The sequence below is a fragment of the Mitsuokella jalaludinii DSM 13811 genome (assembly GCF_000702905.1).
GTDB classification, from domain to species: domain Bacteria; phylum Bacillota; class Negativicutes; order Selenomonadales; family Selenomonadaceae; genus Mitsuokella; species Mitsuokella jalaludinii.
Genome location: NZ_JNKR01000016.1, coordinates 1 through 55618, shown reverse-complemented (window position 1 = coordinate 55618; position 55618 = coordinate 1). Strand labels below are relative to the sequence as shown.

The following is a 55618-nucleotide window of genomic DNA, read 5'->3' as shown; positions in this document are numbered from 1 at the left end:
TTTTGCAGAAAGAGCCTGCCCCCTGAGGGGCAAGCTCTTTTTATTTCCTTGTCATTCACTGCCTGAAGCATTCGCTGTCATGACGAACTGCACGATCTCATTCATCGGGGAGGTCACGAGGTAGGGCCTTGCTGGCTCTGCCTGGTCGCTCGACTGGAGGACGTCCTTCGTGTCGTAGCGCTGCACCTCCGAGGCGAAGATCTGATATGTCCTCTTCGCGGGGTCGAACTGCATCAGGTAGATGTAGCGGCGGTTGAGGTCGGCCCGTATGACGGCGACGCGCGCCGTCCAGAGCGTCTTCTGCACGTCGTTCTCTACGACCTGATCCGAGGAGATCGAATCCGTGTCGACGTAATACCCCGTCGAGCCATTCGCATCGACAAACTGCATGTTCTCGGCGTAGGCGCGGCTCATGAACACCATCAGGCAGACAGCCAGCAGACAACCGATCTTGCGGATTCCCATCCCTTCATCGTCCTTTCTTCATCCCCATCATGGAGAACTCTTGCAAGCAGGATTCACTATCTTTCTTATTATAGGAAAATCCGCCTGCATCGTCAAGCACTCTGGATTGCGTCAGCAGATGCGCGGCACGAGGTTGCCGAGCGGCATGTCGACGATGCGGATACCGCCGATGGCCGTGCGCAGGCCGACCTGGCCCGGCGCCTCGGCCGTGACCTCGCCGATGAGGCAGGCATCCTTGCCATAGGGGTTCTCGCGCATGACGGCGAGGACCTCATCGGCCTCCTCCGCCGGCACGAAGGCGATGCATTTGCCCTCGTTGGCGAGGTAGAGCGGATCAAAGCCCAGGATGTCGCAGACACCGCGGACCTCCTCGCGGATGGGCAGCGCGTCCTCGTCGATGAGGACGCCGCAGTGCGAGGCCTCAGCGATCTCGTTGAGCACGGCCGCCACGCCGCCGCGTGTCGGATCGCGCAGCACGGCGATGTCCGGCGCGGCTTCGAGCATGGCGCGCGTCAGCGAATTCAAGGGCGCGCAGTCCGTCTTGATGGTATCCGGCAGTTCGAGGCCGTGACGGCCGGCGAGCACTGTCGCCGCGTGGTCGCCGATGAAGCCGGAGAGTAGGACCTTCATGCCGGGCTTCACGTGATGCGGCGAGATGGAAGTGCCCGGGATGATGTCGCCGATGCCGGCCGTGTTGATGAAGATGCCGTCGGCCTTGCCGCGCTCGACGACCTTCGTGTCACCCGTGACAATCGCGACGCCGGCCTCCTCGGCCATCTCGCGCATCGTGTGCGCTATCCTGCGCAGGTCCTCGATGAGGAAGCCCTCCTCGAGGATCATGCCGACCGAGATGTAGCGCGGTACAGCGCCCGTCATCGAGAGGTCGTTGACCGTGCCGCAGATGGCCAGCTTGCCGATATTGCCGCCGTTGAAGAACAGCGGCTGCACGACGTAAGAATCCGTCGTGAAGGCGACCTTGCCGCTCATCGCCACGGTCGCGCCATCGTGCAGTTCGTTGAGGTACGGGTTTGAGAACTCCGGCAGGATGACCTCCTGCATGAGCTCCTGACTCAATTTGCCACCGGCGCCGTGCGCCATCGTAATGCGTTCATCTGCCATATGAAAATCTCCCCTGACCGTATTTATACCAAGCAGCGCAGACACCCTCGACCGATACCATGCAGGGACCGATGGCGTGCGTCGGCACGCATGCCTTGCCGAAGAGCGGGCATTCCTTCGGCGTCACGATGCCGCGCAGCACCTCGCCGCAGCGGCAGCCCGGCTTGTTCTTGCCCATCGGCACGTCGAGCGGCAGCAGCCGCTCGATGTCGTAATCTTTGAAGGCCTCGCGCATGCGCAGTCCTGACAGCGGGATGGCGCCAATGCCGCGCCAGGCCGCGTCAGCCGGCTCGTAGACGAGGTCCGTCGCGTGCTTGGCGGCGGGGCTGCCACCCGCGTGCACGACACTGCCGTACTCGTTCTCGATGCGCGCCGCGCCCTCCGTCACCTGCTTCATCAGGCGGTAGAGCGAGCGCAGGATCTGCAGCGGCTCGAAGCCCGTGACAACGCCCGGCATGTGATATTCCTCGGTGAGGAACTGGAAGACCTCCGTGCCCGTGATGACGGAAACGTGACCCGGCAGGATGAAGCCGTCGACGCGGACATCGGGGTCATCGAGCAGTGCACGCAGTGCCGGCGGCACGAGCTTCTGGGCTGACAGCATGTAGAGGTTGACGATGCCCTGCTGCTTGGCAGCCAGCACCGTCGCAGCAGCCGTCGGCGCCGTCGTCTCGAAGCCGACGGCGAGGAAGATGACTTTCTTTTCGGGATTGTCCTTCGCCACCTGGATGCTGTCGAGCGGCGAGTAGACGATGCGGATGTCCGCTCCCTCTGCCTTGGCCTCCATGAGGCTCGACTTCGAGCCCGGCACCTTGAGCATGTCGCCGAACGTCGTGATGATGGTATCCGAGCGCTTGGCGTAGGCGATGGCCTTGTCCATGTAGTCGTCCGGCGTCACGCAGACGGGGCAGCCAGGGCCCGAGACGAGCTCGACATTCTCAGGGAGCATCTGGCGCAGGCCCGCGCGGAAGATCGCTACCGTGTGCGTGCCGCAGACTTCCATGAAGCGCAGCTTGTGATCTGCGCCCTCAGCCATGCGGCCAATCTCTGCGACGAGGCGCTTGGCGAGCTCGCGCTCTTCTTCTTTTGTCATAGCTGTCATATCTCCGTGCCACCTGCTTCTTCTGCGATGCCGGTGACCGTGCGCGGCGCGCCGTTCATCTCGGCGAGCAGTGCGTTCGTCTCGGCGACTTCTTCTTCCGTGACCTTCTGTATGGCAAAGCCGGCATGCACGAGCACATAGTCGCCGACCTGCGTCTCCGGCAGCAGCATCAGGCTGATATCGCGCGTCACGCCCGAGATATCCACCTTGCCCACTGCGTCATGGATCTCCTTCACCTTAGCAGGAACTGCCAAACACATATCGTTACCTCCATCTCATTTCATCTCTTCGCGGACACATTCCTCGGCGACGACACCGTAGTCGAGCGAGCGGCCCGCTTCTTTCTCTTTCACCGCAATGCCCCATTCCTTGAGCACATCGATGGCCTCCTGCGCGATGAGCGGCAGGAGTTTTTTCATCTCAGGGCTGAGCTCCACGCCCGCCTCGAGGTCGTACGGCTGTGCGCCGAGCACGACGACCTCCGGGATCTTGCGGCCCGTGACCGTCAGGAGCGCGAGGACGTCCTGGATGCCGACCTCATGCGCGCTGAGCTTGTCCTGGAAGTGCGCCATGATATCGTCGTTGTGGAAGTGGAAGCGCGTGCCGGGCGCCTGCCCGCCGTTTATGGAGTCGATGACGAGCAGCTTCTTCGTGCCCGTCACGTACTGCGTGAGCTCGATGCCGAGCGTGCCGCCGTCGATGACCTGCACCGACTCGGGGAAGTCGTAGTGCGCATCGAGGTATTCTGCGACGCGCACGCCGAAGCCCTCGTCGCGCAGGATGACATTGCCGACGCCGAGGATCGTGACCTCAGCCGGATGGAGCACATCGTCCATGCGCGGGTCCACCGCGCTGTCATTGCCAAATACATCTGCCATGTCATTTCCCCTTCTTCTGCTTCGCCGCGACGCGGCCGAGCAACCAATCACACCACGCATCAAGCCCCTGGTCCTTCGTGCACGAGACCTCGATGACATCCATGCCCGGATGGAGCGTCGTGATGTCCTCCTTGGCCGCCGCCATGTCGAAGTTGCAGTAAGGCAAGAGGTCTGCCTTGTTGAGCAGCGCAATGGCCGACTCCTTGAAGATCAGCGGGTACTTCATCGGCTTGTCGTCGCCCTCCGTAATGGAGAGCACGACACCCTTGTCATCCTCGCCGACGGCGAACTCTGCCGGGCAGACGAGATTGCCGACGTTCTCGACGACGAGCAGGTCGAGGTCATCGAGGTCGAGCTTCTGCGCGACCTTCTGGACCATCGGCGCGTCGAGGTGGCAGCCTCCAGCCGTGTTGATCTGGATGACCGGCACGCCGTGCTTCTCGATGCGGTCCGCATCCTTGCTCGTGAAGAGGTCGCCCTCGATGACAGCCATCTTGAGCTTGTCCTTGAGCTTCTCCATCGTCTTCTCGAGCACGGACGTCTTGCCGGCGCCCGGCGAGCCCATGAGGTTGATGACGTACACATTCTTCTCCGCAAACAGCGCCTGGTTCTCAGCCGCCACGCGGTCATTCTCACCTAAGATATTCTTCATGACCTGGATCTCAGCCATTCAATCCACCTCCAGATATTCTACCTGCATCTCGCGTCCCGATACGATCTTGAGGACGCCGTCCTTGCACTCTGGGCACCAGAAATCGTAGTGCTCGATGCGGAAGTCCTTCCCGCACTTCGTGCAGCGGCCGACGAGCGGCACGTGCTTGACCTTGATCTCGGCCCCCTCCGCGAGCGTCCCCTTCGCAATCATATCGAACGAGAACGTCAGGGAGTCGACGACGACGCCCGACATATCCCCAATCAAGAGGCCGATCTCGCGGATGCACTTCGCATCGTTCTGCTTTGCGTAGTCGAGAGCAATGTCGAGCACGCCCTCGGCAATCGCCATTTCATGCATGATACTCCTCCATCAAAAAACGCCTTCCCCGCCATCTTACCTGACAGCCGGGAAGGCGTTCCATCAAATCACCGGTCGATTATAACGCGGCTTCGAGATTACGTGCCTGCAGGACACCGAGGATGTCCATGAGCTTCGTCTTTGCGGGACTGTAATCCACCGTCGTCTCACCGTCGTGCGCATGGATGTGGACGAAGAGCACGCCCGGCAGGCCGAGCAGCGCCTTCTCTACTTCCTTCGCACTCTCTTCTGTATAGCCTTTGACTGTGAACTGGAGACGCGTATTGCCGTTCGTCTCGCCGCAGCCACATTCTTTACACATTGCTACAGTACTCCTTTGTCAATCCTTCTTCTTGGACTTCGGGCCCTCTTCATTGATCTCCGGGGCATCGAGCGGTACGTGCTCGAGGAACTTCACGCCGGAGAACATCGAGGATGCCTCGCCCTCTGCTTCCATGAGGTCTGCGCGCAGGACCATATAGACATGGCCGATGGCGAAGACGATGATGAGCCAGGCAACGATGTGGTGCACCCAGTGCGTGACCATCTCGCCACCGAGCACGACATTGACCCAGCCAAAGAGCATGCCGCCGATGTTGTTTGGCTCCGTCATGTAGTACATGGCAAAGCCCGTGAGGATCTCGATGAGAACCATCACGTAGAGGCCGACGTACGACGTGCGTGCCAGCGGGTTGCGCAGGTACGGGTCGTGGCCCGGCTTCAGCAGCATGTAGTGCAGGGCGACGTCAATCGTATCGCGGTAGAAGTGGCCCTTCCAGACGCGCGGGAAGAGACGGTCACCCGGATAGCGGATGTAGCCGTAGATGCGCAGGATGAACGCTGCGCAGAACGTAAAGGCCGCGATGAAGTGTATATTCCTTACCCAGTCCATGGACATGGATGTGTACGTCGGCTCAATGCCCATCACAGTCACCGGCTTCGTGATCAGAAGGCCGGTGATGAACAGCGTGACAATCGACAGCACCATGATCCAATGGAAGATCCGCAGAAACGGACTGAACAGGTAGTAGACTTTCCGTTTTTCTTCTTTCATTCTACTATTCCTTTCCTTTCCACCAGGACCCCGGCTCACTTCTCAACGCGCGTGCCAGAGTACGGGTCCGTCGTGATGACATTGATCTTCTCGCCCTTCGCATTGAACATGTGTGTAGCGCAGGCCATGCACGGGTCAAAGGAGCGGACAACCTTGACGATCTCAAGCGGCTTGTCTGCGATCTTGACCTGCGTGTCCATCATGGCCTTCTCGTAAGCGCCGTGGCCAGCTTCGTCGTCGCGCGGGCATGCATTCCAGGTCGTCGGGACGACAGCCTGATAGTTGTCCGTCTTGCCGTCCTTGATGACGATGTAATGCGAGAGCGCACCGCGCGGAGCCTCGTAGAGGCCGACGCCCTTAGCCGTCTTCGGCCACGTCGACGGATCCCACTTCTCCATGTTGGCCGTCTTCGTGTCGCCCGACTTGATGTTGGCGATGAGCTTGTCGAAGAAGAACTTGTTGATCTCTGCATTGAGCTGGCAGTCGAGACCGCGGGCAGCCGTGCGGCCGACCATCGTCGGGAGCCAGACCTCCGGTGCGAGGCCGAGGACCTTCGATACGGCGTCGATCTGATCGAGCATCATCTTCTCAGCCCAGGTCGGCTCGCCGAGCATGCCCTTCTTGGCCTTCGTGTAGATGATGATGTAGCGGGCCAGAGGACCGACCTCGCAGAGCTTGCCGCGCCATTTCGGCGTCTTGAGCCAGGAGTACTTGCCCTGCTCGTTGAGTGCCTTCCAGTCCGTCGGCGTGCCTTCCTTCGGTGCCGTGAACTTCGGTGCCGTCACGCCGTCCCACGGGTTGCGGTCGTGCTCACCGTCTGCCGGGTACTCGTACCACGAATGCTCAACGCCTTCCGTGAAGACTTCCGGCTGCGTGAGATCTTCTGCGTCGATCTCATAGACCTTCGCTGCATCGATGCCCTTGCCGAAGTCCTCGACAACGCCGTTCGTGCGGATCAGCAGGTTCTTGAAGAAGTCGCCGTTTGCCGTGCCGGAGAACGGCTCAATCGGGTAGGAACCGTAGCCGAGCACGCGCTCCTTGGCGAGTCCGCCGCCGTCTACGCGGCCAGCCTTGACATAGGCAGCGCCGATGGCGAGGACGTCGGGGATGTAGAAGTTGTTGACGAGCGTGCGGCCGAGGTTGATGGCGCGGTCGACGATGCCGAGGCGGGCCGTGTTGACCGGCGCGTTGCCATCTTCCAGCGAGATGGAGCACGGCATGCCGCCGACGCAGTAATGCGGATGCGGGTTCTTGCCGCCGAAGATGACCTGCGGCGTGACGAGATCGCGGTGCTTGTCGAGCATCTCGAGGTAATGTGCAATCGCCATGAGATGAACCTCAGGCGGCAGCAGCTTGTAATCCGGATGATCCCACCAGTTGGCCGAGAAGATGCCGAGCTGGCCGCTCTCGACGATGGCCTGGACCTTGTTCTTGATCTCAGCGAAGTACTGCGGCGTAGCAGCTGGGAACGCATGGTCGTATGCTTCCGTCACCGAGGTGCCCGGTGCGCTGAACGGCAGCTTGTAGGCGTTGAGCGCTGCGACCTGCAGGTTGGCCGTCGCGACAGGGTCAGCGGCGAGCGCCTCGACCGGGCTGACCCAGTCGAGTGCATGCAGGTGGTAGAAGTGGACGATGTGGTCCTGTACCGTCAGCGTCGCAGCCATGATGTTGCGGATGTAGTTGGCGTTCTTCGGGATCTTGATGCCGAGCGCATCCTCGACAGCGCGCAGGGAGCCCAGGGCGTGCGCACTCGTGCAGACGCCGCAGATGCGCTGGATGTATGCCCATGCGTCGCGCGGGTCGCGGTCCTTCATGACGAGCTCGAGGCCGCGCCATGCCGTACCAGACGAAAGCGCATCCGTTACCTTGCCCGAACCTTCATCGACCTGCACCTCAACGCGCAGATGGCCTTCAATTCTTGTGATTGGATCTACTACTACGTGTTTCATTTATTCACCTGCTCCCCGTTCTCTTCTTCCTTAGCTGCATCGCGTTTCTTCTTCTGGATGACGCTGGCTGCGCCGTGTGCTGCGACACCGACAGCCGTGACGCCGGCGATGGCTGCGCCAATCTTATCGACGTCGCCGATCGGCTGGCCGAACTTCGGCAGGCGCTCGCTCATCTTGCCCTCATCCCAGAAATGCGCATTCGAGCAGCCGATGCACGGTGCACCGGACTGGATCGGATAGCTCATGCCCTGGAACCAGCGCATGTTGCCGCAGGAGTTGTACGTCTCCGGGCCGCGGCAGCCGAGCTTGTAGAGGCACCAGCCGGCCTTCGAGCCTTCATCGTCGTAGCTCTCAGCGAACATGCCGGCATCGAAGAACGGACGGCGGTAGCACGTATCATGGATGCGGTTGCCGTAGAACTGCTTCGGACGACCCTCGCCATCGAGCGGCGGTACCGTGCCGAAGAGAGCGACGTGCATGATGACACCCGTCATGACTTCCGGGATTGGCGGGCAGCCCGGCACATTGACGACCGGCGTCTTGCCCGTGAAGTTTGTGATGCCCGAAGAACCCGTTGGGTTCGGGTTGGCGGCCTGGATGCCGCCCGAAACAGCGCAGGTGCCGTAAGCGATGACAGCTGCGGCATTCTCAGCAGCGCGCTGCAGCGTATGCGTGAACGGATGACCGCCGCTCATGCAGTAGACGCCGTTGTCCTTCGTGCAGGCAGCGCCTTCGACGGCCAGGATGTACTGGCCCTTGTACTTCTGGATGGTTTCCTCGAGATGGGCCTCGAACGGCTCGCCGCTGGCAGCGGAAAGCAGATGATCGTATTCGAGTGCGACCTGGCTCAGGATGACATCCGAAGCGTACGGAGAACCGGAACGGATGAAGGACTCATCGCAGCCCGTGCATTCGTGTCCGTGGATCCAGATGACGACTGGAAGCGGCTTCTTCTCGGCAGCCTCGACGACCTTCTCGAGCTTGTCCGTGCTCAGGCCCATCAGAGACGTCAGTGCAACGCAGCCCTTGACAAAGCTGCGGCGGCTCATGCCTTTTCTGAGATATACATCCCACATACTCTCCCGTTTGTCCACTTTGTTACCTCCTCATGTAATCCTTGCGGATCGTGTGCGACTCCTTTGGCAACGGCGGCTCGTTTCCGTTACAGGCAGAAGGCAGACGCGTTATTGTGGCTTCTCATTTCATTATACGCTGAATAGAGTAAAATATCTATATCTATTCTCCTATCAATTCATTATAAATTTTATTGATGATTGGAATACAATAGATTGAATAAATAAAGAAATAAATAAAGGTTATCCAACGTATAATTACTGGGTCGACTACGTTTTTGTTCGCTGTAAAAAGGCAGATTTCCTGCTGTTTATTCTTGATTCTTCCGCCTTTACCATTCCTTTTCAGAATCGATGTGATATATATTTCGAATCATCATAAAAAAACTTGAAATATGGAATAAAACGCGCTATACTGAAATACGTCTTGGGGACGTAGCTCAGCTGGGAGAGCGTTCGGTTCGCATCCGAGAGGTCGAGGGTTCAATCCCCTTCGTCTCCACCAAGTAGAATATCGAGCAGGCATATGTCTGCTTTTTTTGTGCCCTGCATTATATGTAACTATTGACTTTACAATTAGCACGTGCTATGCTTGACTCAGTAAGGATTTGACAGAACCTTTTAGCATTTACCATTCAGAAAGGATGATCATCATGACGAAGGAAGAAGTATTGCAGCATGTACAGGGCGTCATCGACGCGCCGAGCGCCTACGCAGGTCTCAAGGAAGTCGCCAAGGAATACCTCGCTTCTGTCGGCAAGGCAGACGAGAAGGAAAAGGCAGAGAAGCTCATCGCCGCCCTGAAGGAATGCGTCGAGGGCATCGACGACGTCCTGCCGTTCTTCGCCTCTGACAAGGCAAAAGAGCTCTTCGGCGAGGAGCAGGCAGCCGCCCTGCTAAAGAAGGGCCAGGAAGTCAAGGCTGCCGGCGGCGACACCTGCTTCTGCCCGGCCTGCACCAACGGCAAATTCGTGCTCGACCATCAGGATTTGCTGCTGAAGTAATTTGAAGTCAGGAGTTATTTAAGGGGAAGCGCAACGAAGAAGGGTGTGGGTTTACATCGTTCAAGGGGAGGGGGCATGTATTTCGGCTTCGTCGCTCCGTTGAATGCGCCCCATGACAGGATGCCAATGCCAAGCTGTTTCGCCGCCTACCGCGGCGCTTTGACATCGGCTTATTAAGAGACTGACGGAGTGGGGCGCAGCCCTGCGGGCGGTCACTTCGCTCCTGCAGGCGAAATACATGCCCCCTCCCTCAGATACGCTTCGGGAACGAGACGTACCTAGGACAGGTTCTCGGCACCCTCGCCCCCTTGCAAAACTTTCTAACATTGCCCTAACAACGTCCCACACGCCCCACAACTTCACATGAAAAAAAGCTGCTGCACCATCGGGTGCAGCAGCTTTTTTATGCTTATTATGAGTTTGTCAGTCCTTGAAGACGCTCATGTCGAGGCTCGTGAAGCCCTGGAGGAATTCCTGGACTTTTGCGGCGATCTCGGCGACGCCGCCCTTCTTGCGGCTCTCGATGTTGAGCGGCATCTGCGGGTCGTGCAGGCTCATGCGCAGCAGGGCCCAGCCGTCCGGGAAGACGAGGCGCACGCCTTCGTACGACGGCTTGGCCGCGCGGATGCCGGCCTCGGCGGCGCGCTGCTCGAAGACTTTGAGCACGTTCTCACCGTAGCTGCGGAAGTCGTCCTCCCCCATGATCTTCATGCGGTACTCGCGGCTCTCGACGGGCTCGCCGAGCTTCTTGACGAGGTCTGCGAGATGGCGTCCCTGTGCCTTGGCCTTGGCGACGGCAATCAGGAGCTTGACGGCCAGGTAGGCGCCGTCATCGAGGTAGTAGTTCTCGGAGAGGGCGCCGTGGCCGCTCGTCTCGATGGCCAGCGGCGAGACGGTGCCTTCCTTGTTAAGGCGGATGCACTCGTCGATGACGTTCTTGTAGCCGCGCTTGAAGCGCAGATGGCGCAGGCCGAGCTCGCCCTGCAGGAATTCGGTGAGCTCGTCGCTCGTGACAGAGTCCGTGACGATCGTGCTGCCCGGATAGTCCGGTGCGAGGATGGCGGCCATCATGGCAATCAGGGCATTGCGGCTGATCTCCTTGCCGTTCTTGAGGACGGCGCTCATGCGGTCGACATCCGTGTCGAAGATCAGGCCGAGGTCGGCATGGCTGTCGAGCACGGCCTTGCGGATGGCGGCCATGGCCTGCTTGTTCTCCGGGTTCGGGATGTGGTTCGGGAAGTGGCCATCCGGCTCGAGGAAGACGCTGCCCGACGTGTCAGCACCGAGACGGCCGAGCACCTGCGTCGCGAAGAAGCCGCCCGCGCCGTTGCCGGCATCGACGACGACATGCATTCCCTTGAGCGGCGTGTCGCCCATGTTGAGCGCCGCGCGGATCTTCTTGCGCAGGTGGTGGCAGTAGCGATCGATGAGGTTGTACTTCTGGGCCTTAGAAAGGTCGCCCTTGACCTCTGGATTGCGCGCTGCCGCCTCGAGGATGGCGATGATGTCCTCATGCTCGACGCCGCCGTCCTTCGTGAAGAACTTGAGGCCGTTGCGGTTGTAAGGCAGGTGGCTGGCCGTGATCATGATGGAGCCGTCCATCTTCGTCTCGGGGAAGACGATGGACATGAACATCGACGGCGTCGACGCGAGGCCGCAGTCGACCGTCACGACGCCCGCATACGTCAGCGCCTCGAGCACCGCTTCCTTGAGCATCGGCGCAGAAAGGCGTGAGTCGTGACCGACCGCAACGCGCAGGTCCTTGACCCTCTTGCCCGTCTTCTGTGCGAGGAAATCGAGGAAACCGCTCGTGATGCGGTTGGCGGCCTCGGCATTGAGCGTCACCGGCTCGTCGGCCACGCCCTCTATAGAAACACCGCGCACATCGCTGCCATTGGCGAGCTTGAGCAGATTCTTTTCGGATATCGGCATATGATTACCCCCCTGCAAGATTCATTCTTGCTGTTTTCATGTTATTGCTACTTCTCTCTATTCCATAGCCACTCCACAAAATCCTGCTTGCAAAAGGAGAAAGACCGACAGCAAAAAGAGGCCATCACCCATGGTGATGGCCTCTTTTTCATGCTTGAGAGCCAATCAGCCCTTCTTGCTGCCGAGCACGATCTTGGAGAAGATTGCGAGCGACGCAGCGAAGACGGCCAAACCGAGGTATTCGGCCGTGCCGGCGAAGTCCTTGCCGACGATGGCCAGCGGCGCTTCCGAGCCGCCGTTCGTGACAGACGCGACGATGACACCGGCGAGCACGACACCGACGATGGACTCGCCGACGATGAGGCCCGAGGCGAACAAGGTGCCGCGGCGGAATCCAGCCTTTGCCTCTTCCTCACCGTGCTTCTCCTTCATGTGCTTGCGCAGCAGGTAGCCGAGAACGGCACCGACGACGAGCGGGGTCTGCACGGAAGGCGGCAGGTAGATGCCCATGCCGACGGCGAGCGGCGGCAGGCAGAGGTTGCGCGTCGTGCGCTTGAGCAGCTGGTCGACGACAACGAGGATGACGCCGAGGCCGAGGCCCATGTAGATGTACTCCCAAGCCAGCGTACTCGAGAAGATGCCCTGTGCGATTGTCGTCATCAGGGCTGCCTGCGGAGCGGCGAGTGCCTGCGACGGGTCCATGTCAGGACGCGGCAGGGCGCCCGGGAAGCCGTACGCCTCGTAGAGCAGATTGAGGACCGGCGCGATGACGAGCGCGCCGACGACACAGCCGAGCAGCAGGGCGACCTGCTGGCGCCACGGCGTAGCGCCGACGAGATAGCCTGTCTTGAGGTCCTGCATGTTGTCGTTCGAGATGCAGGCAATCGCCATGATGATGGATGTCGTGAAGATGGCCGTAGCCGTCGCGAACTTCTCACCACCCGGCATGGAGAAGATGCCGAAGGACGAGCAGAGCGCGTACATGACGAGCGAGGCCACGATGATGGCGAGGATGCCGATGCCCGAGATCGGGCTCGAGCTCGTGCCGACGAGGCCGGCCATGTAGGCGCAGGCAGCGGCCACGAAGAAGCCCATGAGGATGGCAACGCCGACGCCGACGAGTGTGAACGTCAGGTTCTCCGAAACCGGCAGGCCCTCCGGGCTGACAAATGCATAGAAGATGCCCAGGAGCCCCATGACCGTCACACTGAAGACCATTGCGATGCTCTGGACGCTCATATCGATGTCCATGCGATGCTTGCCCTTATCCGAGTCCGGCGCATGCATGGCAGCCAGCGACTCCTTGACACCGTCGACGACCGGCTTCGCGAGCATGATGAGCGTCCAGACGGCCGCGACGCCCATGGCGCCGGCACCGATGAGGCGGACGCGCTCCTGGTAGACCGTGCCCGCAAACTTCTGCATCGTCATGCCGTCCGGAAGCGCCCCTGTGATCGTGTAGTACGGCACAAAGCCGGCCCAGGCAATAAGGATGCCGACGAGCATCGAGAGGCCCGCCGCAATGCCGATGAGGTAGCCAGCGCCGACGAGTGCCGTTGAGTAACCGAGCGGCAGCTGCGTCATGCCGCGGCCGACCGGTATCCAGAGCGAGAGCTCCGAGCCGAGCACCTGCAGGGCATTCGTGCAGAAGGCGATGACACCGGCGAGCACGCCGCCCGCGCCGATCTCCTTGATGCCCGAACCGCCCTTCGACTCCTTGGCCGACTTTTCGTGGCTGCCGACCTTGAGGATCTCAGCCGCTGCGACGCCCTCCGGGTAGGCGAGGTCGCTGTGCACGACCATCGCGCGGCGCAGCGGGATCGTGAAGAGCACGCCGAGACAGCCGCCGCAGGCCGAGACAAGCAATGTCTGCCAGAACTCGAAGCCCTGCCAGTAGCCGATCATCAGCATGCCCGGAATGATGAAGATGATGGCAGACAGCGTGCCAGCGGCCGATGCCTGCGTCTGCACCATGTTGTTCTCGAGGATGTTCGAGTTCTTGGCCATCTTGAGCACAGCCATCGAGATGACAGCTGCCGGGATGGCCGACGAAAAGGTCAGTCCGACCTTGAGTCCGAGGTAGACGTTCGATGCCGTGAAGATGACCGTCAAGAGAGCACCGAGCAGCATGCCGCGGACCGTGAGCTCCGGCAGCCGCAATTCGTGCCGCATGAACTCATTTTCTTCCTGTTTCATGTAAATAGCTCCTTATCCGGAACGTGTCCGGTAAATTATGTTTGTACGTCTAGGGCGTACAAACACAAAGTCTATTATATCATAATATTTGACAATGTAAATCAAATTTTCTGATGACAGGAATGTATTCAATGTACAAGTACCGAGAGGATCGTGTAGAGGCAGGTGATGTAGAGCAGGACAAAGATCAGCCGGCGGATGAGCGCCTTGGGCACGTAGGCGAAGATGGCGTGGCCGATGAGGATGCCCAGCACGAGCGCCGGCAGCAGATAGATGCACTCGCCGAGGGCCGGCGCAATCGGCAAGCCGCCGAGCTCATAGCTCGTCAGGGAAGTCACATTGCAGAGGAAGAAGAATACGAAGCAGGTCGCCCGCATGACTTCGACGGTCATCCTGCTGTGGGCCAGGTAAATGAGAAACGGCGGACCGCCCATGCCGGCCGTGATGGATGTGAAACCCGAGAAGATGCCCGTGATCCACGAGTTGCGCGGGCGCTCGCGGATGCGCAGGTGAAAGGCCTGCATCGTGCCGAGCGAGAAGAGCACGATGGCGCTGATGAAGACCTTGAGCATCGCGCTCGAGGCGTGGTCGAAGGCCCAGAAGCCGAGCGGCTGGCCGCAGAGCACGCCGAGGTAGAGCCAGAAGACAAGCCTGAGATTCGCCGTGCGCAGCGCAAAGAGGCCCTGGCAGAAATTGGCACAGCAGGCCAGGAGCAGCATGATCGGCACGGTGAGCTTCGGATCGTAGAAGATCATCAGCAGTGGAGCCGCCACGATGACGAGGCCAAAGCCTGTGATAGACTGCAGGACGGCCGAGAAGAAGATGACAAAGGCTGGTGCCAGATGAGCCTCGAAGCCCACGAGATAAGCGGTCAGCATGTAGATTCCCCCTTTTCCCTCTATCATAGCACCACATGGCTGAGCCGGTCACGCAAAAAAGCCCTGCTCCCCGAATAGCGGGAAACAGGGCGCATGGCGCTTGTCAGTCGCCGAAGAATTCGTTCTCTGCGGCGATGCAGAGCATGTGGTAAACCGGCAGGTGGAGTTCCTGGATGCGGAACGTCTCATCGTCCGGCACACAGATCGTGATGTCCGCGAGGCCGCGGCTCTTGATCTTGCCGCCCGATTTGCCCGTCAGCGCGATCGTGCGGACGCCCTTGACCTTGGCCATCTGCAGGGCGTAGATGACGTTCGTCGAGTTGCCCGACGTCGAGATGGCGAGCAGGACATCGCCCGCGTCGCCCATGCCCAGGAGCTGCTGGGCAAAGGAGAGGTCCGGTGCCTGGTCGTTGGCAAAGGCCGTGTTGAGCGCGACCTGGTTGACCATCGAGAGAGCCGGCAGCGCGCCCTGCAGGTTCTCCATGAAGTAATCCGCCTCCTCCGGGCAGACGGCACGCATCTTCGCTTCCATATCGTCATCGAGCTTGCGCGGCAGCAGGAAGCCCTTCATGAGTTCGCCGACGATGTGCTCGGCGTCTGAAGCGCTGCCGCCGTTGCCGCAGGCGATGAGCTTGTGGCCGGCTGCATAGCTCTCGCAGATGGCCTTGACGGCCTCGATGAGGTCATCGCGGCAAACGGAGAGGGCAGGATAACGTGCGATGAGGTCATCGACCTTCGCAAGTGTGGATGTTTTGGGCATGAGATACACTTCTTTCTATGCGTAGGAACGATATATCAGCGATTGCGGTAGCGGTCAGCCGTGGACTTCGGCTCGTAGTCGTTGCCGCGCGGCTTGATATCTTGGATTGGCGTGCGCATCTGCTGGCTGTCCATCGGCTGCTGGCGCATCTCAAGGTCCTGGCGGTGATCGCGCGGGCTGCTAGCGCTCGTCTTATTGCCGCGGAACTTGTTCCAGAGCCAGCGCACGGCCATGATGGCGACGACGATCAGCAGGCCGTTCATCAAGAGGCCCAGGATGTCGGCGAACATGCCGCTGCCCATGCCGAAGAGGTGCGAGAGCATCGAGCCGAGCAGCATGCCGCCCGCAAAGATGCCGATGCCGCGCATGATGCTGCCGAGGCGGCTCGAGCTCTGCGTGTTCGCGTTAGCGGCGGCCGCATTCGACTTCGCATTCGCGGCCGGCGCATTCTTGTCGAGGCTCTTGGCGTCCTTGGACGGCGCATACGAAGAGCCATTGCCCGAGACTGACTTGCTCGTATTAGCATTATTCGTCGCGCCAGCGGCCGGAGCCTTCGGCGCCGGAGCCGATTTCGGGATGCTCATCTTCGCGCCGCCCTTGGCCGCATAGGCCGTGCTCACGAAGGACGCAGAAGCGGGCAGGACCGGTGCAGCGGAAAGAACCATGGCACCGACCATGAGAGCTGACAGTGTCTTCTTGATATTCATCAACGATTCTCCTTTATATCAAACAAAAATACAAAATGTCTTCTGTATCCATCACTCTTCCCGGTACGACTTGATGTCCTCCGGGAAGGCGTAGATCTCGCCGATCGTGTCGAGCTCGCCCGACAGATAGCGGTCGATGTCGTCGACATCGATGTAGAGCTTGCAGTCGATATCGAGGTAGCCCTGCTCCTTGCCGCCCGACAGGTCGCGGATGGCCATGAGCTTCTCGCGGAGCTTCAAGAGCTCACTGCGCGTCGCGTGGATATCGAGCTTGATCTGCGGGACGCCGTATTCCTTGAGTACCTCATCCATCGTCATGCGCTTTGACATATATGTCATCCTCTCTTTTATCTTTGACTTTTTGATGTTTACATTTTATCGAACCATGCTGAATACTTCCTGAAAAAATGGAAATCCCACGAGACGCGGCAAGACGTCAGAGCTTCTTTTCCGCCGCTTCTTTTGCCAGCAGGCGGTCCAGGATGCGCTGCAGCTGGCGCTTCTGGCGCAGGTGCGACTCGTACTCGAGGTCATTCGAGTCGATGCGCATGCGCTCCTTGAGCAGGTCGATGCTGGCCTGCAGGCGCCGGACGGCTTCATTCTCTGCCATAGTATGACTTCCTTTCGTGATTTGCTCTTGTTCCCTATTATACAGGAAAATAAAGGCGCCGACAATCGAGAAGGCCGGTCAGATTTTCCCCAGCAAATCATGGTATACTGGAGTCAATGTACAAAGAATCCAGAACATGAGGTGATATGATGATTGATTTCCACGAACTGCAGCAGCGCGACCTGCAGGCCATCGGGCAGCAGAAGCAGCGCCTGCAGCGCCTCGTGCTGCTGCGCAGCGCTTCCTTCCTCGCCATGATCTTCGCCTTTGCCGCGGGCTTTGACGGGCACCGCCTCGGCACACTCCTCGGCGTCCTGCTGCTCGCCGCCTTCCTGCTGCTCGTCCGCCGCCACCAGCAGGCCTCCTTCGAAAAGCTCTTGACGGAGAGCCATCTCGGCTGCGTGCAGTCCTTCCTCGACCGAAAGTCGGGCAAGTGGCGCGGCTTCGCAGACGACGGCCACGACCTCATGCGTGAAGACCGCCCACTGGAAGCCGACCTGCCCATCCTAGGCCGCGCCTCTCTCTATCAGTATCTCACGTCTGCGCGGACAAAAGCCGGCCGCCAAAAGCTCGCCAGCTGGCTCTCCCCCTTCCCCGAGTCCACCGACGCAATCCTGCTGCGCCAGCAAGCCGTCCGCGAGCTCAGCGAGTCTCCACAGGAGCTCCTGGTCCTCGAGGCCCGCAGCCACCTGCTGCCGCTCGGCACCGACCTCTCGGATTTCTGCACGATGCTCGAGCAGGATAACGTCAGGAAGAGCACAGCCCTGCGCCTGCTCTCCTACCTGCTGCCGGGCCTCTCCTTCATCGCGCTCGCGCTCTCCCTCGCAGGCCAGCTGGACATCACCGTGCCGGGCCTGCTCTTCTCGCTGCAGCTGCTGCTCACCTTCCTGCTGCTGCGCCGCAGCCAAGCCTTGCTCGCCCCGCTCATGGCACTGCCGCAGGAACTCAGCGTCTACGAGCAGCTGCTCGCCAAGATGGAAGCGGCAGACTACAAGAGTCCGCTGCTGCTCACCATCCAGAAGAACATGCGCGAGCAGCGCGCCTCAGAGGGACTGCACCACCTTGCGGGGCTCGCCGACCTCGCCGCCATGCGGCGCAACATCTTCTTCTTTCTCGTGGCCAACGCCGCCTGCCTCTATGATCTCCACTGCACGGCGCGCGCCTTCGCCTGGAAGGAACAGTACGGCCGCCAGTTGCGCCGCCACCTCGCATCCTGGGCCGAAGTCGAAGCCCTGCTCTCCCTCGCCACGCCCGCGCTCACGCGCGAAACCTTCTGCTGGCCCAAACTGCACGCCGGCAACCCGGACCTCGATGCACATGCCGTGACACCGCTGCTAATTGAAGAAGCAAAGGCCGTGCCGAACGACGCCGCCTTCCAGGCCGGCACCTGCATCATCACGGGCTCGAACATGAGCGGCAAGACGACGTACATGCGCACGCTTGCCACCTCCGCTATCCTCGCCTACGCCGGCGCCCCCGTCTGCGCCAAAGCCTTTGCCTTGACGCCGATGGCGGTCTACACCTCCATCCACGTCAGCGACGACCTCTCGCGCGGCATCTCGACCTTCTACGCCGAAATCCTGCGCATCCGCCAGATGGTCGAGGCCAGCCAGGAAGAGCGGCCGCTCTTGCTATGCATCGACGAGATCTTCAAGGGCACGAACTCCGCCGACCGCATCACAGGAGCCGCCGAAGCCATCAAGCGCCTCACGCGCGACTGGTGCATCACCCTCGTCACCACCCACGACTTCGAGCTCTGCGACCTCCAGTCGCCAAATGGCCTGCCCATCGAGAACTTCCACTTCGAAGAGTCGTACCAGGATGACAAGATCCACTTCGACTTCAAGATCCGCCCCGGCCGCTGCCACACCACCAACGCCCGCTACCTGCTCAAGATGGCCGGCATACTCTCCTGAAACACAGGAGAATCGCATCACAAAAGCGGTAAGCTGCAAGTATCTATGAACTTGCGGCTTACCGCTTTTTCGCAAAAATGAGCGCGCAGGGAGGTATTTCGGCTTCATCGCTCCGCTGAATGTGCCCTATGACAGGCCTCCCATAGAGGCCGCCTCGCCGCCTGCCACGGCGTTCCGACATCGCATGCTAAGCTGCTTTTGGTCAGGGCACAGCCCTTCGGGCAAATCGCTCCGCTCTTGCAGGCGAAATACCTCCCTGCGCTCAAACGCCAGAGCAGCGCCGCAAGACGATACTGCCTGCGAACCGCCATTCCAGTGACTTGCCATCGCGAAGATTGGATATAGCAGCTTCCGCACGAAGGGGCAGGGTGGACATAAGCGAAGCGTTTGGCAATCTGCGTGAAGAATCGATTTTTTCCCCACCAAGACCCTGGCAAAAGAGCATCGTCCAAGCGAAGCGCGTTTCGCTCTTTTGTCAGGATGCATTGAAAGGGAAAAAATCGATTTAGCAGATTGCCGCCGCGCAGCGCTGTCCCCCCTGCCCCTTCGTGCGAGTAGTACTACACCTTACTTCTGGAATCTAAAAGCTGCTTTGCCCGGATAGACCGCGCTTGCGCCGAGCTCTTCCTCGATGCGCAGCAGCTGGTTGTACTTGGCGACACGCTCCGAGCGGGACGGGGCGCCCGTCTTGATCTGGTTCGTGTTGAGCGCGACAGCGAGGTCCGCGATCGTCGTGTCCTCCGTCTCGCCCGAGCGGTGCGAGACGATTGCCGTGTAACCCGCCTCATGCGCCATCTTGATGGCCTCCAGCGTCTCCGACAGCGTGCCGATCTGGTTGAGCTTGATGAGGATGCTGTTGCCGCAGCCGAGCTCGATACCCTTCTTCAGGCGCTTCGTGTTCGTGACAAAGAGGTCATCGCCGACGAGCTGTACCTTGTCGCCGAGCTCCTTCGTCATCTTCTGCCAGCCTTCCCAGTCCTCCTCATCGAGGCCGTCCTCAATGGAGTAGATCGGGTACTTCTCGATGAGGCTCTTCCAGTGCGCGATGAGCTCATCCGACGTGAACTCCTTGCCCGACTTCGGCTGCTTGTAGAAGCCCTTGCCCTTCTCGCTCTTCCACTCCGACGAAGCCGCATCCATCGCCAGCACGAAGTCGCGGCCCGGCTCGTAACCCGCATTGCGGATGGCCGTCAGGATGTGCTCGATCGTGTCCTCGTCGCTCTTGAGGTTCGGCGCGAAGCCACCCTCATCGCCGACAGCCGTCGTCTGCCCTTCCTTCTTGAGCAGCGCCTGCAGCGCATGGAAGACCTCCGTCGCCCAGCGCAGTCCCTCGCGGAAGGACGGTGCGCCGGCCGGCATGATCATGAACTCCTGCGTGTCGACCGAGTTCGTCGCATGCGCGCCGCCGTTCAAGATGTTCATCATCGGCACCGGCAGGTGATTGCCGCTGATGCCGCCGAGGAAGCGGTAGAGCGGGAGGTCGAGCGATACGGCCGCGGCCTTTGCCGCTGCGAGCGAGACGGCGAGGATGGCGTTCGCGCCGAGGTTCGACTTGTCTTCCGTGCCGTCGAGCTTGAGCATGATGGCATCGACTGCATAGATGTCCGACGCATCCGCGCCGATGAGAGCCGGGGCGATCTTCTCGTTGATGTTCGCGACGGCCTTCGAGACGCCCTTGCCGCCGAACTTCGCCTTGTCGCCGTCGCGGAGCTCGAGCGCCTCGAACTCGCCCGTCGAAGCGCCCGACGGAGCAGCGGCGCGGCCGACGGAGCCGTCCTCGAGCGTGACTTCTGCCTCGACCGTCGGATTGCCGCGCGAATCGATGATTTCACGGCCGATGACCTGCATGATCTGTAAGTATGCTTTCATGGGGATTACCTCCTGATATTCGTTCTCATTTACAAATCCAGTATATCATAGATGAGATTTGTTTTCAATAGTGACCGTCACTTTTTTCTTCGCCTTTATTATAAGGAACGAGCATCGCTGTGTTCTGTCACAAATGCGACAGAACGCTAAGAAAAATTATGCGGTATGCACTTTATTGAAATTTTTTCCTCGTTCTATATATTTTTTCTCGAAAATACGAGACAAATGTCCTTTTCTATGGTATTATAGAGTCTGTTACATACAACTGTACACATATCGAGGACACAAAACGACTAGGAGGCTATTATGGAATCATTCATCCCCATACTCAATGCCATCGACTCCTTCATGTGGGGTCCGCCGCTCATCACGCTGCTCGTCGGCACGGGCATCTATCTGACCATCCGCCTGAAGCTCCTGCAGGTCTTCCGCCTGCCGAAGGCGCTCAGGCTGATCTTCAAGGCCCAGAACAACGGCCGCGGTGATGTCTCAAGCTTCAAGGCGCTCTGCGTCGCCCTCGCCGCCACGGTCGGCACGGGCAACATCGTCGGCGTCGCCACGGCTGTCAAGGTCGGCGGCCCTGGCGCCATCTTCTGGATGTGGGTCGCTGCCTTCTTCGGCATGGCCACGAAATACTCGGAAGGCCTCCTGGCCGTCAAGTTCCGCTCCATCGACGAGAAAGGCGAGATTGCCGGCGGCCCGATGTTCTACATCCGCAACGGCATGGGCGAGAAGTGGAAGCCGCTCGCGACGTTCTTCGCGCTCGCCTGCATCGGCGTCGCCTACTTCGGCATCGGCACCTTCCCGCAGGTCAACGCCATCGTCGACAGCATGCAGATCTCCTTCGGCTTCCCGAAGATCGCGACAGACGTCATCCTGACCGTCTTCATCGCCGCCATCACGCTCGGCGGCCTGCAGAGCATCGCCAAGGTCGCCTCCGGCATCGTGCCGTTCATGGCCCTGACGTACGTCGCCATCAGCCTTGGCCTCATCATCCTCAACCTCGATCAGGTCCCGGCTGCCATCGCCATGATCATCAACGATGCCTTCACGGGCGCCGCCGCTGCCGGCGGCTTCGCCGGCTCGACCGTCATGATGGCCATGCAGAACGGCGTCGCGCGCGGCGTCTTCTCCAATGAGTCCGGCCTCGGCTCGGCGCCGATTGCCGCCGCTGCCGCCAAGACGAAGTGGCCGGCTGAACAGGGCCTGATCTCGATGACGGGTACCTTCATCGACACGATCATTATCTGCTCCATGACGGGCCTCGCCCTCGTCATAACGGGTGTCTGGCAGGGCGATGCCGCCGGCGCGGCGATGACGAGCGCTGCCTTCGCCAGCGCGTACGGCTTCTTCGGCAGCCAGCTCCTGACGATTGCCCTCGTTCTCTTCGCCTTCACGACGATCCTCGGCTGGAACTACTACGGCGAGCGCGCCTGCATCTACCTCTTCGGCAACAAGGGCGTCCTGCCGTACCGCCTGATCTTCATAGCGCTGATCGCATCCGGTGCCTTCCTCAAACTCGAGGCCATCTGGATCCTCGCCGATATCGTCAACGGCCTCATGGCCATCCCGAACCTCATCGCATTGATTGCCCTCTCCGGCGTCATCGTCGCTGAGACGAACAAGTACATGAACCGCCACAAAAAGGCCGCACAGCCTTCTTCGGATAAATAAAACACGCGTCACCAAAAAGCCGCCACTCCTCTTAACTGGAGCGGCGGCTTTTTCGCGCGCATGCCTTTACAGCGGCGCCGTTCCGTCATAAAATAATAAGAACACCACGCAGGAATCGAGAAAATGCGACAGAAAGGGGTTTTCTCTACGGACATGACGGAATCATTTGAATCAGCGCTCGCGAAGACCAGGCGCGAGGTCTTCCTCGAGGGCGTCCACGACGGCATGCCGATCGCGCTCGGCTACTTCGTCGTCTCGTTCACGCTCGGCATCGCCGCCCGCAATGCAGGGCTCGACCCGCTGCAGGGCTTCCTCGCGAGCTTCTTCAACAATGCCTCGGCCGGCGAGTACGCGGGCTTCACGGTCATCGAGGCGGACGCGCCCTACCTCGAGATCGTCCTCATCACGCTCGTCGCCAACGCGCGCTACATGCTCATGAGCTGCGCCCTCTCGCAGAAGTTCCAGCCGGGCACCTCGATCTGGCATCGCATCTTCGTCGGTTTCGACGTGACCGACGAGATCTTCGGTATCACGATCGCGCGCAAGGGCCCGCTGAACCCCTACTACAACTACGGGGCCATGGCGCTCGCACTGCCGGGCTGGGCCGTCGGCACGTCGCTCGGCGTCGTCGCAGGCAACATCCTGCCGCCTGCCGTCGTCAGCGCCCTCTCCGTCGCGCTCTACGGCATGTTCCTCTGGGTCATCATCCCGCCGGCCAAGAAGAACCACATCGTCGGCGGCCTCGTGCTCGCGAGCTTCGCGCTCAGTTACCTCGCCTCCATCCTTCCGGGGATTGCCTCATGTTCCTCCGGCACGCGCACGATCATCCTGACTGTCCTGATCGCGGGCATCGGCGCCGCACTCTTCCCCATCCGCGAACCACAGGGACAAGACGGCTCCCAGGAAGGAGATGACCGCCATGCAGCATGACATCTACATCTATCTGCTCTTGATGAGTGCCGTGACGCTCGCAATCCGCATCGTGCCGCTGACGCTCATCCGCGGCCAGATCAAGAACGGCTTCCTGCGCTCCTTCCTCTTTTACGTGCCCTACGTGACGCTGGCCGTCATGACCTTCCCTGCCATCACCGAAGCCACGCAGACGCCCGTGAGCGGCGCGCTGGCCCTCGTTTTCGGCATCGGCCTCGCCTGGTACGGCGCGAGCCTCTTCAAGGTCGCCTCGGCCTGCTGCCTCGTCGTCTTCCTCACAGAGCTCGTGCTCGTCGCCTGACCATCTCCACATGCCAAAAAGCCTCTGGCTTCCTCAACGAGGAGCCAGAGGCTTTTTATATGCAAGTTCAGCTATCACGGTTAGGCGTACACCCCTCGGCGGAGCCATCGGAGCTTGCCAGTTCCTCATACATGAAATGCCCATCGATCAGCGTCGCGTAGAAGACCTTGCCGTAGTTGACATTGTCGGCCTGGCGCCAGATGGCGAAGACCTGCTTGTCGCGCCCCTTCACCGTGTGGACGCAATACGTCATGCAGTGCGGGCGGTCCGGCTCGCGGACGGTCTGCTCCCAGACCATTTTCGTCATGCGCTCCCGGTCACAGGGGCAGACGACATTCGGCGCGTACTCCTGCGTGAACTCCATGAACTCGCGGATATTGCGGCATTCGAGCATCTCGACCATCGTCTTGTTGACGAAGAGGATCTTGCCGTCCGGCTTCGCCTCCGAGACGAGCAGGGCCGTCGGCAGGTTCTTGGTGATTGTCTCGAGGTTGAAGCCGAGCGACGTGCGGTTCAGGCTCTCCATCGAGGGCTCATAGGCGCGATAATGGTTGCGGCCGCGCAGCTTGACGGCGTAGAGCGCCGTGTCCGACTCGTGGAAGAGGCGCGAGAGCGGCATGCCATCGCCGCGGTAGAACGTGTAGCCGATAGAGACAGAAAACGAATGCGTCTCACCGTCATACGTGAAGGACTTCTTCTTGTTGGAGAACGCCTTGACGGCGGCCTGTGCCACCTCTGGCTCCGCGTCCTTCATGAAGACGACGAACTCATCGCCGCCATTGCGGCCGATGATCTGCTCGTGGCCGAAGTTCTCGACAAGATCCCGCGCCAAAGTGCGCAGAGCCTCGTCGCCAGCCATGTGTCCGTGCAGGTCATTGATGAACTTGAAGCCGTCGAGATCGAGGCTGACGAGCGCGCCATGCGAGGCAGGATGCTCCCTAAGCCAGTCTGCAATCTCCTTGTCGAGGCCCATGCGGTTGAGCAGGCCCGTCAGCACATCGTGCTGCGACATGTAAGTGAGATTGCCCTGCGAGGCCGCCACCTTCCCGACCATCGCCTGGAAATTGCGGCTGAGTTCACCGATGTCATCGAGCTGCGTGTCGTACAGCTTGATATCGTAGTTGCCCTCGCCGACTTCCTTCGCCGCTTCGATGACGCGCTGCAAGCGCTCTGACAGGCGGTTGATCATGTAAATCGGCAGCAGCGAAGCCATGATGCAGACAGCGATGAGGCCCATGCCCATCTGCATCATGGCCCGGTGCGTGCGACTGTAGATCTGCGGCTTCTGGCGCAGGTCGATGATGTTCATGCGATTGCGCAGGGCCCTGATGCCCGCAATGCTCTCCTGGCCATCCCAGCTGTACCGCAGCATCTCATCATCCGTCCGTCCCGCTTCGGCAACCGTTTCGGGCGGATCGACGAGCCGGATGCCCTTCTCCGCCACAGGAGTGCCAAGAGGTGCCTCCGGCGAATACTCCATCGAGCCCGTGGCATCGCACAGCATGATCATGCCGTGCTCGCCCTTCGGCGGGTTGGCGTAGAGCCTGTCGATGAAGGCCTGGAAGTCTATGTCGATGCCGACAATCGCGACCATGACGCCGTCCTTGTAGATGGGGCGGAGGTACGAGATGATGTAGCGATTCAAGTAAGGAGAATAGTACGGCTGCGTCCAAGCGGCCCCGCCCTAATCCATCAGATAGGCAAAGGCGAGCACATGGCGCGGAGCCGTGTGACCAATTTCCTCTTGCTGCTTGGCCAGGACATCGTAGAATGTCGAGTCGCGGCCATTGGAAGCCTTCCAGAGCGCCGAGATATTCTCGGATGGATAGTAGAGATAGTACGAGCAGATGATGTGGAGATTCGTACTGGCATCCTGGAAGTCGTGGTCGACCGACCGTGCCAGATGCTGCCGGAAGGAGAGGTCGCGCAGCTGCGCAGGATCGTCGACCTTCCGTGAGATGGCATTGGCCGTATAATTGACGATATTCTCGGAACGCAGGAGCTCATCGTCGATGATTGTCGCCGTCGTGTCGACGAGGTGGTTCATATTCTGAATTTCATAGTCGTAAGTCAGGTGGGAGATGGTCCAGAGGCTGATGCCTCCCACACAGAGAGCCATCAGGATCATGCCAGCCAAGCACACCGCCAAAACTTTTCGTTTCAGTGAGTAAAACAGCTTCATCCAAAGATCCTTCCTGCCTGTCAGTACGGAGTCAGCCAGAACGCCCTCACATAACTGCGGCCTGCATCTCATGGATACAGATTATTCTTTCCAAACATTTTTCCATAACGGATTCTATATAGTATTCTCCACCATCCCCGCGAAATCCTGTCACTCCTTCAAGTATTTTTGTCCCCCCCGAGAGGACAAGGTTCTTTTGCCGTGACCAAATCCTCCGGATTGGGCTTATGGCTCTCGGGGAAAAAGACCCTGAGCACTCTCTCCTCCTGCGGCTTGCCGAGGTAGGCGCCGAGCAGGAAGAAGGCGAGCGAGACGGTGATGCCGATGGTGATCTGGTGAAGCCCCATGAACTTGAAGCCGAGGCCCTGCGTCAGGCAGTAGGCAATCGTGCCGCCGCCCATGGAGAGAATGGCGCCGAGCTTGTTGGCCCGCCGCCAGAAGAGGCCCAGGAGAAGCGTCCAGAAGAACGCCGTCTCAAGGCCGCCGAAGGCGAACATGTTGATGAGCCAGATGAGGCTCGGCGGCGTCATGGCAATGCAGAAGACGATGACGCCGATGACGGCCGTCGCCACGGTCGAGAGGCGGCGCAGCTGGCGGCCGGTGACCGTGCGGCCATGCTTCTCGGCATGGTGCAGGTAGACATCCTTGACGATAGCCGACGACGCGACGATCAAAAGGCCTGAGATCGTCGAGATTGATGCCGCAAGGGGCCCGATGATGGCGAGGCCGACGAGTGCCGGCGGCAGCGCCGTGACAATCGTCTTCGGGATGATGTAGTCGACGCCGCCGTAGCTCGCAAGCGGTCCTGTCAGCACGCCGTGCGCGAGGATGCCCGTGAAGTTGATGCCGATGTTCATGAAGCCGACAACGACCGTGCCGATGAGCATGGCCTTGTGCAGACTCTTCGTGTCCTTGTAGCTGATGCCGCGCACGACCGACTGCGGCAGGGCGATCGTGCAGATGCCGACGAGGATCCACTGCGTCAAGTAGAGCCCCACTGGCATGTGGCCGCCCGAGAGCGGCTCGAGCATCTCCGGGTGGTTGGCATGGATATTCGCCATGATGGCCGCGTAGCCGCCGCCCGCCTCGAGGACGTAGTAGAGCAGGAGCGCAATGCCGATCATCATCATGATGGCACAGCACGTATCCGTGATGGCCACGGCACGGAAGCCGCCGATGCTCGTGTAGAGCACGACGACGAGTCCGAAGAGCAAGAGGCCCATCTCATAGCTGTATCCCGTGACCGTCGCGAAGAGCTTCGCGCCGCCGACGAACTGCGCCGTCATCGTGCCGCAGAAGAACAGCACGATGATGAAGGCCGCGAGCGTCGCCAGTCCGTCCGACTGGAAGCGCTCGCGGATGATGTCGACGACCGTGACCGCGTCGAAGCGGCGCGAGAGCATGGCCACGCGCTTGCCGAAGATGCCGAGCACAAGGAAGATGGCCGTGACCTGCACGACCGCCATGTAGACCCAGCCGAAACCGATCTGCCAGGCCATGCCCGGCCCGCCGACGAACGAGCTGACGGAACTGTACGTCGCCACCGTCGTCATCGCGAGCACAAAGCCGCCGAGGTCGTGATTGCCGATGAAATACGTCTGCACGAAGTTCTTGCCGGCATTCTGCCGGCGCACCCAGAAGCCGATTGCCACCATGAAGCCCATAAAAACGAGCAGCGGCAGCAGGGCGGAAAGATTTCCCTCACTTGTCATGGCGGACCTCCTCTTCCGAATCGTCAAGGCTCATGTCCACAAATACGGTCGCCGTTAAGATCTTGACGCCGATGATGGCAAAGAGCCAGATGCCGATGGTCGCGGTCCAGACCCAGAGAGGCAGGTGGAAGAACTCCACCGGAATCCCCGCTAGACCAAAGCCGGCGGCGACCCACGCCCCGATGAGAATCAGCAGCAGCAGGGCCGTCCCCGCCGCCTCTTTTCGTACCTGCCGGTACTTCTCGTAGTTATTCATTGTTTTCCTCCTTTGTACAGTCGCATCCCCATTGATGCGTACCGTCATCCCCTATGATGGCACGAAGGAGAGATTTTGTCAAAAAAAGAGGAGCTGCGGAGAAGCTCCGCAGCCCCATTGGGTAGAGAAAAGTATATCAAACGGTCAGTCCAGAACCTTGAAGGCCTGGTCGAGATCGTAAATGATATCATCGATGTGCTCCGTGCCGATGGACAGGCGAATCGTCGACGGCGTGATGCCGGACGCAGCGAGCTCCTGCTCGTTCATCTGGGAGTGCGTCGTCGAAGCCGGATGGATGACGAGCGACTTGACGTCCGCGACATTGGCCAGCAGGCTGAATACCTGCAGGTGGTCGATGAACTTCTTGGCCGCCTCAGCGCCGCCCTTGATCTCGAACGTGAAAATCGAGATGCCGCCATTCGGGAAGTACTTCTTGTAGAGCTCATGATCCGGATGATCCGGGAGAGCCGGATGATTGACTTTCGCGACATGCGGGTTCTTGGCAAGGTAGTCGACGACCTTGAGCGCGTTCTCAACGTGACGCTCAACGCGCAGCGACAGCGTCTCCGTACCCTGCAGCAGCAGGAAGGCATTGAACGGTGAGAGCGTAGCGCCCTCATCGCGCAGGATCAGCGTGCGGATGTACGTCGCAAAAGCTGCCGCGCCGACATCTTTGGCAAAGCTGATGCCATGGTAGCTCGGGTTCGGCTCGACGAACTGCGGGAACTTGCCCGAGGCAATCCAGTCGAACTTGCCGCCGTCGACGATGACGCCGCCGAGCGTCGTGCCGTGGCCGCCGATGAACTTCGTAGCCGAGTGGACGACGATGTCCGCGCCATACTCGAACGGGCGCAGCTGATACGGCGTCGCGAACGTGCTGTCGACGACGAGCGGGATGTTGTGCTTGTGCGCGATGTCAGCGACAGCCTGGATGTCGATGAGGTTGGCATTCGGATTGCCGATGGACTCGATGTAGACAACGCGCGTGTTCTCCTTGATAGCCTCCTCGAAGACCTCGACGCCTTTCGTCGGGTCGACGAACGTCGTCTCGATGCCGTAGTTCGGGAAGGTGTGCTCAAAGAGGTTGTAGGTGCCGCCGTAGATCGTCGTAGCCGCGACGATGTGCTGGCCGTGGTGTACGAGTGCCTCGAGTGCATACGTGACAGCCGCAGCGCCAGAAGCGACGGAGACAGCTGCGACGCCGCCCTCGAGTGCCGCGATGCGCTTGGAGAATACATCCTCCGTCGGGTTCGTCAGGCGGCCGTAGACGTTGCCGGCATCCTTGAGTGCGAAGCGATCCGCTGCATGCTGTGCATTGTGGAAGACGAACGACGTCGTCTGGTAAATCGGCACAGCGCGCGCATCCGTAGCAGGATCAGCCTGCTCCTGGCCAACGTGCAGCTGCAGCGTCTCAAAATGATACTTTCTCTCTTCACTCATGAAAACCGGCCCCTTTCAAAAAAGCTTGTTGCTCGTAAACATACTTGATTAATATGTTTACATTATAGTTGTAACCATGTAACTTGTCAAGCTAAGATCGCGAAAAAATCAGGACTTGGCCGCCGTTTTTTTCGCGCTGTCCGCAGCGGCTGAACCCCTGTCCAGCGGCCAGAGGAAACCGTGCAGGTCAGCGTCGCGGATGACGCGGTCCATGCAATTCAGCGCGAGGTACGAAGCCGTACCCGAAGATGAGTACTCGTCATCGAAGAAGTCAGAGGCCTTCTTGTGGACGAGCTTGTCCTGCGCGCGATCGTAGACGATGAGCTGGACCTCTGCACGGCTGTGCAGGATCATGCCGCGGTCCCAGTACCAGCTCATCGTCGTATACTGCTCATACGCCGCGACAACAGGGATGACGACGAGGTCAGCCTGGAGCTTCTCGGCAATAGGCTTTGCCATGTCCTTGATGCGGACCTTGCCCGTCATATCCCCCTCCACCTCGTCCCAGGCGGTGAGGCAGTCCTTCTCGGGGATGTAGGTGACGGCCTTGAGCGTCGCATTGAGCGGTACGTGCAAAGCGCGGTCAATCTTCCTCTCCAGCTGGTCCTGCACCGAAGCGTCCGGCTGCTGCCAGCTCTCGATGACAAGCGGGAACTGCGCAATGCGCTGCGGCTGTCTTTCCGCCGCCAGAGCCGGGACCGCGAGGATGAGCAAGAGCAGCATGGCGATGCACGAGCGAGTGATGATGTTTCGCATGGGAATACCTCCTTTAGTTTTTGGCGATGGAGTTACGTTTGGGGATGGATGGGATGGGTAGGGTTGACATCGAGGGGTGGAGGCGGGGCTAGTGCGGCCGGCAGGGGCAGGGCCAACGCTCCGTAGCGCAGCTGGCTAAAAGATTTTTCAGCCTTTAATATAGCCTTGAAAAGGAACGAAAACGCGCTGCGCTTGAACGATTGTTCTTTTCAAGGGAAGTGGTGTGGGCTGAAAAATCTTTCTTGACGCCAGCTGCGAACACTCCGCTCCTGTCCCCGCCCCTCCCGACATGCCACGCCACAAGTGCCTGCCTCGGGGGCGGCCCTTGGATTGTTACTTGCCCCACCCAAGACAGGATGAAGTTTCACCTTGCCTTACTAGACAGAAATATTCCCTCGGCCATGGTAGGTGATTCAATAGATGCGCTCAAAAGGAATGTTCGAGAGCAACGGGGCCCAAGACCCGAGCGAGGCCACTGCCGTAAATGGAGCATTTGCGATGGCCGTCAAGAAAATGTCCGAGAGCACCGAAGCCAAAGGCCGTGGCCGGTGCGCTGACGTAAGCGAAGCTTTGGCAATGGCCGTCAAGAAAATGTCCAAGAGAAACGAAGCCAAAGGCTGTGGCCGAGGCGCTGACGTAAGCGGAGCTTTGGCGATGGCCGTTAAGAAAATTTTTTCAGGCTACAAGCTGTCCTTGCCGTGAATCGTCGTCCAAGCGAAGCGCGTTTAGATTCCCGGCAAGGCTTGATTAAATGCCTAAAAAAATTTTTAGGCCATCGCCGAGCGCAGCGTCGGCAGTGCCTCGGCCACAAGCCGTCTCCCTTTGCCAGAACCCCTGATCCCATCAATCTCAGTGGATTGCCTTCTTCTTGAAGCGCCCGCCGACGATGTCGTGGACGGCGTTTATGGTGACGAAGGCATTCTCGTCTTTTTCGAGCACGATTTCCTTGAGCTTGTCGACCTCAAGGCGCGTGACGACGCAGTAGAGAACTTCCTTCGGCTCGCCGGTGTAGCCGCCCTGACCGTGCAGCAGCGTGACGCCGCGGCCCAGGCGGTCGTTGAGGGCCGACGTGATCTCATCGTGCTCATTCGTGACGATCATGACGGCGTACGACTCGTCGAGGCCCTTGATGACGACGTCGATCATCTTCGAGATGACGAAGTAGGCGACGAGCGAGTACATCGCCTTGTCCCAGCCGTAGAGAAGGCCCGCACTCGACAGGATGAAGAGGTTGATGAACATGACGACCTCGCCGACCGAGAAGACCGACTTGCGGTCCATGATGATGGCGACGATCTCCGTGCCGTCGAGCGAGCCGCCCGCGCGGATGATCAGGCCGACGCCGAGACCGTCGATGATGCCGCCGAAGATCGCTGCGAGGAACGGGTCATCCGTGACCTTCGGCAGCGGCGCAAATACCGCCGACCAGACCGACAGGATGCAGATGGCAATCGTCGTCGCAATCGCGAAGTTCTTGCCGATCTGCTTGTACCCGAGATAGAGGAACGGGATGTTCAAGAGCACGAGGAACACGCCGAGCGACAATCCCGTGATCGATGACATCATGATCGAGATACCGACGACGCCGCCGTCGATGACATTGTTCGGGATCAGGAAAAGCTCGAGGCCGATTGCCGCGATCAGCGCACCGACAAAGATCATCAGGTACTTCTTGACATAGAACGAAGCCTTGCGGTGCTGGCGGATGACAGATTTTGCCTTCGCCTCCGTCACGCCGGGCAGGCTGTGGATATCACTCATACAATTCTCCTACTTTCCAATTGGTTTTCTTCCTATATAACTTTATTATAGCGAAAAAGTATACGCTCATCCATGAAATTATCGTGAAAAAGCTTCCATCTGTTACAAAAATCTTTTCGTATTGCTCATTCGTGAAAGCCGCCTAGCCTTCGCACGCCTTTCTTCGTATTCTTTCATATTGTTTGCTGGTTATGATTGACTTTGATTGACTTTGATGATATTATGAAAATACAGAAAGGGTGAAAGCCATGCTTACGGAAGAACGATATGCGACCATCCTGCGCATCCTCAAAGAGAAACAGGCTGTGACAGTCCCCGAGCTCACCCGGGCGCTCTGCACATCGGAATCCACCATCCGGCGCGACCTGACCGCGCTCCACAAGCGCGGCATGCTCTACAAGGTCTACGGCGGCGCGACCTCCATCGACAGCAACTACACCGCGATGGAAGAAGACATGCCGACCAAGAGCAGCCGCTGCACCGAAGAGAAGATCGCCATCGCGCGACGGGCGGCCAGCCTTGTGACCCGCAAGGACTTCGTCTACATCGACGCCGGCTCCACAACCCTGCACATGGTGGACTTCCTGCAGGAACGCCAGGCCGTCTACGTGACAAACGGGCTGCCCCATGCCTCGCGACTGTCCCTCAAGGGCTTCAAGGTCTTCCGGCTCGGTGGCCGCCTCAAGGCTGTCACCGAGGCCGTCATCGGCACGGAAGCCCTGCATAACCTGGAGCTCTACAATTTCACCAAAGGATTCTTCGGTGCCAATGGCATCAGCATCAAGTCCGGCTTCTCCACGCCGGACTCGAGCGAAGGCCTCGTCAAGAGCGAAGCCCTCTCGCGCTGTGAGCACGCCTACGTGCTGGCCGATCAGTCGAAATTCAACAAGATCTCGCCGATCACCTTCGCCAACATCTCGAGTGCGACCATCATCACCGGACATCTAAGAGACAAGAAGTATCGGGATTGCACGACAATCCTGGAAGGAGAGTAAGAGAAGAATGATCTACACCGTAACTTTCAACCCCTCGCTCGACTACATCGTCCGCCTCGATTCCTTCACGGCCGGCGAAATCAACCGCGTGAACTACGAGCAGGTCCTCGGCGGCGGCAAGGGCATCAACGTCTCCATCGTCCTCGGCAACCTCGGCCATGAGAGCACGGCTCTCGGCTTCACGGCCGGCTTCACGGGCGAAGAGATCAAGCGCCAGCTCGACGGCTTCGGCGTCAAGCACGACTTCGTCCAGCTGCCGGAGGGCTTCACCCGCATCAACGTCAAGGTCAAGGCCGATAAAGAGACGGAGATCAACGGCCAGGGCCCGGACATCAGCGAGGCCAAGCGCGAAGAGCTCTTCGAGAAGCTCGACAAGCTCAGCAAGGGCGACACGCTCGTGCTCGCCGGCTCCATCCCGAAGACGCTGCCGGACGACATCTACGAGAAGATCATGGCCCGCCTCGAGGGCCGCGGCATCCGCATCATCGTCGATGCCGAGAAGAAGCTCCTGCTCAACGTCCTCAAGTACCATCCGTTCCTCATCAAGCCGAACAACCATGAACTCGGCGACATGTTCGGCGTTAAGCTCACGACGGACGAGGAGATCATCACCTACGCCAAGAAGCTCCAGGAGAAGGGCGCACAGAACGTCCTGATCTCGATGGCCGGCGACGGCGCCATCCTGCTGACGGCAGACGGCAAGCACTACAAGAGCCCTGCTCCGAAGGGCAAGCTCATCAACTCCGTCGGCGCCGGTGACTCGATGGTCGCAGGCTTCATCACGGGTTACATCGAGTCGCAGGGCGACTTCGAGACGGCCTTCCACATGGGTGTTGCCACGGGCTCCGCTTCCGCATTCAGCGAGAACCTCGCCACGCGTCCGGAAGTCGAAGCACTCTTAAAGACAATCATCTGATTCATTCTACATACAGTGTAAGGAGAGGAAACTATGCGTATTACTGACTTGCTCAAGAGCGAGAGCATCGCGCTTGGCCAAAAGCCTGCTGACAAACAGTCGGCAATCCGTCAGCTCGCTGACCTCATGGCAGCCTCTGGCAATCTTTCCGACAAGGAACAGTACCTCAAGGATGTCTTCGCCCGCGAAGCTTCCGGCACGACGGGCCTCGGCGACGGCATCGCAACGCCGCACGCCAAGAGCACTGGCGTCAAGGAAGCAGGCCTCGCCGCTATGACGGTGCCTGAAGGCATGGACTTTGAGTCCATGGACGGCAACCCGGCCCGCCTGTTCTTCATGATCGCCGCTCCGGATTCCGCCAACGATGCACACATCCAGATCCTGCAGCAGCTCGCCATGATGATCATGGACCCTGACTTCAAGGAAGCCCTGATCGCCGCCAAGACGAAAGAGGAGTTCCTGCACCTCATCGACCTCAAGGAAGATGGCAAGTTCGAAGCGCCGAAGGCTGAGGCCGCAGAAGGCGACAGTGCAGCCGCCGAGGAAAAACCGGCCAGCGACCACATCCAGGTCCTCGCCGTCACGGCCTGCCCGACGGGCATCGCCCACACCTTCATGGCAGCCGAGAGCCTCGAACAGCACGCCAAGAAACGCGGCATCTCCATCAAGGTCGAGACGAACGGCTCCGGCGGTGCCAAGAACATCCTGACGGACGAAGAGATCGCCGCAGCGGACGGCATCATCGTCGCCGCCGACAAGAACGTCGCCATGGCCCGCTTCAACGGCAAGAAAGTCGTCATCACGAAGGTCGCCGACGGCATCAACAAGGCCGATGAACTCATCGACCGCGCCCTCAAGGGCGATGCGCCGGTCTACCATGCATCGGGCAGCGACACGGAAGAGAGCGCTGCTGACGTCCAGGGCGAGAGCCTCGGCCGCCAGATCTACAAGCACCTGATGAACGGCGTCTCCCACATGCTGCCGTTCGTCGTCGGCGGCGGTATCCTCATCGCCCTCGCCTTCCTGTTCGATGATTACTCCATCGACCCGAAGAACTTCGGCTCCAACACGCCGCTCGCAAAATTCTTCAAGGATATCGGCGGAGCCTCCTTCGGCTTCATGCTGCCGGTCCTCGCCGGTTTCATCTCCATGTCGATTGCAGACCGTCCGGGCCTTGCGGTCGGCTTCGTCGGCGGCGCACTCGCCGGTACGACGGGCTCCGGCTTCCTCGGCGCACTGATCGCCGGCTTCCTCGGCGGCTACATCGTCAACTTCCTCAAGAAGGCATCGAAGTGCCTGCCGGAATCCCTCGAAGGCATCAAGCCGATGCTCATCTATCCGTTCTTCGGCATCCTGATCATGGGCTTCATCAGCCTCTTCATCATCGCGCCGCCAGTCTCTGCCATCAACGGCTGGATGGTCGACACGCTGAAGAACATGGATCCCTCGGCCCGCATCTTCATGGGCATGATCGTCGCCGGCATGATGGCCGTCGACATGGGCGGCCCGATCAACAAGGCTGCTTACGTCACGGGCACGGGTCTCCTGGCCTCCGGTGAGTTCCACGTCATGGCTGCCGTCATGGCAGGCGGCATGGTTCCGCCGCTCGCAATCGCCCTCTGCACGACGTTCTTCAAGAACCGCTTCACCGAGAGCGAGCGCAAGGCCGGCGTCACGAACTACGTCATGGGCCTCTCCTTCATCACCGAGGGTGCCATCCCGTTCGCCGCAGCTGACCCGCTGCGCGTCATCCCGGCCTGCGTCGTCGGCTCCGCCGTCACGGGTGCCCTGACGATGGCCTTCGACTGCACGCTGCGCGCACCGCACGGCGGCATCTTCGTCGTCCCGACCATCGGCAACCCGCTGATGTACCTTGTCTCTATCCTCGTCGGCGCCGTCGTCGGCTGCCTGATCCTCTCCATCCTCAAGAAACCGCTCAAGGACGGCGAAGACAAGTAATCTCATTGCACAAAATACTAAGAGCGCTGAACCGCGTATATCGCGGTTCAGCGCTCTTTTTTATGACACTTCATGTTATCCACAAAGAAATCCACAGGTGTGGATAACATGGTAACAGGAGAGAAGTCTCTCATTTTCTTACAATAATATATACAGGTGCCTGTGCATACTGTGGCTAAAATCCCCGTCACTTATTCACAAAATCTGTGGATATTGTGGATAAATTCGTGGATAACCCAATATATACGCATGAATGCTGCCATTATTCCTATATCTTGGGGTTTCTATGACCCATTTTCGCACGCCGGCCTGTGGATATCTCAAAGTGGCTGAGCAGACTTTATGCACAGCCTGCCGTTCACTTCCAGTCCCGATACGGATGGCGAATCAGGCTCGCGTTGTAGTAGCGCGCATCGCCCGAGACTTCCGCCCCGACCCAGTCGGGCTTAATGAATGCGGCATCCTCTGCAGGCAGCTCGATCTCCGCTACGACGAGCCCTTCATTCGCGCCGGCAAAGACGTCGACCTCCCAAGTATAGCCCTCATATGGTACAAGATAGCGCCGCTTCTCGATGAGCGGCTGCTCGCAGAGCGCGAGCATCGCCTCCGCGTCGGCTAAGGGTATCTCGTACTCGTACTCCGCGCGCCGTATGCCCGCATTGCGCCCCTTGACCGTCAGATAGCCCTTCTCGCCCTTGATGCGCACGCGCACCGTGCGCTCCGGCACGGTGGACAGGTACCCCTGCGCGATGCACACGCCGTTTGCCTGCGGCCGCCAGCCCTCCTTGACGAGGAATTTTCGTTCAATCTCTGCTGCCATGATGTTTCATCCTTTCTCTATGCGTCTTCCCCCATTCTACCATCTATCCATCCTTTTTTCAGGCATAGCCGCTACGATATACGGTGGATATCGATAAAGTAATTGCACATCGTGCGCGCTTTCCTTATAATGTAACTATGAATATCCCCTGCTGGAATAGCAGGGATTTATATTTGATTTTGTGAAAAAGAAGGTATCATCTTGCAAACGAATCCAATCCCGCCTCGCCAGCCGCGCCGTTCACGCCGCCGGCACCGAGGGCTCCTCTGGGGACTCCTGATTATCGCCTTTATCGCGGCCGCCGCCATGGGCGCACTCTTCGCCTCGAACAGCCTGCTCGACAAATCATCCGATGATGTCGTAGAGGACGGCCTGCTGACGGCCAAGGACAAGACGACGATCATGATCATGGGTGTCGATGAGCGCGACGACGATGTCGGCCGCAGCGATACCTTGATGGTCGCGACGCTCGACCCGAAGAAAGACCATGCTGCTCTGATGTCCATCCCGCGCGATACACGCGTCAAGATCAAGGGCCACGGCTGGGATAAGATCAATGCAGCCTACGCCTACGGCAGCGCCAAGGGCGGCCCAGAAGCGGGCGAGAAGCTCACACAGCGCACCGTCGAGGACTTCCTCGGCGTCAACATGGATCACTACGTCGTCATCAACATCCAGGCGTTCCAGAAGATCATTGACGCCATCGGCGGCATCGACATCGATGTCGAGAAGCGCATGTACTACGAAGACCCCTGGGATGACGACGGCGGCCTGATCATCGACCTCCAGCCGGGCATGCAGCACATGGACGGCAAGACGGCCGTCACCTACGTGCGCTACCGCGACGAGGAGGGCGACATCGGCCGCATCAAGCGCCAGCAGAAATTCATGAAGGCCTGCATGGACAAAATCACATCCCCGGCCATCATCCCGAAACTGCCAAACGTCATCAGCGAGGTCATGTCCTCCGTCAAGACCGACCTCTCCTTCCGCCAGCTGCTCGAGTTCGCCGGCACGCTCAAGGAAGCCCAGAAGAATGGCCTCAAGACGGAGATGGTACCGGGCAAGCCGCTCTACATCGACGGCGTCAGCTATTGGATACCGGACCTGCACAAGTTGCGCACGACGCTCGCCGAGACGCTTGGCATCACGCTGAACGCCAGCGAGAAAGCACAGCTCGACCGCGCCCAGCATGAGTACGAGAGCTCTATCCCGGCTGGTGCGACCTCTTCGCCATCCACGACAAAGGCGAAGAGCAGTTCAAACACGAGCAGTGCCAAGAGTTCGAGCAAGAGTTCTTCCTCGAGCAACAGCTCTCAGAGCTCGACTTCGCGCAGCACAAGCCGCTCGAGCTCCGAGGGTGCGAGCGAGCACTCCACGAGCAGTTCCCACGCGGGCAGCGCGCACACGACAGCCGCTCCGGCAGAGACGGCACCAGCCGCCCCGACGCGCAGCAGCAACACCGCCAAGACGCAGTGACATCACTTTACTGAAACGAATACGAGCCTTTCCCGACAATTCATGGAGGATACCGCCATAAACTGTCGAAAGGGCTCGTTTTATTATGTCAATTTATTTTCCCATTAATAAATCATATTTGTATTTTTATTTCAACAACAATATAATAGTATGCAACACGTTTTACAACCTTTGTAACACTTACGGATAAAGTTTCAAAAAAGTGTAACATTCATCACCATCATAACAAACTCATATCCCATCAAGGCGCCATCCGGCCTTGATTCCCACCAGAGCCGGACAGAGGCGAAAATACAAGAAGCGAGAAAGGAAGTCTTCCCCATGAGCAAATTGAACGACCAGGCATTGGCCCTGCATAGAGAACACCACGGCAAGATCGAGATGCACAGCAAGGTCCCCCTCCAGAAGGCGAAGGACCTGACGCTGGCCTACTCGCCGGGCGTCGCTGCGCCGTGCTTGGAGATTCAGAAGGACTACAACAAGATCTATGACTACACCAACAAGGGCAACACGGTCGCCGTCGTGACGAACGGCAGCGCTGTACTCGGCCTCGGCAACATCGGCGCTGGCGCCGGCCTGCCGGTCATGGAAGGCAAGTCCATCCTCTTCAAGGGCTTCGCGGGCGTCGACTCCGTCCCCATCTGCCTCGACACGCAGGACGTCGATGAGATTGTCCGCGCCGTCGAGCTCATGGCGCCGACATTCGGCGGCATCAACCTCGAGGACATCAAGGCACCGCAGTGCTTTGACATCGAGAAGCGCCTGCAGAAACTCGATATCCCGGTCTTCCACGACGACCAGCACGGCACGGCCATCGTCGTCGTCTCGGCCCTCATCAACGCCTTCAAGCTCACGGGACGCAAGTTCGAGGAGTCGAAATTCGTCCTCAATGGCGCCGGTGCCGCTGGCCAGGCCATCACGCACCTCATTTACAGCATGGGCGGCCGCAACATCATCCTCTGCGACCGCATGGGCGCCATCTACGAAGGCCGCAAGGAAGACATGAACCCGTACAAGGACGCCATCGCCAAGATCACGAACCCGCAGCATGAGGCAGGCCAGCTCAAAGACGTCATCAAGGACGCCGACGTCTTCATCGGTGTCTCCGTAGCCGGTGCAGTCACCCAGGACATGGTCCGCTCCATGAAGAAGGACCCGATCGTCATGGGCATGGCCAACCCGACGCCGGAAATCATGCCGGATGAGGCCTACGCTGCCGGTGCCCGCATCGTCTGCACGGGCCGCAGCGACTACCCGAATCAGGTCAACAACCTGCTGGCCTTCCCAGGCATCTTCCGCGGCGCTCTCGACGTCCGCGCGAAAAAGATCAACGAAGAGATGAAGATGGCTGCCGCCAAGGCCATCGCCGACCTCATCGACGAGAGCGAGCTCGATGAGCAGCACGTCATCACGAGCCCGTTCGACCCGCGCGTCGCACCGCACGTCGCCGCAGCCGTAGCAGACGCCGCCATCAAGACCGGCGTCGCCCGCATCACCGACATCACGCCGGATGAAGTAGCCGAGCACACCCGCCAGCTCCTCGCCGCCGAGCACGCCAGCGAGGCCTGAGCCTTACTACACGCAGATATATACGCAAAAAGAGGCTGTGGCAAAATGTAAAACCATTTTGTCACAGCCTCTTCCTTATTTTGTATAAAGAAACATCCTTACAGAGAACACGAACTATGCTATACTAGATACGTTGCCGCCCCTATACTGGCAGCAGGAAGGGGGCCTATCTACTGTGGATACTTTTTCGATGTCCGTTCTTGCTGGAGTAGTATCGTGTGCAATTTGGTACTGCGTCCAGAAATGGTTAGAACGGTAGCGGCAACACGTTCTTAGCCTGTTGGTCAGCCAATCCCTTCATTCGGGAGCAGCTGACCTTTCTTAGTATGAAAAAGGCTCCCAGGTGTGCAAACTGGAAGCCTTTTGACCTATCTTACGATAGATACTTTTTCGATTACTCTTAGTATAGCACATATTGCAAGGTGAAGCAAATAAAAGCATCAACAGGTCTAGCTTTTTTTATGCCTTTATTATAGTACACCCCGCTGATAAGTCAAGCATCGAGGCCTCTTACACAGGTTCAGAGCAGTTGGCCACCAGGCACACAAACAAAACATGAGCCGAAAGAATAGAATACATCAAGAGCCGAACATCAAAAGGTGTTCGGCTCTTCGGGAAGAATTATACAGAACATTCGTCACTCAGCTTGCAGACTCTTGTCGAGCTCTTTGGCCAACTCGAGGTCTGACGCGGGATTCTGGCCCGTGATAAGTTCGCGGTCATGTACGATATGGCTGCCGTACATGCCATCGACGCGCATCTTGCCGCCCGCGATCTGCAGGGCTTGTTCGACATGGAACGGCATCTCCGTGCCTTTCGCGACTTCCCCCGGCCATTCCTCGGCGTCCGAGAGGACCGTCATTCCTCAGCCCCGGACAGTATTCTCTGCTTCATATTCTCCTTGCCCCAGTCGCACATTGCCTCGATGATAGGAGACAGACTCCGGCCGAACTCGGTCAGACTGTACTCTGTGCGCGGCGGCACGACGGGATAGACCTCGCGGTGGATGACGCCGTCTGCCTCGAGTTCGCGGAGCTGCTGTGTCAGCATCTTCGGCGTCGCCTGCGGAATCAGGCGGTGCAGTTCACCATAGCGGTGCGTCCGCTGCATCAGATGCCAGAGGATGATGCATTTGTATTTGCCGCTGATGTATTCATTGTAGCCGCAAAGAATCTTTTTGTGAAGAATGCACTTTATTGTATGATAGTATCTAAAAGGATAGTATTGAGGATAGATATGCATCTGCTATAATGAACATAGACAAAGACAAAAGAGAAAGGATGATTCCATGAACGCCATCTTCACCCGCACGAGCGTCCGCAAATTCGAGGACAGGCCCGTGGAGAAAGAGAAAATCGAGAAAGTGCTGCAGGCGGGCTTTGTCGCGCCGTCAGCGGGCAATCAGCAGCCCTGGGAGTTCTACGTCGTGACAAAGCGCGAGACGATTGAAGAGCTCTCCAGGACCAGCCCTTATGCCGTCGCCGCTGCCAAAGCCCCTGTCGTGCTCGTCATCGCCGCCCGCACGGATGTCATCTTCCCGACGATCACCGACATCGACTGTGCGATTGCCACCGAGAACCTCTGGCTCGAACTCGAAGAGCTCGGCCTCGGCGGCGTCATGATGGCTGTCTCCCCCGTCCCGGACCGCATCGAGAAAGTCGGCAAGATCCTCAACCTGCCCGACAACCAGTACGCCTTCGCCCTGCTGCCCTTCGGCTACCCCGTCGGCAAAAAGCCCCAGGTCGACCGCTACGACGCCAAGAAAATCCACTGGGTCGAGTGAATACATCTTCACGAAAGAAGGATTTATTTGTCTACGCCAAAACGCTATCTATTACTGATCCTAGCGGTCATGATTCAGTCGGCTGGCATTGCTCTCGTGGTCAAGAGCCTCTTGGGCACGTCGCCGATCTCGAGCCTGCCGTATGTCCTGAGCCTGATCTCGCCGTTCACCTTCGGCCAGACGACGTTTGCTGTCAACATGGTCTTCGTCGTCTTTGAGCTCTTGATGCTGCGGCGCGACTTCCCGGCTGTCTTCTGGCTGCAGATCCCCGTGACCATCCTCTTCGGCTTCTGCATCGACTTCTTCATGAATCTCTTCACCATCGTGCCGGATGCCTATGCGCTCAAGCTGCTGCTCTGCCTGCTCGGCACGGCGCTCGTCGCGCTCGGTGTCGCAGGGCAGGGCATCGCCGACGTGCTCATGCTCGCCGGCGAAGGCGCTGTCTACACGTTCGCGCATCAGTTCCACATCGACTTTGGCAAGGTCAAAGTCGGCAACGACGTCAGCCTCGTCATCATTGCCGCCATCGTCTCCCTGGCCAGCCTCGGCACCATCGAAGGCATCCGCGAAGGCACGCTGATGTCCGCCCTGCTGACCGGTATCTTCGCCCGCTTCTTCCTGCGCCACCTGAGCCGCGTCGACGCCCACGGCCGCATCTACCTTTCCCTGCACTAAACAAGAAATTAGATAGCACAACAGCCTCTGTTTCAAATAAAAAACAGAGGCTGTTGTGCTATCTAAAAAATCCTTTTAAAGCGGCTGACCTTCAACACTCTCATTATCCTTCTTGAGGACGATAAAGGCGTAAATGCTGGCCACGCAGACGATGCCGGAAATCACGAGGAACGTGCTCTGGTAGCCGATGTTGTCATGCAGGGCGCCGAGCGGCGTCGAGAAGATGATCTGGCCGACCTGTGCGGCAATCTGGAAACCGACCATGTAGAGCGTCGTCGAAATACGCGTATCGAAGTGAAGCGTGAAGTAGCGGAAAACAGCGAGGATGAAGAGGGCCGTCTCCGGTGCGTGCAGCAGCTTGATGATGGCGACACCCAGAGGATTCGTGACGAGGCCGCAGCCGCCGATGCGGACGATCATGATGGCGCAGCCGAGCAGGATGGCCTTGCGCACGCCGATCTTGCGCATGAGGATCGGCACGAGGCCCATCATGAGGAACTCGAGGAAGACTTCGATGGAGTTGAGCACGCCGTATGCCTGCTGGCCTGCTTCCGGCGTCGAGAAGAAGCGCGTGAAGAACTCCGGGAACATCTGCTGGTCGAAGACCGTGTAGAACGTCCAGCTCATGATAACGAAGACGATCATCTTCCAGACATCGATGAGCTTGAACACACCGATGATCTCGCCGAAGGACGGCGTCTTGCTCTCCTTGAGGGTTTCCGACTGGACTTCATACTGGGACGTGAGCGCTGCGTTCTTCTCCGGCGACAGCGCAGCCAGGACAACGAGCTGGACAGCAGCGACAACAGAACCCGTCCAGAAGATCAAGTACGGATTCATCGTGAAGAGGAAGCCCGCGCAGAGCGCCGCAACGGCATAGCCGAACGAACCCCAGGCTCTCGCCTGGCCGTACTCAAATGAGTAGCGGCGGCTCAGGCGCTCCGTCACCGCCTCGAAGACCGGGCAGGCCGCGAGGAATGCGATGGAGAGGTAAATGGCACCGATCACCGCGCCGACGTAGAAATTCGCTGCGAGCATCGGCACATAGACCCAGGTGAAGAACGGGCCGACGAAAATCTGGCAGACGACGATGAACTTCAGCAGTGTTTTCTTCATGCCGAGCTTATCCTGCAAGGAACCGTAGACAAACATCAAGACAAGCGTCACGGCAGATCCGAAGGAATAAATCGTGCCGACCTGGGCGCCTGTGAAGCCCTGTTTCGTCGTCAGCCAAATCTGGAAGAAGGACCACCAGATGCCCCAGCCAACGAAGAACAGCAGGATCTCAAGCGAGCTTGTCCTGTAAAATGGATTCGAAAAAGCCTTCAAAAGATTCCCCATGATATGTTTCCCCTTTCCCCCATGGAATATCTCGTTTATCGAACCGATTCGATAATCATATCTGGAAAATCGAAGCGTTTCTTTCGATTTTATTTCATCGAACCGCTTCGATACTTTTATTATATCCACCTTGCATCGTTTTGTCAATCATTTTATCGTATTTATTTTTCTTGTCACTGTCATTTCATTTATCTGAAAAATCATCAATGATTTCAGGGATGTGCAATGCGGCTGGGATTGTGGTAGACTGAACACAAGAAGAACAGAAAGGACCCACTCTATGGCAAGAATCAAAGATGTCGCCAAGCTCGCTGGCGTCAGCACCAGCACGGTTTCCCTCGTGCTCAACAATAAGGGATACGTATCAGCCGCCACGCGGGCCAAAGTCGAGGCCGCTGTCAAGGAGCTCCACTACGTCCCGAGCGAGGTTGGGCGCAACCTCTCGCTCAACCGTACGAACCTCATCGGCGTCATCATCCCCGATGTCGCCCATCCCTTCTTCGCGGCCCTCTTGCACGAGATTGAGATTGCCCTCTACGATTACGGCTACAAGACGATGATCTGCTCGACAGGCGAGAAGAAGAACGCCGAGCTCGCCTTCCTCGAGATGCTGCGCCGCCACACGATGGACGGCCTGATCATCGGCGCGCACGCCCTGCACATCGAGAACTACCGCCACATCGACCTGCCCGTCATCGCCTTCGACCGCTACCTCTGCGACGAGATTCCCATCATCCGCGCCGACCATCATCAGGGCGGCCAGCTCGCTGCCAACGCATTGCTGCGGCGCAATCCGCATCACGTCGTGCAGATCACGGGCGCACAGACCGTCCACACGACGGCCCACGAGCACGAGGACATCTTCGCCAGCTGTATCGAAGCAGCTGGCGTGCAGCTCGACAGCATCGTCGTCCCGGCCAACGCCCTGCAACCCAAGGACTTTGCCGCAGCCGCCCGTGAGATCTTCGAGCGCTATCCCGATGTCGATGCCATCTCCGGCGCTGACCTCGGCGCCATCTGCGCGCTGCGCGAAGCCAGCCGCCGCGGACGCCGCTGCCCCGCTGACCTCTCGATCGTCGCCTACGACGGCACCTACCTGACGCGACTCGGGCCGCAGACGATGACAGCCGTCGTCCAGCCCATCCCCGCCCTCGGCCGACGCGCCGCCGAAGCCATCGTGCGCCGCATCCGCAGCGAAGATCTGCCCTCGCTGACGCCGCTCCCCATGACCTTCCAGGAGGGAGAAACCTGCTGATGCAAAAGGCGGTCCGTGACTCGTTCGAGTCAACGGACCGCCTTTCGTTTTGGGAAATGTCATTCTTGGAGTTCTTGGAATTCTTGGATTGTCAGAGCTTCTATCTCAGGGGGAAACTGAGACAGGCTCAAAGTGTACTCGTCTGCAATCCCGTCAGCGTGACCTCGCTACCAGCGGAGAAGATGCCCCACTGATGTTCCGGCAGGTCGTACATGCGCGTGCTCAGTGCCATCTGGTCATTGATGTAGAGCACGGCGACCGTGCCATCGATGAGCAGCGTGAAGTCATAGCTCTCATCCGGCTGGAGGCTGACCGGCACCGCCAGCTCAGGCTTGGCCGCATGGACACGAGAGGTATCGGTGTTGTAGAAAGCGACCTGCTGCTTCGCCGGGTCAAAGACGAGATTCAGGGAGCCGGTCTGGTTCGGGCCCACATTGAACATGAGGCCGAACTGCCCCTGCTGCTTCGCCACCTTGAAATGGCCCGTGATCTTGCGGATGCCCTCCATCTTCGGCATCACGACATCGGCATAACCCGTGCCGTCAAAATGGTACGACTCACCAGCACCATTCACAGTACCGCGCTCGGTGATTGGCGCCATCTCCACCGGTTTCTGCATGCGCTCGGTCATCTTCTCGACTGGCACCGGATAGAGCGTGCCGTCCTCGCGCTGCTTGAGCTGATGCGCGACGAGATTGCCCGCCCAATCCGTCGGGTTCTTATCCTTACCTCCGGCCTTGGTCGGCGTCCAGCCCACCAGGTAGAGGTTGTCCTTGTCCTCGACCATCTTGCCCGCATAGAAGCCGCTGGCATCGAAGTAATCGCGCTCCGGCTTGACAAACGGGCCCTTGGAGTCCTTCGCCATGCGGTAGTGCACGACGCGCGACGGCCACTGATCCGAGAACGTCAGGTACCAGTAATCGCCGTACTTCAGCAGCGTCGGACATTCCATATTCGCGTCACTGCCCATATCGTTCTCGAAGAAGATGCCTTGGTCTTCCCAATGCTTGAGATCCTTCGATGTGTAGAGGGCGATGACGCCGCGCGCCTTCTTGCTGCGCGTCGTGATCAGCATCCAGTACTCGCCGTAATCCTCATTGTAGAACACATTCGGATCACGGAACGTATCGTCGTAGATATACGGCTTGCTGCCGTGGAACGAATCCTCGGGGACCTTCTGCCAGCTCACGAGGTCGCGGCTGATCGCGTGCATGATCGTCTCCTTCGGCATGCTGCGCCAGTTGAAACCCGTGTAGAACGCATGGTATAGCCCATCCTTGCCCTTGACCACCGAGCCCGTGCCGAGCGCGGAGTCCTTGGCGAATTCATTGCTGGTGTCATAGGGAATGACCTTGCTGTCGTGCTGATAGTCGGTGAAATCCTTCGTCGTCAGAAGGCTCCAGGGGTGGAACCCCGTATCACCGTCACGCAGGTCCTCCAGATAGAAGATGCGGAACTCTTCTCCATCGAAAAAGGGCATCGTATCGCCCACCCAGCTGTAGCCGGAGTCCGGGAAAATAGACGGATAAGCCAGCACTGGAGAATTCGTGAGGCAAAGGCTGGAAGCCGCCAGCAAGGCCGCCATAATCTGTTTTTTCATCATTCATGCCATCCTTTCATCTCGTTCATGCGGCTCAGAAGTATACTTCCCACTGCGCGCGGAAGAAGCTGTAGTCGTCCTTCTTGCCCGTGAGCGTGCCCAGGCCCGGGTCAAAGAGGCCCAGCTTGCCGTAGGTGTAATGGAGCAGGAGCTTCGTATTGCGCACCGGCACGAAGTCCGCACCGATGCGGAGGCCGTTGAACTCGCCGGCACGATGATCCCATACCGAGCGGCCTGGATTTCTCTCCGTGAGCTCTTTGTTGTAATCACCATTCGTCGGGTCGATGATATCGTCGTTGAACCAGTTCGTCATGCCGCTGTGGCCACGCTGCAGGTACTTCTTGACGTAGATGTCGAACGAGCCCGGCACATCTGGCCGCGCCTCTTTGTACTGCAGCTGGATGAAGTGCGACTTGTTGAGCGTGTCCGAATCCGACTTCGCCATGGCTGCGCTGAGCTTCAGGTCGCGGTTGAGCTTCGTGTCGAAGCCCACGGAGAGCGTCTTCCGGCTCATATGGTCGTCACGGCGCGTCATCTTGCCGTAGTGAGACGTGATATTCGTGTTCTTGGCCACCGGGATCTCACTGATCAGGGACAGAACGCGGAAGTTCGTGCTGCCGCCTTCCCCCCATGGGTCAAGCTTATTGTCGCGATCGCCGTAGAGGATCTTGCTGTACGTATTGCCCGAGTTCAGCGTGAACATCGCCTTGCGGCCCCAATGCGTCGGCACGCCGTAGCTTGCCTGCCAGCCATCCACCTTCTCGTCGAACGTAAACTTGTACGGCGACTGCAGGTAGAAGCGGCCGACCTTGACATCGACCTCGCCGACATGGCCCTGTGCGTAGAGCTGCAGGACCGGACGGGAATACTTTTTGCCGCCATCCTTATCGTAACCGCCATCGCCCTCATAGGCACCGTGGTTGTTCGAGAGATTGTTCTCGAACTCATGCTCGCTGTGCAGCGACCACTTGTCGTTGATGCGGTGGTTGACAAAGAGGTTCATCCAGACCGACTTCATATCGATTCCCTTGAAATCCTCGAAGTGCTGCTTATCCCAGCGGAAGCGGCCATAGCCGTGGATGTCGACGGCCGGCTGATCCGTCTTCTTCTCGACCTTGCTCACGCGCTTATTGAGGCTGTCGAGCTGCGCGTTGAGGCGTTTCTGGAGCTCCTGCGCCTCGTAGAGCTGCTCCTCCAGCTGGCTGCGCAGCTCCTTCAAAGACTCCTGCGTCACAGGCTCCTCTGCGGTCTCTGCCTGGACAGCTGGTGCACCGCCCTGCTTGAGCTGCACTGCAGCATCAGCGGCAGGCTGTGCGCCGACCGTACCAAAGGTTCCGAGCACCAGAGCAGGAACCAGACCACAAGCCAGTAATCTCTTTTTCATGATTCTCCCTCCAAGTATCATCTCAACTATCTTCATGAATCAGTTCTCGAGCGGCTGACCTTCTACGTCCTGGTCATCCTTTTTCAGGATGAGGAACGCGTAGACCGTAGCGCAGAGGACGATGCCCGCGATGAGCAGGAACGTGTGCTGGTAGCCGATGCTGTCGCGCAGGCTGCCGAGCGGCACCGAGAAGATGATGCCGCCCACGGACGCCGCGATCTGGAAGCCGACCATGTAGAGCGTGGCGGATACGCGCGTATCGAAGTGAAGTGTGAAATAACGGAAGATTGCGAGAACAAAGAGCGCCGTTTCCGGTGCATGCAGCAGCTTGATGAGGGCGATGCCGAGCGGCGTGGAGGCGATGCCGCAACCGCTGATGCGGCAGACCATGATCAGGCAGCCGAGGAGCAGCGCGCGGCGCACGCCAATCTTGCGCATGAGAATCGGCACGAGGCTCATCATGATGAACTCGAGGAAGACCTGCACCGAGTTCAGGACACCGTAGGCCTGCTGGCCTTCCTCCGGCGTCGCGAAGAAGCGCGTGAAGAACTCAGGGAACATCTGCTGGTCGAAGACCGTGTAGAAGGTCCAGCTGAGGATGACGAAAATGATGATCTTCCAGAGGTCGAGGATGCCGAAGACGCTGATGATCTCCTTGAGCGATGGAGACTTCGCATCCTTATTGCGCTCCTCGCGGTTCTCATACTGCTGGACATTTGCCTCAGAGTTCTCCGGCTTCAGGAAGACCAAGATGGCCAGCAGCACTGCCGACACAGCTGAGCCCGTCCAAAAGACCAGGTACGGATTGATGGTGAACAGGAAGCCAGCCGTCAGGGCCGAGATTGCATAGCCGAGAGAGCCCCAGGCGCGCGCCTGTCCATACTCGAAGCGGTAGCGGCGGCTGAGCCTCTCCGTCACGGCCTCGAAGACCGGGCAGGCGGCGAGATAGGCCACCGAGAGGTAGACCGCGCCGACCATCGCGCCGACGTAGAAGTTGCTTTCGAGCATCGGCACATAGACCCAAGTGAAGAACGGTGCCAATAGCACCTGACAGCTGACCATGAAGATTAGCAGATTCTTCTTCACACCGAGCTTATCCTGCACAGAGCCGTAAACAAACATCAGGACAAGCGCCACGGCCGAGCCGAACGTGTAGATCGTGCCGACCTGCGCCCCCGTGAAGCCCTGCTTCGTCGTCAGCCAGATCTGGAAGAACGACCACCAGATGCCCCAGCCCGCGAAGAACAGCAGGATCTCAAGCGAACTCGTCCTGTAGAACGGATTCGAGAATGCCTTCAGTAGATTCCCCATGATTGATTCCCCTTCCCCAAAATAAGGTCCATACTCAGCGCTCAGGCGAAGATATCGTCGAGCTCGTAGAAGACGCCTTCTGTCATGCGCACCGTGCCTTCCTGCGGCTCGAGCACGATAACGCGCTCCGCCGTCTTCGGATAGAAGCGCGTGCTCATGACGATGTCGCCGTCATTGATGAAGAACTCCAGCGAGGAGCGGTCCTCGTAGACGCGCAGCGAGAGATGCCGTTCGCCTGCCGGCAGCTGCGCGTAGCGCTCTTCCTTACGGCCCGTCGCGGCCGACTTGCGCACGAGCGTCACAGCGCCGCTCTGCTTCTCGACCATCAGCGAGACGGTATCGTCAAAGCCCGCCGTGAAGTGGACGGCCAGGCCCTCGGCTTCCGTGAGGTCGAAGTCTGCACAGAACTCGCCCGTCTCGTACGACCAGTCCGTCAGCGGCGTCTCGTCCGTCATGACGAGCTCCGGAGCCGTGTGGGCCGCCTTGCGCAGCGCCGTGAGCTCCTTGGCGGGCGGCGTCACGAGCCTGTCCTTGCGGTAGTGCAGCTCGCGCGGCACCGTCATCTGGCACGACCAGCCGTCTGCCTGCTCCGGCATTGCGCTCTCCCACATCGCGAGCCAGCCAATCATCAGGCAGCGGCCGTCCGGCGTCTGCGTGACCTGCGGCGCGTAGAAATCGAAGCCGTGGTCGAGGATGTGGAACGCATCGTGGTAGAAGATGCCCGACTCGTAGTCCATCTTGCCGAGCATCGAGACAGACTGATGCAGGTTGAGGTAGCGCTTGCCTTCCGGCTTGACGCCCTGCGGCGAGAGAATCAGCGCCTCGTGGCCGTCGAACTCCGCGAAATTCGGGCACTCCCACATGAAGCCCTGATTGCCGTGCGCCTTGGCCATGACATGCTTGAACTGCCAGTCCTCAAGGTCTTCCGACTCAAAGACGAGCACCTGGCCCACCTCGTCGGCCGTCTGCGCGCCGACGACTGCGTAGTAGCGGCCGTTGTGCTGCCAGACCTTCGGATCGCGGAAGTGGTGATCCTCACCCGTCGAGACACCCTCCGGCAGCGTGATGACCGGATTCTTCTCCGACTTCTCGAAGTGGATGCCATCCGTGCTGACTGCGAGAGCCTGCGTCTCGATGCGGTCCGGCTGGCCCGGCTTCTTCAGGAGGTCAACGTGACCCGTGTAGAGGAGGTAGAGCTTGCCATCCTTCTCGATGCCGCTGCCCGTGAAGCAGCCATCTGCATCGTAGGGATGATCCGGAAAGAGCGCGACTGGCTGACGCTGCCAGTGCACGAGATCCTTGCTCGTCACATGTGCCCAGTGCATCGGCCCCCACTTCGGCTCATAGGGATAGTACTGATAGAATAGATGGTACTTGCCACCCGCATAGGCAAAGCCGTTCGGGTCATTGCACCAGCCGACACGCGGCGCAATGTGGAAGCGCGGGTACCAGCGCTTGTTGACCTTGGACTCATTGGCTGCGATGAATTCATCCGGCGTGAGTTGTTTCTGTTCGTTTGACATCACATTCACCTCATATATCTCGTATGTCTCGTGTATCTCATGTATCGAACCGCTTCGATAACCTTGCCTGAAAAATCGAAGCGCGTTTCTTCCGGCTTCACCGGATATCGAACCGCTTCGATGTCTTTATTATATCCATCTTCCCTATTCTTGTCAATCACTTTATCGTATTTATTTTTCTTGTCACTGTCATTTCATTTGTCTGAATATAGTACCGATTACAGGCGTACAGAAAAAAAAGCTATCCCCCGAGTAATCTTACTCGAAGGGATAGCCTTCTCTATACTTGATTCACTTACTGAGAATCCAGAGCCGCACTCAGTTCTTCTGGTCCATGACGGCCATCGAGGCGACGATGTCGTTCTCGCCGGTCGACATGAGCTTGACGCCCTGGGTGTTGCGGCTGATGACGGAGATGTCGGAGATGTTCGTGCGGATAACGATGCCCTCCGTCGTGATGAGCATGAGCTCCTGGTCTGGGTGGACGACGCGCAGTCCGATGACATCGCCCGTCTTCTCCGTGACCTTGAGGTTGATGAGCCCCTTGCCGCCGCGGTTCTGGGCGCGGTACTCGCTCGTCTCCGTGCGCTTGCCGTAGCCCTCGGCCGTGACCGTCAAAACCTCTGCGTTCGGCGAGAGCGTGTCCATGCCGATGACCTCATCACCGTCGTTGAGGCTGATGCCCTTGACACCGCGGGCCGCGCGGCCCATCGAGCGCACATCGTCCTCGCCGAAGACGATGGCCATGCCCCACTTCGTGCCGAGGATCATGTCGCGCTCGCCGTCCGTGAACTTGACGCCGATGAGCTCGTCATCGTCATCGAGGTTGATGGCGTTGAGGCCGCCCTTGTGCAGGTTCTTGAACTCGACGAGGCTCGTCTTCTTGACGATGCCCTTCTTCGTGGCCATGAAGAGGTAGGCGTCCGGATTGAAGCCCTTGACCTGGATGACCGCCGTGATCTTCTCGTCCTTCTCGAGCTGCAGCAGGTTGATGATGGCCGTGCCCTTCGCCGTGCGGCTCGCCTCTGCGATCTCGTACGCCTTGAGATGGTAGACGCGGCCGCGGTTCGTGAAGAACAGGATCGTGTGGTGCGTCGTCGTGATCAGGAGGTTCTCGACGAAATCCTTCTCCTTCGTCGGCATGCCCTTGACGCCCTTGCCGCCACGGTTCTGGCGGCGATAAGTATCGAGTGCCATGCGCTTGATGTAGTTGTTGTGCGTCAGCGTGATGACGACGTCTTCCTCCGCGATGAGGTCCTCGACGTCAATCTCGCTCGTGTCGACCGTCAGGCGCGTGCGGCGCGCATCGCCGAACTTCGCCTTGACTGCCTTGAGCTCGTCCTTGATGATGCCGAGGATGCGGCTCTCATCCGCGAGGATGGCCTTGTAGTCCTCGATGGCCTTCAAGACTTCCTGATACTCCTCCTCGATCTTCTCGCGCTCGAGGCCCGTCAGGCGCTGCAGGCGCAGGTCCAGGATGGCCTGAGCCTGTTTCTCCGAGAGCTTGAAGCCCGCGATGAGGGCAGCGCGCGCGATATCAGCCGTGCGGCTCTCGCGGATCGTCGTGATGACCGCATCGAGATGGTCGAGCGCGATCGTCAGGCCTTCCAAGATGTGAGCGCGCGCCTCAGCCTTCTTGAGGTCGTAGCGCGTGCGCCGCGTGATGACATCTTCCTGATGCGCGATGTAGTAGTGCAGCACTTCCTTGAGGTTGAGGATCTTCGGCTTGCCGTCGACGAGCGCCAGCATGATGACGCCGAAGCTGTCCTGCAGCTGCGTGTGCTTGTAGAGCTGGTTGAGGATGACATTCGCATTCGCGTCGCGGCGCAGGTCGATGACGATACGCATGCCGCCGCGGTCCGACTCATCGTTAAGCGCCGTGATGCCCTCAATCTGCTTGTCGCGCACGAGCTGCGCGATCTTCTCGACGAGGCGCGCCTTGTTGACCTGGTACGGCAGCTCCGTGACGATGATGCGCGGCTTGCCGTTCGACAGCGTCTCGATGCGGGCATTCGCGCGCATCTTGATGACGCCGCGGCCCGTCGTGTACGCCTGGCGGATGCCGTCCTGGCCGAGCACGAGACCAGCCGTCGGGAAATCCGGTCCCTTGATGACCTTCATGAGGTCGTCGATCGTCGCATCCGGGTGGTCAATGAGCATCAGCGTGCCGTCGATGACCTCGCACATGTTGTGCGGCGGGATGTTCGTCGCCATGCCGACCGCGATACCCGACGTGCCGTTGACGAGCAGCTGCGGGAACTTTGCCGGCAGCACCGTCGGCTCCTTCAGCGACTCATCGTAGTTCGGCGCAAAATCGACCGTCTCCTTGTCGATATCCTGCAGCATGAGCTCCGCGATCTTCGACATGCGGACCTCGGTGTAACGCATGGCAGCCGCCGGGTCGCCGTCGACCGAGCCGAAGTTGCCGTGGCCGTCCGCGAGCATGTAGCGCATGGAGAAATCCTGCGCCATGCGCACGATCGCATCGTAGACCGACGAATCACCGTGCGGATGATATTTACCGAGGACTTCACCGACGATACGGGCCGATTTCTTGTAGGGCTTGTTCGAGCCCATGCCCGCCTCCTGCATCGCGTAAAGGATGCGGCGGTGTACTGGTTTCAAGCCGTCCCGGACATCCGGCAGAGCACGCGCAACGATGACACTCATCGCATAGTCGATGTATGAGTTCTTCATCTCGTGTTCCAGGTTGACCGGCACGATCTTTCCCTGACCAAAATCCACAATCTCACCTCAAAATCTTAAAACAAAAAACAGTGTTTCTAGCAAAATCATTTAGCATTTTATTATACCATTTCTGCAAAAAAAAGTCCATCAGCCCCCATACTATAAGGGCTGACGGACTTCCCGTCACTGCTTGAGGACCTCCGAATAGATATAGCCCTCGCGCACGCCAGAATCGCTGTAGGTGATCTCCTTGCTGTGGAAGCGCTCGGCGAGGACCTCCGCGATGATGAGCCCCGGGATGACCGTGTGGATGCGGTCCGGCACCGTCTTCATCAGCATCGCCGTCATATCCTCGTTGATGCCGTGGTCACCCGAGAAGCGCGCGATGATCTCTGAGAGGCGGCGCGTCTCCATCTTCACATTCTCGACGGGCATCGCGTAGAGCGCATTGTAGAGCGCCGCCGCCCCCTTGAATGTGCCGCCGATGCCCGCGATCGACGCCTCGCGCACATCCGAGAAAGCTGTGGCCGACCCGATCGTCGCCTCCGCCTCCTCGCGCATCGCCTCGCACTCCGCATGTGTCGGCAGCATGCCGTGCACATACTTCGTTCGGAAGGCCAGAGAGCCGATCGGCAGGCTGATCTTCTGCTCGATCTTGCCCGAGCTGTACGAGACGATCTCCGTGCTCGCGCCGCCTATGTCGATGAGCAGGCCCGCGTCCTCGCTGAGGTCATGCGTCGCACCGATGAAGTCGTACGTCGCCTCCTCGTCCCCGGAGATCACGCGTATCGGAAGGCCCGTGCGCCGCTCGATCTCACCGACGGCCGCCGCGCTGTTCTTCGCATTGCGCAGCGCCGCCGTCGTGAACGCCACGACATGCGTGATGCCAAATGCGAGCAGGAAGGCCCGGAACTCCTTGAGGATCTCCACCGCCTTGTCGATGCCCTGCTTCTGCATAACGCCCTCCTTGAGGTACGCCGCCAGCCCGACCGTGTGCTTCTTCTTCATGAGCATCTCGACATGCGTGCCCTCGATGCGGTAAATCGCCATGCGGACCGTATTCGAGCCAATATCAATCATTCCATATAACATGATTCTCTCCAATCTCATCGACCGCGGTCACGGGCTCAGCGCTTCAGCCCATTGCCCGTCAGCGGGATGACGACCTTGTAGTTGTCCGGCTTGCCGTCCGCGAAGAACTGCTCCGCGCCCGCCAGCGCCGCCGCCGAAGTCATCTCGACGTAGACACCGTGGTGGCTCAGGTACTTCTGCGCCTTGAGGATGTCCTTGTCCAGCACCTTGACGACATCGCCGCCCGACGCCTTGATCGCCCGTACCATGTCCTTGAGACGCTTCGGCTGCGTGATGCGGATGGCCTCCGCGATCGTCGCGCGCTTCGGCTCAGCCGGTACCTCGTGGTACGCCTCGTAGAGCGGCGCGCACTTCGACGACTGCACCGCGACGAAGTGCGGCAGCCGCCCGATCTCCATGAAGCCGAGGAACAGCCCAAGGAGCATCGTGCCATTGCCGACCGGCATGAAGATGTAGTCCGGCACATGGTGGCCGAGCTGCTCGTAGAGCTCATGCGCCATCGACTTGATGCCCTCGAAGAACAGCGGGTTGTAGACATGCGACGCATAGTAGGCATCACCGAGATTCTGCTTGACTGCCGCGCACGCCCGCATGCGTCCATTGGCCACCTTCACGATCTTCGCGCCGTACGACTCAATCTGCTTCACCTGCTCCTGCGAGATGTCATCCGGCACGTAGACCGTACACTCCATGCCCGCAGCCGCCGCATACGCCGCGATTGCCGCGCCCGCATTGCCCGACGAGTCCAGCGCAATCTTCTTGATGCCGAGCTCGTGCAGCGCATTGACCATGCTGCACGCCCCGCGGTCCTTGAACGACCCCGTCGGCAGCAGGTGCTCCATCTTGAGCAGGAAGTCGAGCTTGCCGACCTGCAGCGGCAAAAGAGGCGTCACGAACTCCCCGAGCGAAATCGTATGCTTCGCCACCGCCTCATTGGCGTCCTTGTGCAGGCGGAACATGCCGCCGCAGTCACATTTGTACGAATGTGTGTTCAATGGGTATTCTTTTTTGCAGTCTTCACAGTAGAAGTACATGCCATCGCTTCCTTTCCGACAAAAGCCGCAGGCCCAGCCCGCAGCACCTTGCTATACTAAGAAAGATTCGCCACAAAGCCCCTATTCCCTCTTCCTCCTCTCAAAAAATCTCTCTCCCCTATTGAAAAGCGCCCCCATTTGTTGTAATATAGTCATGGGAGACCTACTACATCTAGTATGTGGTAGGTGGCAGAAGGTATAGAGGCGGCAAAAGCGGGAACGTTCGGTTGTTCCCGCTTTTGTATTGCGCGAAAGAAATTGTTTCTTGACAAATTGTCAAGAAGTACTTGTTTTCTTGACAATTTGTGATAGAATGAGATTGAAGGCGTGGATATGCAAGATAACGCCATTATCGCCAAAAGAAAAGGCACCTCCAAGGACGGTAACCCAGGAGGTGCCTTTTTGCATCCTTATTAAAAAGGATTTTAAAAATTCCGCACAGAAAAACAATGCCTGATTATTTAATTAACGACACCTTTTTCTCCCCGCTAGTTCCAGGTAATCCAGACTCTTCTTTAAAAAAATTATATCCAGTAATTGTCTGTCCCCCGGATGACATGTATAGATAAGGTAAAATATATTTCGCAAATTCAATTTCATAAAAAATAGACATAGTCTATTGCCGCTAGTACAATTAAGTTACCACACAAAATTCGTA

The 55618-nt window shown here is 59.0% G+C and carries 51 protein-coding genes and 1 tRNA gene; 15 read left to right on the top strand and 37 right to left on the bottom strand.

Translation table 11 applies throughout. From position 1 onward, the window contains the following. Window positions 1-51: 51 nt before the first annotated feature. From T518_RS08510 to T518_RS08460, 11 genes are all read right to left on the bottom strand, one after another. Window positions 52-465, bottom strand: a complete 414-nt coding sequence (locus T518_RS08510) for a hypothetical protein (protein ID WP_036378241.1) — start codon at window positions 463-465, stop codon at window positions 52-54. Between the two features lie 111 nt (window positions 466-576). Further along, window positions 577-1584, bottom strand: a complete 1008-nt coding sequence (gene hypE / locus T518_RS08505) for a hydrogenase expression/formation protein HypE (protein WP_036378240.1) — start codon at window positions 1582-1584, stop codon at window positions 577-579. Further along, a complete protein-coding gene (gene hypD, locus T518_RS08500) occupies window positions 1574-2686 on the bottom strand; it encodes a hydrogenase formation protein HypD (RefSeq protein ID WP_036378239.1) in 1113 nt (370 codons plus the stop codon). Before hypD ends, hypE begins: the two co-directional genes overlap by 11 nt. After that, complete coding sequence (locus T518_RS08495; protein ID WP_036378238.1) at window positions 2683-2946, bottom strand: HypC/HybG/HupF family hydrogenase formation chaperone; 264 nt, start codon at window positions 2944-2946, stop codon at window positions 2683-2685. Before T518_RS08495 ends, hypD begins: the two co-directional genes overlap by 4 nt. A 15-nt stretch (window positions 2947-2961) precedes the next feature. Beyond that, complete coding sequence (locus T518_RS08490) at window positions 2962-3564, bottom strand: HyaD/HybD family hydrogenase maturation endopeptidase (RefSeq protein WP_036378237.1); 603 nt, start codon at window positions 3562-3564, stop codon at window positions 2962-2964. Window position 3565: 1 nt separating this feature from the next. Beyond that, on the bottom strand, window positions 3566-4234 hold the full coding sequence (hypB, locus tag T518_RS08485) for a hydrogenase nickel incorporation protein HypB (protein ID WP_036378236.1): 669 nt from the start codon (window positions 4232-4234) through the stop codon (window positions 3566-3568). Next, on the bottom strand, window positions 4235-4576 hold the full coding sequence (gene hypA / locus T518_RS08480) for a hydrogenase maturation nickel metallochaperone HypA (protein WP_036378234.1): 342 nt from the start codon (window positions 4574-4576) through the stop codon (window positions 4235-4237). Window positions 4577-4655: 79 nt separating this feature from the next. Next, window positions 4656-4898, bottom strand: a complete 243-nt coding sequence (locus T518_RS08475; RefSeq protein WP_005840792.1) for a heavy-metal-associated domain-containing protein — start codon at window positions 4896-4898, stop codon at window positions 4656-4658. 18 nt (window positions 4899-4916) lie between these two features. Beyond that, a complete protein-coding gene (gene cybH / locus T518_RS08470; protein WP_036378233.1) occupies window positions 4917-5630 on the bottom strand; it encodes a Ni/Fe-hydrogenase, b-type cytochrome subunit in 714 nt (237 codons plus the stop codon). Window positions 5631-5665: 35 nt separating this feature from the next. Then, window positions 5666-7579, bottom strand: coding sequence for a nickel-dependent hydrogenase large subunit (locus T518_RS08465; RefSeq protein ID WP_036378232.1), 1914 nt, complete (start codon window positions 7577-7579; stop codon window positions 5666-5668). Further along, window positions 7576-8673 carry a hydrogenase small subunit gene (locus T518_RS08460; protein WP_036378231.1) on the bottom strand — a complete coding sequence of 366 codons (1098 nt, stop codon included), beginning with the start codon at window positions 8671-8673 and terminating at the stop codon, window positions 7576-7578. The genes T518_RS08465 and T518_RS08460 overlap by 4 nt, the downstream gene beginning before the upstream one ends. Before the next feature lie 408 nt (window positions 8674-9081). Here T518_RS08460 and T518_RS08455 point away from each other — a divergent pair. Beyond that, window positions 9082-9157, top strand: a tRNA-Ala gene (locus tag T518_RS08455). A gap of 148 nt (window positions 9158-9305) precedes the next feature. Further along, on the top strand, window positions 9306-9656 hold the full coding sequence (locus tag T518_RS08450) for a hypothetical protein (RefSeq protein ID WP_036378248.1): 351 nt from the start codon (window positions 9306-9308) through the stop codon (window positions 9654-9656). 423 nt (window positions 9657-10079) lie between these two features. Here the strand turns inward: T518_RS08450 and T518_RS08445 are convergent, their stop codons facing one another. From T518_RS08445 to T518_RS08415, 7 genes are all read right to left on the bottom strand, one after another. Beyond that, complete coding sequence (locus tag T518_RS08445; RefSeq protein WP_036378228.1) at window positions 10080-11588, bottom strand: phosphohexomutase domain-containing protein; 1509 nt, start codon at window positions 11586-11588, stop codon at window positions 10080-10082. 165 nt (window positions 11589-11753) lie between these two features. Beyond that, a complete protein-coding gene (locus T518_RS08440) occupies window positions 11754-13784 on the bottom strand; it encodes an OPT family oligopeptide transporter (RefSeq protein ID WP_036378226.1) in 2031 nt (676 codons plus the stop codon). A 128-nt stretch (window positions 13785-13912) separates the two neighbouring features. Continuing rightward, the gene (locus T518_RS08435) at window positions 13913-14662 is read right to left on the bottom strand and encodes a sulfite exporter TauE/SafE family protein (protein ID WP_051652263.1); all 750 of its coding nucleotides are present in this window, start codon (window positions 14660-14662) and stop codon (window positions 13913-13915) included. 103 nt (window positions 14663-14765) lie between these two features. Then, complete coding sequence (locus T518_RS08430; protein ID WP_036378224.1) at window positions 14766-15422, bottom strand: D-sedoheptulose-7-phosphate isomerase; 657 nt, start codon at window positions 15420-15422, stop codon at window positions 14766-14768. Window positions 15423-15457: 35 nt separating this feature from the next. Next, window positions 15458-16129 carry a hypothetical protein gene (locus tag T518_RS08425; RefSeq protein WP_036378223.1) on the bottom strand — a complete coding sequence of 224 codons (672 nt, stop codon included), beginning with the start codon at window positions 16127-16129 and terminating at the stop codon, window positions 15458-15460. 51 nt (window positions 16130-16180) lie between these two features. Beyond that, window positions 16181-16459: a hypothetical protein gene (locus T518_RS08420; RefSeq protein ID WP_036378221.1), complete on the bottom strand. Its 279-nt coding sequence runs from the start codon at window positions 16457-16459 to the stop codon at window positions 16181-16183. Window positions 16460-16565: 106 nt separating this feature from the next. Further along, a complete protein-coding gene (locus T518_RS08415) occupies window positions 16566-16739 on the bottom strand; it encodes a hypothetical protein (RefSeq protein ID WP_036378219.1) in 174 nt (57 codons plus the stop codon). A 149-nt stretch (window positions 16740-16888) separates the two neighbouring features. Here T518_RS08415 and T518_RS08410 point away from each other — a divergent pair, with 149 nt between their 5' ends. Beyond that, the gene (locus T518_RS08410) at window positions 16889-18655 is read left to right on the top strand and encodes a MutS-related protein (protein WP_051652262.1); all 1767 of its coding nucleotides are present in this window, start codon (window positions 16889-16891) and stop codon (window positions 18653-18655) included. A gap of 567 nt (window positions 18656-19222) precedes the next feature. Here T518_RS08410 and eno read toward each other — a convergent pair. Next, a complete protein-coding gene (gene eno / locus T518_RS08405; RefSeq protein WP_036378215.1) occupies window positions 19223-20524 on the bottom strand; it encodes a phosphopyruvate hydratase in 1302 nt (433 codons plus the stop codon). Window positions 20525-20830: 306 nt separating this feature from the next. Here eno and T518_RS08400 point away from each other — a divergent pair, with 306 nt between their 5' ends. The 3 genes from T518_RS08400 (at window position 20831) to T518_RS08390 (ending at window position 23429) form a co-directional block, all read left to right on the top strand. Then, on the top strand, window positions 20831-22198 hold the full coding sequence (locus tag T518_RS08400; RefSeq protein WP_036378213.1) for an alanine/glycine:cation symporter family protein: 1368 nt from the start codon (window positions 20831-20833) through the stop codon (window positions 22196-22198). A 153-nt stretch (window positions 22199-22351) separates the two neighbouring features. Next, complete coding sequence (locus tag T518_RS08395) at window positions 22352-23128, top strand: AzlC family ABC transporter permease (protein ID WP_036378212.1); 777 nt, start codon at window positions 22352-22354, stop codon at window positions 23126-23128. Then, window positions 23118-23429 carry an AzlD domain-containing protein gene (locus T518_RS08390; protein ID WP_036378211.1) on the top strand — a complete coding sequence of 104 codons (312 nt, stop codon included), beginning with the start codon at window positions 23118-23120 and terminating at the stop codon, window positions 23427-23429. The genes T518_RS08395 and T518_RS08390 overlap by 11 nt, the downstream gene beginning before the upstream one ends. 67 nt (window positions 23430-23496) lie before the next feature. Here T518_RS08390 and T518_RS11440 read toward each other — a convergent pair whose 3' ends face one another. From T518_RS11440 to T518_RS08360, 6 genes are all read right to left on the bottom strand, one after another. Then, window positions 23497-25074: a diguanylate cyclase domain-containing protein gene (locus T518_RS11440; RefSeq protein WP_051652261.1), complete on the bottom strand. Its 1578-nt coding sequence runs from the start codon at window positions 25072-25074 to the stop codon at window positions 23497-23499. Between the two features lie 39 nt (window positions 25075-25113). After that, window positions 25114-25548 (bottom strand): hypothetical protein, encoded by a 435-nt coding sequence (locus T518_RS08380; protein WP_162177222.1) that lies wholly within the window; start codon window positions 25546-25548, stop codon window positions 25114-25116. Between the two features lie 221 nt (window positions 25549-25769). Further along, the gene (gene panF / locus T518_RS08375; RefSeq protein ID WP_036378208.1) at window positions 25770-27323 is read right to left on the bottom strand and encodes a sodium/pantothenate symporter; all 1554 of its coding nucleotides are present in this window, start codon (window positions 27321-27323) and stop codon (window positions 25770-25772) included. Continuing rightward, complete coding sequence (locus tag T518_RS08370; RefSeq protein WP_036378207.1) at window positions 27313-27579, bottom strand: DUF997 family protein; 267 nt, start codon at window positions 27577-27579, stop codon at window positions 27313-27315. The genes panF and T518_RS08370 overlap by 11 nt, the downstream gene beginning before the upstream one ends. A gap of 144 nt (window positions 27580-27723) precedes the next feature. Then, complete coding sequence (locus T518_RS08365; RefSeq protein WP_036378205.1) at window positions 27724-29019, bottom strand: O-acetylhomoserine aminocarboxypropyltransferase/cysteine synthase family protein; 1296 nt, start codon at window positions 29017-29019, stop codon at window positions 27724-27726. Window positions 29020-29127: 108 nt separating this feature from the next. Next, a complete protein-coding gene (locus T518_RS08360) occupies window positions 29128-29775 on the bottom strand; it encodes a hypothetical protein (protein ID WP_036378201.1) in 648 nt (215 codons plus the stop codon). A 498-nt stretch (window positions 29776-30273) separates the two neighbouring features. On the opposite strand from T518_RS08360, the gene T518_RS08355 reads away from it, so the two are divergent. Beyond that, the gene (locus T518_RS08355; protein ID WP_155948113.1) at window positions 30274-30477 is read left to right on the top strand and encodes a hypothetical protein; all 204 of its coding nucleotides are present in this window, start codon (window positions 30274-30276) and stop codon (window positions 30475-30477) included. A 147-nt stretch (window positions 30478-30624) separates the two neighbouring features. Here the strand turns inward: T518_RS08355 and T518_RS08350 are convergent, their stop codons facing one another. Next, window positions 30625-31536: a YitT family protein gene (locus tag T518_RS08350; protein WP_248617174.1), complete on the bottom strand. Its 912-nt coding sequence runs from the start codon at window positions 31534-31536 to the stop codon at window positions 30625-30627. Window positions 31537-31784: 248 nt separating this feature from the next. Here T518_RS08350 and T518_RS08345 point away from each other — a divergent pair, with 248 nt between their 5' ends. The 3 genes from T518_RS08345 to T518_RS08335 are packed head-to-tail and all read left to right on the top strand — an operon-like array spanning window position 31785 to window position 35406. After that, on the top strand, window positions 31785-32531 hold the full coding sequence (locus T518_RS08345) for a DeoR/GlpR family DNA-binding transcription regulator (RefSeq protein ID WP_036378192.1): 747 nt from the start codon (window positions 31785-31787) through the stop codon (window positions 32529-32531). Window positions 32532-32538: 7 nt separating this feature from the next. After that, window positions 32539-33447 (top strand): 1-phosphofructokinase, encoded by a 909-nt coding sequence (gene pfkB, locus T518_RS08340; RefSeq protein WP_036378187.1) that lies wholly within the window; start codon window positions 32539-32541, stop codon window positions 33445-33447. A gap of 33 nt (window positions 33448-33480) precedes the next feature. After that, window positions 33481-35406 (top strand): PTS fructose transporter subunit IIABC, encoded by a 1926-nt coding sequence (locus T518_RS08335; RefSeq protein ID WP_036378183.1) that lies wholly within the window; start codon window positions 33481-33483, stop codon window positions 35404-35406. A 358-nt stretch (window positions 35407-35764) separates the two neighbouring features. On the opposite strand, the gene T518_RS08330 is transcribed toward T518_RS08335, so the two are convergent. Then, complete coding sequence (locus T518_RS08330) at window positions 35765-36226, bottom strand: CYTH domain-containing protein (protein ID WP_036378179.1); 462 nt, start codon at window positions 36224-36226, stop codon at window positions 35765-35767. Window positions 36227-36421: 195 nt separating this feature from the next. Between T518_RS08330 and T518_RS08325 the strand changes: the two genes are divergently transcribed. Together T518_RS08325 and T518_RS08320 are read left to right on the top strand one after the other, a co-directional pair. Beyond that, window positions 36422-37705, top strand: a complete 1284-nt coding sequence (locus tag T518_RS08325; RefSeq protein ID WP_036378174.1) for an LCP family protein — start codon at window positions 36422-36424, stop codon at window positions 37703-37705. Window positions 37706-38026: 321 nt separating this feature from the next. Continuing rightward, a complete protein-coding gene (locus T518_RS08320) occupies window positions 38027-39274 on the top strand; it encodes an NAD(P)-dependent malic enzyme (protein WP_036378170.1) in 1248 nt (415 codons plus the stop codon). Window positions 39275-39911: 637 nt separating this feature from the next. Here the strand turns inward: T518_RS08320 and T518_RS08315 are convergent. Both T518_RS08315 and T518_RS08310 read right to left on the bottom strand, forming a co-directional pair. After that, window positions 39912-40136 (bottom strand): type 1 glutamine amidotransferase family protein, encoded by a 225-nt coding sequence (locus T518_RS08315; RefSeq protein ID WP_036378166.1) that lies wholly within the window; start codon window positions 40134-40136, stop codon window positions 39912-39914. Next, window positions 40133-40516, bottom strand: a complete 384-nt coding sequence (locus T518_RS08310; RefSeq protein WP_428829228.1) for a winged helix-turn-helix transcriptional regulator — start codon at window positions 40514-40516, stop codon at window positions 40133-40135. The genes T518_RS08315 and T518_RS08310 overlap by 4 nt, the downstream gene beginning before the upstream one ends. Window positions 40517-40562: 46 nt before the next feature. Between T518_RS08310 and T518_RS08305 the strand changes: the two genes are divergently transcribed. Further along, window positions 40563-41057, top strand: coding sequence for a nitroreductase family protein (locus T518_RS08305; RefSeq protein ID WP_036378163.1), 495 nt, complete (start codon window positions 40563-40565; stop codon window positions 41055-41057). A gap of 27 nt (window positions 41058-41084) precedes the next feature. Further along, a complete protein-coding gene (locus tag T518_RS08300; protein ID WP_036378161.1) occupies window positions 41085-41732 on the top strand; it encodes a YczE/YyaS/YitT family protein in 648 nt (215 codons plus the stop codon). A 75-nt stretch (window positions 41733-41807) separates the two neighbouring features. Here the strand turns inward: T518_RS08300 and T518_RS08295 are convergent, their stop codons facing one another. Then, window positions 41808-43073, bottom strand: a complete 1266-nt coding sequence (locus T518_RS08295; protein WP_036378159.1) for an oligosaccharide MFS transporter — start codon at window positions 43071-43073, stop codon at window positions 41808-41810. 280 nt (window positions 43074-43353) lie between these two features. Here T518_RS08295 and T518_RS08290 point away from each other — a divergent pair, with 280 nt between their 5' ends. Further along, a complete protein-coding gene (locus tag T518_RS08290; RefSeq protein WP_036378157.1) occupies window positions 43354-44328 on the top strand; it encodes a LacI family DNA-binding transcriptional regulator in 975 nt (324 codons plus the stop codon). A 127-nt stretch (window positions 44329-44455) separates the two neighbouring features. On the opposite strand, the gene T518_RS08285 is transcribed toward T518_RS08290, so the two are convergent. The 7 genes from T518_RS08285 to T518_RS08255 form a co-directional block, all read right to left on the bottom strand. Continuing rightward, a complete protein-coding gene (locus tag T518_RS08285) occupies window positions 44456-45928 on the bottom strand; it encodes a glycoside hydrolase family 32 protein (protein WP_051652264.1) in 1473 nt (490 codons plus the stop codon). Between the two features lie 34 nt (window positions 45929-45962). Then, window positions 45963-47312 carry a coiled-coil domain-containing protein gene (locus T518_RS08280; protein WP_081828469.1) on the bottom strand — a complete coding sequence of 450 codons (1350 nt, stop codon included), beginning with the start codon at window positions 47310-47312 and terminating at the stop codon, window positions 45963-45965. Between the two features lie 39 nt (window positions 47313-47351). After that, window positions 47352-48623 (bottom strand): oligosaccharide MFS transporter, encoded by a 1272-nt coding sequence (locus tag T518_RS08275; RefSeq protein WP_036378151.1) that lies wholly within the window; start codon window positions 48621-48623, stop codon window positions 47352-47354. A gap of 41 nt (window positions 48624-48664) precedes the next feature. After that, complete coding sequence (locus tag T518_RS08270) at window positions 48665-50146, bottom strand: glycoside hydrolase family 32 protein (RefSeq protein WP_036378149.1); 1482 nt, start codon at window positions 50144-50146, stop codon at window positions 48665-48667. 318 nt (window positions 50147-50464) lie between these two features. After that, complete coding sequence (gene gyrA, locus T518_RS08265) at window positions 50465-52891, bottom strand: DNA gyrase subunit A (RefSeq protein ID WP_036378147.1); 2427 nt, start codon at window positions 52889-52891, stop codon at window positions 50465-50467. 126 nt (window positions 52892-53017) lie between these two features. Continuing rightward, a complete protein-coding gene (locus tag T518_RS08260) occupies window positions 53018-53914 on the bottom strand; it encodes a Ppx/GppA phosphatase family protein (RefSeq protein WP_345938742.1) in 897 nt (298 codons plus the stop codon). 47 nt (window positions 53915-53961) lie between these two features. Beyond that, entirely contained in the window at window positions 53962-54960 is a 999-nt protein-coding gene (locus tag T518_RS08255) for a pyridoxal-phosphate dependent enzyme (RefSeq protein ID WP_036378143.1), read from the bottom strand. Window positions 54961-55618 lie beyond the last annotated feature (658 nt).

Excerpts from the sequence above, each read along its gene's own strand:
- T518_RS08510 (WP_036378241.1), bottom strand. The coding sequence starts at position 465 with ATGGGAATCCGCAAGATCGGTTGTCTGCTGGCTGTCTGCCTGATGGTG.
- hypE (WP_036378240.1), bottom strand. The coding sequence starts at position 1,584 with ATGGCAGATGAACGCATTACGATGGCGCACGGCGCCGGTGGCAAATTG.
- hypD (WP_036378239.1), bottom strand. The coding sequence starts at position 2,686 with ATGACAGCTATGACAAAAGAAGAAGAGCGCGAGCTCGCCAAGCGCCTC.
- T518_RS08495 (WP_036378238.1), bottom strand. The coding sequence starts at position 2,946 with ATGTGTTTGGCAGTTCCTGCTAAGGTGAAGGAGATCCATGACGCAGTG.
- T518_RS08490 (WP_036378237.1), bottom strand. The coding sequence starts at position 3,564 with ATGGCAGATGTATTTGGCAATGACAGCGCGGTGGACCCGCGCATGGAC.
- hypB (WP_036378236.1), bottom strand. The coding sequence starts at position 4,234 with ATGGCTGAGATCCAGGTCATGAAGAATATCTTAGGTGAGAATGACCGC.
- hypA (WP_036378234.1), bottom strand. The coding sequence starts at position 4,576 with ATGCATGAAATGGCGATTGCCGAGGGCGTGCTCGACATTGCTCTCGAC.
- T518_RS08475 (WP_005840792.1), bottom strand. The coding sequence starts at position 4,898 with ATGTGTAAAGAATGTGGCTGCGGCGAGACGAACGGCAATACGCGTCTC.
- cybH (WP_036378233.1), bottom strand. The coding sequence starts at position 5,630 with ATGAAAGAAGAAAAACGGAAAGTCTACTACCTGTTCAGTCCGTTTCTG.
- T518_RS08465 (WP_036378232.1), bottom strand. The coding sequence starts at position 7,579 with ATGAAACACGTAGTAGTAGATCCAATCACAAGAATTGAAGGCCATCTG.
- T518_RS08450 (WP_036378248.1), top strand. The coding sequence starts at position 9,306 with ATGACGAAGGAAGAAGTATTGCAGCATGTACAGGGCGTCATCGACGCG.
- T518_RS08445 (WP_036378228.1), bottom strand. The coding sequence starts at position 11,588 with ATGCCGATATCCGAAAAGAATCTGCTCAAGCTCGCCAATGGCAGCGAT.
- T518_RS08440 (WP_036378226.1), bottom strand. The coding sequence starts at position 13,784 with ATGAAACAGGAAGAAAATGAGTTCATGCGGCACGAATTGCGGCTGCCG.
- T518_RS08435 (WP_051652263.1), bottom strand. The coding sequence starts at position 14,662 with ATGCTGACCGCTTATCTCGTGGGCTTCGAGGCTCATCTGGCACCAGCC.
- T518_RS08430 (WP_036378224.1), bottom strand. The coding sequence starts at position 15,422 with ATGCCCAAAACATCCACACTTGCGAAGGTCGATGACCTCATCGCACGT.
- T518_RS08425 (WP_036378223.1), bottom strand. The coding sequence starts at position 16,129 with ATGAATATCAAGAAGACACTGTCAGCTCTCATGGTCGGTGCCATGGTT.
- T518_RS08420 (WP_036378221.1), bottom strand. The coding sequence starts at position 16,459 with ATGTCAAAGCGCATGACGATGGATGAGGTACTCAAGGAATACGGCGTC.
- T518_RS08415 (WP_036378219.1), bottom strand. The coding sequence starts at position 16,739 with ATGGCAGAGAATGAAGCCGTCCGGCGCCTGCAGGCCAGCATCGACCTG.
- T518_RS08410 (WP_051652262.1), top strand. The coding sequence starts at position 16,889 with ATGATTGATTTCCACGAACTGCAGCAGCGCGACCTGCAGGCCATCGGG.
- eno (WP_036378215.1), bottom strand. The coding sequence starts at position 20,524 with ATGAAAGCATACTTACAGATCATGCAGGTCATCGGCCGTGAAATCATC.
- T518_RS08400 (WP_036378213.1), top strand. The coding sequence starts at position 20,831 with ATGGAATCATTCATCCCCATACTCAATGCCATCGACTCCTTCATGTGG.
- T518_RS08395 (WP_036378212.1), top strand. The coding sequence starts at position 22,352 with ATGACGGAATCATTTGAATCAGCGCTCGCGAAGACCAGGCGCGAGGTC.
- T518_RS08390 (WP_036378211.1), top strand. The coding sequence starts at position 23,118 with ATGCAGCATGACATCTACATCTATCTGCTCTTGATGAGTGCCGTGACG.
- T518_RS08380 (WP_162177222.1), bottom strand. The coding sequence starts at position 25,548 with ATGGCTCTCTGTGTGGGAGGCATCAGCCTCTGGACCATCTCCCACCTG.
- panF (WP_036378208.1), bottom strand. The coding sequence starts at position 27,323 with ATGACAAGTGAGGGAAATCTTTCCGCCCTGCTGCCGCTGCTCGTTTTT.
- T518_RS08370 (WP_036378207.1), bottom strand. The coding sequence starts at position 27,579 with ATGAATAACTACGAGAAGTACCGGCAGGTACGAAAAGAGGCGGCGGGG.
- T518_RS08365 (WP_036378205.1), bottom strand. The coding sequence starts at position 29,019 with ATGAGTGAAGAGAGAAAGTATCATTTTGAGACGCTGCAGCTGCACGTT.
- T518_RS08360 (WP_036378201.1), bottom strand. The coding sequence starts at position 29,775 with ATGCGAAACATCATCACTCGCTCGTGCATCGCCATGCTGCTCTTGCTC.
- T518_RS08355 (WP_155948113.1), top strand. The coding sequence starts at position 30,274 with ATGGCCGTCAAGAAAATGTCCGAGAGCACCGAAGCCAAAGGCCGTGGC.
- T518_RS08350 (WP_248617174.1), bottom strand. The coding sequence starts at position 31,536 with ATGAGTGATATCCACAGCCTGCCCGGCGTGACGGAGGCGAAGGCAAAA.
- T518_RS08345 (WP_036378192.1), top strand. The coding sequence starts at position 31,785 with ATGCTTACGGAAGAACGATATGCGACCATCCTGCGCATCCTCAAAGAG.
- pfkB (WP_036378187.1), top strand. The coding sequence starts at position 32,539 with ATGATCTACACCGTAACTTTCAACCCCTCGCTCGACTACATCGTCCGC.
- T518_RS08335 (WP_036378183.1), top strand. The coding sequence starts at position 33,481 with ATGCGTATTACTGACTTGCTCAAGAGCGAGAGCATCGCGCTTGGCCAA.
- T518_RS08330 (WP_036378179.1), bottom strand. The coding sequence starts at position 36,226 with ATGGCAGCAGAGATTGAACGAAAATTCCTCGTCAAGGAGGGCTGGCGG.
- T518_RS08320 (WP_036378170.1), top strand. The coding sequence starts at position 38,027 with ATGAGCAAATTGAACGACCAGGCATTGGCCCTGCATAGAGAACACCAC.
- T518_RS08315 (WP_036378166.1), bottom strand. The coding sequence starts at position 40,136 with ATGACGGTCCTCTCGGACGCCGAGGAATGGCCGGGGGAAGTCGCGAAA.
- T518_RS08310 (WP_428829228.1), bottom strand. The coding sequence starts at position 40,516 with ATGCATATCTATCCTCAATACTATCCTTTTAGATACTATCATACAATA.
- T518_RS08305 (WP_036378163.1), top strand. The coding sequence starts at position 40,563 with ATGAACGCCATCTTCACCCGCACGAGCGTCCGCAAATTCGAGGACAGG.
- T518_RS08295 (WP_036378159.1), bottom strand. The coding sequence starts at position 43,073 with ATGGGGAATCTTTTGAAGGCTTTTTCGAATCCATTTTACAGGACAAGC.
- T518_RS08290 (WP_036378157.1), top strand. The coding sequence starts at position 43,354 with ATGGCAAGAATCAAAGATGTCGCCAAGCTCGCTGGCGTCAGCACCAGC.
- T518_RS08285 (WP_051652264.1), bottom strand. The coding sequence starts at position 45,928 with ATGAAAAAACAGATTATGGCGGCCTTGCTGGCGGCTTCCAGCCTTTGC.
- T518_RS08280 (WP_081828469.1), bottom strand. The coding sequence starts at position 47,312 with ATGAAAAAGAGATTACTGGCTTGTGGTCTGGTTCCTGCTCTGGTGCTC.
- T518_RS08275 (WP_036378151.1), bottom strand. The coding sequence starts at position 48,623 with ATGGGGAATCTACTGAAGGCATTCTCGAATCCGTTCTACAGGACGAGT.
- T518_RS08270 (WP_036378149.1), bottom strand. The coding sequence starts at position 50,146 with ATGTCAAACGAACAGAAACAACTCACGCCGGATGAATTCATCGCAGCC.
- T518_RS08260 (WP_345938742.1), bottom strand. The coding sequence starts at position 53,914 with ATGATTGATATTGGCTCGAATACGGTCCGCATGGCGATTTACCGCATC.
- T518_RS08255 (WP_036378143.1), bottom strand. The coding sequence starts at position 54,960 with ATGTACTTCTACTGTGAAGACTGCAAAAAAGAATACCCATTGAACACA.